Annotated in this window: 50 protein-coding genes, 1 tRNA gene and 1 other RNA gene (2 of these 52 running past the window's edge); 47 read left to right on the forward strand and 5 right to left on the reverse strand. The window is 32.8% G+C overall.

Going from position 1 to position 57,671, the window contains the following annotated elements:
* The 15 genes from OCV48_RS02620 to nspC all read left to right on the forward strand — a co-directional run.
* Positions 1 to 758: the 3' portion of an aldose epimerase family protein gene (locus OCV48_RS02620; RefSeq protein ID WP_147591082.1), read on the forward strand. It extends 310 nt beyond the left edge of the window; the window shows 758 of its 1,068 coding nt (coding positions 311–1,068); its start codon lies off the left edge, out of view; it ends in the stop codon at positions 756 to 758.
* Entirely contained in the window at positions 751 to 1,335 is a 585-nt protein-coding gene (gene yfbR, locus OCV48_RS02625; protein WP_262558707.1) for a 5'-deoxynucleotidase, read from the forward strand. Before OCV48_RS02620 ends, yfbR begins: the two co-directional genes overlap by 8 nt.
* 53 nt (positions 1,336 to 1,388) lie before the next feature.
* Positions 1,389 to 3,419, forward strand: a complete 2,031-nt coding sequence (locus OCV48_RS02630) for a DNA topoisomerase (protein WP_021983043.1) — start codon at positions 1,389 to 1,391, stop codon at positions 3,417 to 3,419.
* A gap of 89 nt (positions 3,420 to 3,508) precedes the next feature.
* Positions 3,509 to 5,329 carry a glutamine--fructose-6-phosphate transaminase (isomerizing) gene (glmS, locus tag OCV48_RS02635; protein WP_147591083.1) on the forward strand — a complete coding sequence of 607 codons (1,821 nt, stop codon included), beginning with the start codon at positions 3,509 to 3,511 and terminating at the stop codon, positions 5,327 to 5,329.
* A gap of 69 nt (positions 5,330 to 5,398) precedes the next feature.
* Positions 5,399 to 6,067, forward strand: a complete 669-nt coding sequence (locus tag OCV48_RS02640; protein ID WP_021983045.1) for an LbetaH domain-containing protein — start codon at positions 5,399 to 5,401, stop codon at positions 6,065 to 6,067.
* A gap of 20 nt (positions 6,068 to 6,087) precedes the next feature.
* A complete protein-coding gene (locus tag OCV48_RS02645; RefSeq protein ID WP_449495036.1) occupies positions 6,088 to 7,686 on the forward strand; it encodes a peptide chain release factor 3 in 1,599 nt (532 codons plus the stop codon).
* A gap of 86 nt (positions 7,687 to 7,772) precedes the next feature.
* Positions 7,773 to 7,950, forward strand: a non-coding RNA gene (gene ssrS / locus OCV48_RS02650) — 6S RNA.
* Between the two features lie 445 nt (positions 7,951 to 8,395).
* Complete coding sequence (locus OCV48_RS02655) at positions 8,396 to 10,540, forward strand: SpoIID/LytB domain-containing protein (RefSeq protein ID WP_262558709.1); 2,145 nt, start codon at positions 8,396 to 8,398, stop codon at positions 10,538 to 10,540.
* Between the two features lie 581 nt (positions 10,541 to 11,121).
* Entirely contained in the window at positions 11,122 to 11,916 is a 795-nt protein-coding gene (gene speD / locus OCV48_RS02660; protein WP_147591087.1) for an adenosylmethionine decarboxylase, read from the forward strand.
* A gap of 29 nt (positions 11,917 to 11,945) precedes the next feature.
* Positions 11,946 to 13,400: an aminotransferase class I/II-fold pyridoxal phosphate-dependent enzyme gene (locus tag OCV48_RS02665; protein ID WP_021983049.1), complete on the forward strand. Its 1,455-nt coding sequence runs from the start codon at positions 11,946 to 11,948 to the stop codon at positions 13,398 to 13,400.
* A 4-nt stretch (positions 13,401 to 13,404) separates the two neighbouring features.
* The gene (speE, locus tag OCV48_RS02670) at positions 13,405 to 14,256 is read left to right on the forward strand and encodes a polyamine aminopropyltransferase (protein ID WP_021983050.1); all 852 of its coding nucleotides are present in this window, start codon (positions 13,405 to 13,407) and stop codon (positions 14,254 to 14,256) included.
* On the forward strand, positions 14,246 to 15,100 hold the full coding sequence (gene speB / locus OCV48_RS02675; protein WP_021983051.1) for an agmatinase: 855 nt from the start codon (positions 14,246 to 14,248) through the stop codon (positions 15,098 to 15,100). The genes speE and speB overlap by 11 nt, the downstream gene beginning before the upstream one ends.
* A 29-nt stretch (positions 15,101 to 15,129) precedes the next feature.
* Entirely contained in the window at positions 15,130 to 16,332 is a 1,203-nt protein-coding gene (locus OCV48_RS02680; protein ID WP_021983052.1) for a saccharopine dehydrogenase family protein, read from the forward strand.
* Between the two features lie 91 nt (positions 16,333 to 16,423).
* Positions 16,424 to 18,082 carry an AAA family ATPase gene (locus OCV48_RS02685; protein ID WP_262558712.1) on the forward strand — a complete coding sequence of 553 codons (1,659 nt, stop codon included), beginning with the start codon at positions 16,424 to 16,426 and terminating at the stop codon, positions 18,080 to 18,082.
* Positions 18,082 to 19,209, forward strand: a complete 1,128-nt coding sequence (gene nspC, locus OCV48_RS02690) for a carboxynorspermidine decarboxylase (protein WP_021983054.1) — start codon at positions 18,082 to 18,084, stop codon at positions 19,207 to 19,209. Before OCV48_RS02685 ends, nspC begins: the two co-directional genes overlap by 1 nt.
* Here nspC and OCV48_RS02695 read toward each other — a convergent pair.
* On the reverse strand, positions 19,204 to 19,839 hold the full coding sequence (locus tag OCV48_RS02695) for an ATP-binding cassette domain-containing protein (RefSeq protein ID WP_021983055.1): 636 nt from the start codon (positions 19,837 to 19,839) through the stop codon (positions 19,204 to 19,206). The genes nspC and OCV48_RS02695 overlap by 6 nt on opposite strands.
* A gap of 247 nt (positions 19,840 to 20,086) precedes the next feature.
* On the opposite strand from OCV48_RS02695, the gene OCV48_RS02700 reads away from it, so the two are divergent.
* Positions 20,087 to 21,097 carry a DHH family phosphoesterase gene (locus tag OCV48_RS02700; protein WP_021983056.1) on the forward strand — a complete coding sequence of 337 codons (1,011 nt, stop codon included), beginning with the start codon at positions 20,087 to 20,089 and terminating at the stop codon, positions 21,095 to 21,097.
* An 89-nt stretch (positions 21,098 to 21,186) separates the two neighbouring features.
* On the opposite strand, the gene OCV48_RS02705 is transcribed toward OCV48_RS02700, so the two are convergent.
* A tRNA-Thr gene (locus OCV48_RS02705) sits at positions 21,187 to 21,259 on the reverse strand.
* Positions 21,260 to 21,446: 187 nt separating this feature from the next.
* Here OCV48_RS02705 and asd point away from each other — a divergent pair.
* From asd to OCV48_RS02765, 12 genes are all read left to right on the forward strand, one after another.
* Entirely contained in the window at positions 21,447 to 22,532 is a 1,086-nt protein-coding gene (gene asd / locus OCV48_RS02710; RefSeq protein WP_021983057.1) for an aspartate-semialdehyde dehydrogenase, read from the forward strand.
* Positions 22,533 to 22,748: 216 nt separating this feature from the next.
* Positions 22,749 to 23,447, forward strand: a complete 699-nt coding sequence (locus tag OCV48_RS02715) for a LytTR family DNA-binding domain-containing protein (RefSeq protein WP_021983058.1) — start codon at positions 22,749 to 22,751, stop codon at positions 23,445 to 23,447.
* Positions 23,448 to 24,002: 555 nt separating this feature from the next.
* Positions 24,003 to 24,404 (forward strand): hypothetical protein, encoded by a 402-nt coding sequence (locus OCV48_RS02720; RefSeq protein WP_021983059.1) that lies wholly within the window; start codon positions 24,003 to 24,005, stop codon positions 24,402 to 24,404.
* A gap of 132 nt (positions 24,405 to 24,536) precedes the next feature.
* Entirely contained in the window at positions 24,537 to 25,712 is a 1,176-nt protein-coding gene (locus OCV48_RS02725; RefSeq protein WP_021983060.1) for an FtsX-like permease family protein, read from the forward strand.
* A gap of 176 nt (positions 25,713 to 25,888) precedes the next feature.
* Entirely contained in the window at positions 25,889 to 27,220 is a 1,332-nt protein-coding gene (locus OCV48_RS02730) for an FtsX-like permease family protein (RefSeq protein ID WP_147591092.1), read from the forward strand.
* Between the two features lie 82 nt (positions 27,221 to 27,302).
* Positions 27,303 to 27,989: an ABC transporter ATP-binding protein gene (locus OCV48_RS02735; protein WP_021983062.1), complete on the forward strand. Its 687-nt coding sequence runs from the start codon at positions 27,303 to 27,305 to the stop codon at positions 27,987 to 27,989.
* A gap of 249 nt (positions 27,990 to 28,238) precedes the next feature.
* Positions 28,239 to 28,742, forward strand: coding sequence for a flavin reductase (locus OCV48_RS02740; protein ID WP_394803218.1), 504 nt, complete (start codon positions 28,239 to 28,241; stop codon positions 28,740 to 28,742).
* Positions 28,743 to 28,762: 20 nt separating this feature from the next.
* Entirely contained in the window at positions 28,763 to 29,122 is a 360-nt protein-coding gene (locus tag OCV48_RS02745) for an Hpt domain-containing protein (RefSeq protein ID WP_021983064.1), read from the forward strand.
* Complete coding sequence (locus OCV48_RS02750) at positions 29,115 to 30,221, forward strand: metallophosphoesterase (protein ID WP_021983065.1); 1,107 nt, start codon at positions 29,115 to 29,117, stop codon at positions 30,219 to 30,221. Before OCV48_RS02745 ends, OCV48_RS02750 begins: the two co-directional genes overlap by 8 nt.
* Positions 30,222 to 30,226: 5 nt before the next feature.
* A complete protein-coding gene (locus tag OCV48_RS02755; RefSeq protein ID WP_021983066.1) occupies positions 30,227 to 31,534 on the forward strand; it encodes a D-alanyl-D-alanine carboxypeptidase family protein in 1,308 nt (435 codons plus the stop codon).
* 59 nt (positions 31,535 to 31,593) lie between these two features.
* Positions 31,594 to 32,619 (forward strand): tRNA preQ1(34) S-adenosylmethionine ribosyltransferase-isomerase QueA, encoded by a 1,026-nt coding sequence (gene queA, locus OCV48_RS02760; protein WP_021983067.1) that lies wholly within the window; start codon positions 31,594 to 31,596, stop codon positions 32,617 to 32,619.
* A gap of 161 nt (positions 32,620 to 32,780) precedes the next feature.
* Complete coding sequence (locus OCV48_RS02765) at positions 32,781 to 33,140, forward strand: PilZ domain-containing protein (protein ID WP_147591095.1); 360 nt, start codon at positions 32,781 to 32,783, stop codon at positions 33,138 to 33,140.
* Between the two features lie 653 nt (positions 33,141 to 33,793).
* Here OCV48_RS02765 and OCV48_RS02770 read toward each other — a convergent pair.
* The gene (locus tag OCV48_RS02770) at positions 33,794 to 34,903 is read right to left on the reverse strand and encodes a prephenate dehydrogenase (RefSeq protein WP_021983069.1); all 1,110 of its coding nucleotides are present in this window, start codon (positions 34,901 to 34,903) and stop codon (positions 33,794 to 33,796) included.
* A 250-nt stretch (positions 34,904 to 35,153) separates the two neighbouring features.
* Between OCV48_RS02770 and OCV48_RS02775 the strand changes: the two genes are divergently transcribed.
* A complete protein-coding gene (locus OCV48_RS02775; RefSeq protein ID WP_394803219.1) occupies positions 35,154 to 36,710 on the forward strand; it encodes a DEAD/DEAH box helicase in 1,557 nt (518 codons plus the stop codon).
* Positions 36,711 to 36,861: 151 nt separating this feature from the next.
* On the opposite strand, the gene OCV48_RS02780 is transcribed toward OCV48_RS02775, so the two are convergent.
* Positions 36,862 to 38,646 (reverse strand): Rqc2 family fibronectin-binding protein, encoded by a 1,785-nt coding sequence (locus OCV48_RS02780; protein ID WP_021983071.1) that lies wholly within the window; start codon positions 38,644 to 38,646, stop codon positions 36,862 to 36,864.
* Positions 38,647 to 38,983: 337 nt separating this feature from the next.
* Between OCV48_RS02780 and OCV48_RS02785 the strand changes: the two genes are divergently transcribed.
* From OCV48_RS02785 to OCV48_RS02855, 15 genes are all read left to right on the forward strand, one after another.
* Positions 38,984 to 39,862: a YicC/YloC family endoribonuclease gene (locus OCV48_RS02785; RefSeq protein WP_021983072.1), complete on the forward strand. Its 879-nt coding sequence runs from the start codon at positions 38,984 to 38,986 to the stop codon at positions 39,860 to 39,862.
* A 56-nt stretch (positions 39,863 to 39,918) separates the two neighbouring features.
* Complete coding sequence (locus OCV48_RS02790) at positions 39,919 to 40,182, forward strand: DUF370 domain-containing protein (protein WP_394803226.1); 264 nt, start codon at positions 39,919 to 39,921, stop codon at positions 40,180 to 40,182.
* Positions 40,172 to 40,804 (forward strand): guanylate kinase, encoded by a 633-nt coding sequence (gene gmk / locus OCV48_RS02795; RefSeq protein WP_021983074.1) that lies wholly within the window; start codon positions 40,172 to 40,174, stop codon positions 40,802 to 40,804. The genes OCV48_RS02790 and gmk overlap by 11 nt, the downstream gene beginning before the upstream one ends.
* Positions 40,805 to 40,807: 3 nt before the next feature.
* Positions 40,808 to 41,050, forward strand: a complete 243-nt coding sequence (rpoZ, locus tag OCV48_RS02800; RefSeq protein ID WP_021983075.1) for a DNA-directed RNA polymerase subunit omega — start codon at positions 40,808 to 40,810, stop codon at positions 41,048 to 41,050.
* A gap of 27 nt (positions 41,051 to 41,077) precedes the next feature.
* The gene (gene rimO, locus OCV48_RS02805; RefSeq protein ID WP_147591184.1) at positions 41,078 to 42,400 is read left to right on the forward strand and encodes a 30S ribosomal protein S12 methylthiotransferase RimO; all 1,323 of its coding nucleotides are present in this window, start codon (positions 41,078 to 41,080) and stop codon (positions 42,398 to 42,400) included.
* Between the two features lie 37 nt (positions 42,401 to 42,437).
* Positions 42,438 to 42,986 carry a CDP-diacylglycerol--glycerol-3-phosphate 3-phosphatidyltransferase gene (gene pgsA, locus OCV48_RS02810; RefSeq protein ID WP_021983077.1) on the forward strand — a complete coding sequence of 183 codons (549 nt, stop codon included), beginning with the start codon at positions 42,438 to 42,440 and terminating at the stop codon, positions 42,984 to 42,986.
* A 3-nt stretch (positions 42,987 to 42,989) separates the two neighbouring features.
* Positions 42,990 to 43,457, forward strand: a complete 468-nt coding sequence (locus OCV48_RS02815) for a CinA family protein (protein ID WP_262558719.1) — start codon at positions 42,990 to 42,992, stop codon at positions 43,455 to 43,457.
* Between the two features lie 341 nt (positions 43,458 to 43,798).
* Complete coding sequence (gene recA, locus OCV48_RS02820; protein WP_021983079.1) at positions 43,799 to 44,851, forward strand: recombinase RecA; 1,053 nt, start codon at positions 43,799 to 43,801, stop codon at positions 44,849 to 44,851.
* Between the two features lie 2 nt (positions 44,852 to 44,853).
* Positions 44,854 to 45,477, forward strand: a complete 624-nt coding sequence (locus tag OCV48_RS02825; RefSeq protein WP_021983080.1) for a regulatory protein RecX — start codon at positions 44,854 to 44,856, stop codon at positions 45,475 to 45,477.
* Positions 45,478 to 45,631: 154 nt separating this feature from the next.
* Positions 45,632 to 47,188, forward strand: a complete 1,557-nt coding sequence (gene rny / locus OCV48_RS02830) for a ribonuclease Y (RefSeq protein ID WP_021983081.1) — start codon at positions 45,632 to 45,634, stop codon at positions 47,186 to 47,188.
* Between the two features lie 318 nt (positions 47,189 to 47,506).
* The gene (locus OCV48_RS02835) at positions 47,507 to 48,793 is read left to right on the forward strand and encodes a PLP-dependent aminotransferase family protein (RefSeq protein WP_021983082.1); all 1,287 of its coding nucleotides are present in this window, start codon (positions 47,507 to 47,509) and stop codon (positions 48,791 to 48,793) included.
* A 22-nt stretch (positions 48,794 to 48,815) separates the two neighbouring features.
* Positions 48,816 to 49,610 carry a pyrroline-5-carboxylate reductase gene (proC, locus tag OCV48_RS02840; RefSeq protein ID WP_021983083.1) on the forward strand — a complete coding sequence of 265 codons (795 nt, stop codon included), beginning with the start codon at positions 48,816 to 48,818 and terminating at the stop codon, positions 49,608 to 49,610.
* Between the two features lies 1 nt (position 49,611).
* Positions 49,612 to 50,145: an NUDIX hydrolase gene (locus OCV48_RS02845; RefSeq protein ID WP_021983084.1), complete on the forward strand. Its 534-nt coding sequence runs from the start codon at positions 49,612 to 49,614 to the stop codon at positions 50,143 to 50,145.
* 198 nt (positions 50,146 to 50,343) lie between these two features.
* On the forward strand, positions 50,344 to 50,889 hold the full coding sequence (locus OCV48_RS02850) for a hypothetical protein (protein WP_147591097.1): 546 nt from the start codon (positions 50,344 to 50,346) through the stop codon (positions 50,887 to 50,889).
* A 78-nt stretch (positions 50,890 to 50,967) separates the two neighbouring features.
* Positions 50,968 to 51,858 carry a site-specific tyrosine recombinase gene (locus OCV48_RS02855; RefSeq protein ID WP_021983086.1) on the forward strand — a complete coding sequence of 297 codons (891 nt, stop codon included), beginning with the start codon at positions 50,968 to 50,970 and terminating at the stop codon, positions 51,856 to 51,858.
* A 294-nt stretch (positions 51,859 to 52,152) separates the two neighbouring features.
* Here OCV48_RS02855 and OCV48_RS02860 read toward each other — a convergent pair whose 3' ends face one another.
* A complete protein-coding gene (locus OCV48_RS02860; RefSeq protein WP_021983087.1) occupies positions 52,153 to 53,181 on the reverse strand; it encodes a 3-deoxy-7-phosphoheptulonate synthase in 1,029 nt (342 codons plus the stop codon).
* A 195-nt stretch (positions 53,182 to 53,376) separates the two neighbouring features.
* Here OCV48_RS02860 and OCV48_RS02865 point away from each other — a divergent pair, with 195 nt between their 5' ends.
* From OCV48_RS02865 to OCV48_RS02875, 3 genes are all read left to right on the forward strand, one after another.
* Complete coding sequence (locus OCV48_RS02865) at positions 53,377 to 54,549, forward strand: phosphopentomutase (RefSeq protein ID WP_147591186.1); 1,173 nt, start codon at positions 53,377 to 53,379, stop codon at positions 54,547 to 54,549.
* A gap of 25 nt (positions 54,550 to 54,574) precedes the next feature.
* On the forward strand, positions 54,575 to 55,900 hold the full coding sequence (locus OCV48_RS02870; protein WP_021983089.1) for a pyrimidine-nucleoside phosphorylase: 1,326 nt from the start codon (positions 54,575 to 54,577) through the stop codon (positions 55,898 to 55,900).
* 119 nt (positions 55,901 to 56,019) lie between these two features.
* Positions 56,020 to 57,671, forward strand: partial view of an LTA synthase family protein gene (locus OCV48_RS02875; protein ID WP_147591098.1) — the 5' portion only. The gene runs 382 nt beyond the window's last position; only the first 1,652 of its 2,034 coding nucleotides appear in the window; it begins with the start codon at positions 56,020 to 56,022; its stop codon lies beyond the right edge, outside the window.

The following is a 57,671-nucleotide window of genomic DNA, read 5'->3' on the forward strand; positions in this document are numbered from 1 at the left end:
TACATAGTGGATTTAGTTATCATTACAGAGACTTTGAATCTGAAAGCTTTACAGAAGATGATTCGGCACATATTATCTTCAAACTTGAGAGTCCTGATGGAGACCAGGGATTTCCTGGTAATCTTAAGGTAAAGGTAGAATATGTAGTTAAAGAAGATAAATCAGTTACAATTAAATATAGTTATATTTCTGATAGCGATACAGTTGTGAATATGACAAATCATTGTTATTTTAATCTTGATGGACATAATAGTGGAAGTGTTTTGAATCATAAAGTTATGATTAATTCTGATGAAGTTACGCAGGTGGACAGAAAATTAATGCCAACAGGAAAGATTATGAAAGTTGATGGTTCGGCATATGATTTTCGCAAGATGACGAAGATAGCTGATAATATGAGGAAGTCATTTAAACCATATTCATATGAAAAAGCTTATGATATTAATTATGTTCTGTCGGATCATTTTGGTGAATATAAGTTAGTGGCAAAGTTAGAGAGTGAAAAATCAGAAATCGGAATGAATGTCTATACGAATATGCCAGGAATGCAGTTTTATACTGGAAATGCTGCTAAGGGATTTAAAGCAAAGGGAGATGCAGAATATGCTGCTAATCCTGGAGTATGCTTTGAAACACAATTTTATCCAGATGCAATTAATATAGAGAAGTTTCCGAGCCCTGTTGTAAAAGCGGGTGTGTTTATGAGTACAGAGACTAAGTATGAGTTTTATGATTTGAGAGGTAAAGCTATTGAATAATTATAATTTTTTTGCAATGACATCAAGAATGAAATATATAAACAGATGGGGACTTATGAGAAATACCATTCCTGAAAATATAGCTGAACATAGTTTAGAAGTGGGAATGATTGCACATGCCCTTGCAGTAATTAATAAAGTGTATTTTAATGGAAATATAGATCCGAATGAAGTAGCTGTAATGGCAATGTACCATGATGTTCCTGAGATAATAACAGGTGATTTACCTACACCAATAAAATATTTTGCACCAGAGATACGAGATGCATATAAAGTTGTGGAAGAGACAGCTGTTAATAAATTAGTTTCATCACTGCCAGAAGAGATGAAGCCGATTTATGAAAATATTTTGAATGAAGAAAATAGAAATAAAGAGAGTCAGCTGTTAGTTAAGGCAGCAGATAAGATTTCAGCACTTATTAAATGTGTTGAAGAAAAGAGAATGGGTAATTTAGATTTCATTGAGGCAGAGAAATCTACAATAGAAGCAATAAGAAGGTTAGATTGTAAAGAAGCAGATTATTTTATTGATAAATTTCTTGATACATACAGTTTAACATTAGACGAGCAGGCATAGCGCAAAGATAATGCTGATGCGAATATAATGCATAGAATGAAAGTGGAGGGAAAATGGCAAAATCAGTATACATCGCAGAAAAACCCAGCGTAGCAAGGGAATTTGCTAAAGCATTAAAAATAACAGGTAAAAATAGAGATGGATATATAGAGGATGATAAGAGTATAGTTACATGGTGTGTCGGACATCTTGTTACAATGAGCTATCCGGAAGCATATGATACTAACCTTAAGAAGTGGAGTATTCAGACTCTCCCATTTCTTCCAAAGGTATGGAAGTATGAAGTAATAGATGGGGTTAAGAAACAATTTGAAATCGTCAAAGGTATTCTTAACAGAGAAGATGTAGATACCATTTATGTCTGTACCGACTCGGGACGTGAGGGAGAATATATCTACCGCCTGGTTGCACAGATGGCAGGAGTTCATGATAAGAATGAAAAGAGAGTATGGATAGATTCACAGACAGAAGAGGAGATAATTAAGGGAATTAACACTGCTAAAGATATATCTGAATATAATAATCTATCAGAAGCTGCATATCTGAGGGCTAAAGAAGACTATCTTATGGGAATTAATTTCTCTAGAGTGTTAACACTTAAGTATGGTAATTCAGTATCTAGTTATCTTAGAACCGACAGGGCTGTATTATCGGTAGGTCGAGTTATGACATGTGTACTTGGAATGATAGTAAGACGTGAAAGAGAGATAAGGGCATTTGTGGAGACACCATTTTATCGAGTCAATGCGAATATAAAATGTACAGAGGATTTTAATTTCGATAGTGAATGGCGTGTGAATGAGAAGTCAAAATATTTCCAGTCACCATATCTATATAAGGAAAATGGTTTTAAAGAAGAAAAATATGCTAAGGAATTAATTGATAAAATAAAAGAAAATGGAAATATAGCTACAGTTGAAAGTGTAGAAAAGAAAACGGAGAAGAAAAATCCTCCATTATTATTTAATCTTGCTGAACTTCAGAATGAATGTTCTAAGTTATTTAAAATTAGCCCTGATGAGACTCTTAAAGTGGTTCAGGATTTATATGAGAGAAAATGTGTTACATATCCAAGGACAGATGCGAGAGTATTATCAAGTGCAGTAGCTAAGGAAATCAATAAAAATATCAGAGGTTTATGTGGATATTCAATGATTTCCGAATATGCCAAGGAGATTTTAGAATCCGGTACTTTCAAAAATATCGCATCGACCAGATATGTAGACGATAAACAGATTACAGACCATTATGCAATAATTCCTACAGGACAGGGATTAAGTGCATTGAATTCAATGAATCCTATAAGTGTTAAAGTGTATGAAGTTATTGCGAGAAGGTTTTTAAGTATATTTTATCCACCGGCACAATATCAGAAAGTTGGAATTAAAATATCTATGCCAATTAAAGAAGAGGAAAATGTATATAGTGAGCAATTTTTTGCGAATTTCAAGATATTGACAACAGAAGGATATCTTAAGGTTACTAAGTACTCATTTATAAAGAAGAAAGAAGATATGAATCAGGATAATATAAAAGATACTGAACAGGCAATTGATACAAATACTATAGAATTGTTGAAAAAATTAAGAAAAAGTGATACACTTCAATGCAATGAGTTATTGATAAAGGAAGGAAAGACATCACCGCCTAAAAGATATAATTCAGGTTCACTTATTCTTGCCATGGAAAGTGCAGGACAGTTAATTGAAGATGAAGAACTGCGTGCACAGATTAAGGGTAGTGGAATTGGCACGAGTGCTACCAGAGCAGAGATACTTAAGAAACTTGTGAATATTAAGTATCTGGCATTGAATAAGAAGACACAGATTATAACACCTACACAGATGGGTGAGATGGTATATGAAGTAGTTAATGCATCAATTTATCATTTGCTTAACCCTGAGCTTACAGCGAGCTGGGAGAAAGGTCTTACATATGTTGCAGAGGGCAAGATTACATCTGATGAATATATGAATAAACTTGAGGGCTTTGTTACCAGACGAACAATGGGTGTGATTAATTCTAATAAACAATATGAATTAAAACAGAAATTTAATGAAGTCTCTAAATTTTATAAAAAATAATAGTAGGGTGTCAAGGTCCCTGCGGGGACTGAACTTCACAGATATATGTGTATGCAAACAAAATAAATTAATGAAAGGATAATCAAATTATGTGTGGAATAGTCGGATATGTAGGCGAAAGAGAATGCGCTGACGTTTTAGTTGACGGTTTAAAGAAGTTAGAATATAGAGGATATGATTCAGCAGGTATTGCAGTTTTTGAAAGAGATAAAATTGTAGTTGAGAAGTCTAAAGGTAAATTAAATGATCTTATTGAAAAGATGGCAAGAGAGAAAAAACCACATGGACATTGTGGAATTGGTCATACAAGATGGGCTACACATGGCGAGCCATCTGATATTAATTCACATCCACATGGTAATAAAAGAGTCACTATTGTCCATAATGGAATAATAGAGAATTATAAACAGATTAAGGATTTTTTGATAAATCAGGGATATGGATTTGAAAGTGAAACAGATACAGAAACAGTCGCTAAATTATTGGATTATTATTATAATGGGAATCCTGTAGAGACAATTAGTAAGATGATAGACAAAGTTGAGGGTTCATATGCACTTGGAATATTATTCAGGGATTATCCGGATACTATATTTGCGGTTAGAAAAGAAAGTCCTTTGATTGTAGGTGTAGGAAAGAATGAGAATTTTATTGCATCGGATGTACCAGCAATTCTTAAATATACAAAGGATTATTATCTGTTAGAACAGAATGAAATTGCGATTATAACAGAGAAAGAAGTTAAGATATGTACTACTGATGGCGAACCTATTACAAAAGAACTCCAGACAGCAGACTGGGATATAGATGCTGCAGAAAAAGGTGGTTATGAGCATTTTATGCTTAAGGAAATAAATGAACAGCCTACAGCTATTAAGACTACAATATCCCCAAGAATACAAGATGGAATGCCTTATCTTGAGGAAAGTGGACTTACAATGGATATGCTTAAGAACTATAAACGTATCTATATAGTTGCTTGTGGAACTGCTATGCATGCAGGACTTGTTGGTAAATATATAATTGAAAAATTAGCAAGAATAGAAGTGACGGTTGATATTGCATCAGAATTCAGATATAGAGATCCAATCATAGAAGAGGAAGATTTAGTAATCTTAGTATCGCAGTCAGGTGAGACTGCGGATACTTATGCAGCACTTAAGTTAGCTAAAGAAAAAGGAGCTACCACACTTTCAATAGTCAATGTTAAGGGTTCTACAATTGCAAGAGAATCAGACATAGTTATATATACACATGCAGGTCCGGAGATTTCAGTTGCATCTACTAAAGCATATAGTGTACAGTTAAGTATTATGTATCTTCTTGCATTCGAACTTGCATATGCCAAAGGAAAGATAACAGAAGATAAATGTAGGAAATTAACTAAAGCACTTATAGATATTCCGGACAGACTTACAGATGTATTAGAATTAAAGGAAAAGTGTCAGTTTATTGCATCTAGATTAGTTAATGCAGATAGTTTATTATATATTGGCAGAGGACTTGACTATGCACTTAGTATGGAGGGTTCTTTAAAATTAAAAGAGATTTCTTATATTCATTCAGAATCATATGCAGCAGGTGAACTTAAACATGGAACAATTTCACTTGTGACTGATGATATGCCTGTAATAGCAGTAGCAACACAGAGTGATTTGATTGAGAAGACAGTCAGTAATGTGAAAGAAGTTAAATCACGTGGTGCAAAAGTAGCTATTATATGTACTGAAGATGTGGAATTAGAAAATGATGTAGCTGATTATCTTGTAAAGATGCCTAAACTAGATGATATACTTATGCCTATGTTAGCGGCAGTACCTATGCAGTATATTGCATATTATACAGCGGTTTTAAAAGGTTGTGATGTTGACCAGCCAAGAAATCTTGCAAAATCAGTAACAGTAGAATAATAAAGGAAGAATATACTGCTTTTATTTGAATATAATGATTCTTTAATTTGTAAATATATGGAGGAAAATATGCTAGAAATCAGTGAATTACTTGATTTAGAAAAGACAATTGCAAAAGATTTTTTTAAAGGCCTTACCTATCCCTGGGAAGTCTTCAATGGATTAGATGAGAAGATTATTGAATTAGGTAATACTTTGCCTGAAGATAGATATGAGAAATGTGGAGAAAATATCTGGATTGCTAAAAGTGCAAAAGTTGCACCTACAGCATTTTTAAACGGACCACTTATTGTTGATGAAGATGCTGAAATCAGACATTGCGCATTTATAAGAGGCGCAGCAATAGTGGGTAAAGGATGCGTTGTAGGTAATTCGACAGAGTTAAAGAGTTCTATTTTATTTGATTGTGTACAGACACCACATTATAACTATGTAGGTAATTCAATATTATCATATAAATCACATATGGGTGCAGGTTCGATTACATCGAATCTTAAATCTGATAAAACATTTGTTAAGATTAAAACAGACAATGGATACGTGGAGACAGGACTTAAGAAATTAGGTGCCATACTTGGAAGTTACGTTGAAGTAGGTTGTAATACGGTTATGAATCCAGGAACGGTAATTGGATCACATACAAATGTATATCCGTTATCAATGGTAAGAGGATATGTTCCTGCTAATTCCATATATAAGAATAAAAATGAAATAGTAGAAAAGACAGACAATAATTAGTCTGTGGAATGGAGCTAAATGTGGCAGATTTAAGTACAGAAATAAAAAAAAGAAGAACATTTGCAATTATTTCCCATCCTGATGCAGGAAAGACAACATTAACAGAGAAATTTCTGTTATATGGAAAAGCTATTAATCTTGCAGGTTCAGTTAAGGGAAAGAAGACAGCGAAGCATGCAGTATCTGACTGGATGGAGATTGAAAAAGAAAGAGGTATTTCTGTTACATCATCAGTTATGCAATTTAACTATGGTGGATATTGTATTAATATCCTGGACACACCTGGACATCAGGACTTCTCAGAAGATACCTACAGAACGTTAATGGCAGCTGATTCAGCAGTAATGGTTATAGATGCATCTAAGGGTGTTGAGAAACAGACAATTAAATTATTCAAGGTGTGTGTAATGAGACATATACCGATATTTACATTTATTAATAAGATGGACAGAGAAGCTAATGATCCGTTTGATCTATTAGATGAGATAGAAAATGTATTAGGAATCAGAACATGTCCTATAAACTGGCCTATTGGTTCGGGTAAATCATTTAAGGGTGTCTACGAGAGACAGGAAAATGTGGTCACTACATTCAAGGCTTCGATGAATGGACAAAAAGAAGTTGAAACAAGCAGAATTGAATGGGATGAAGCTAATAATAACGAATTAATAGAACATATGGGAAACGACCTCTACGATAAATTAACTGAAGATTTAGAGTTATTAGATGGTGCAAGTGCAGAATTTGATCTAAGTGAGGTACAGGCAGGAGATTTGACACCAGTATTTTTTGGTTCAGCACTTACTAATTTCGGTGTAGAGAATTTCTTACAGCATTTCCTAAAGATGACAACCTCTCCCCTTCCAAGAAAATCCAATATTGGAGAGATTGATCCGTTCAGACCTGATTTCTCGGCATTTGTATTCAAGATTCAGGCAAATATGAATAAGGCGCATAGAGATAGAATTGCATTTATGAGAATTACTTCAGGTAAATTCGAAGCAGGTATGGAAGTTAATCATGTGCAAGGTGGAAGAAAGGTAAAACTTTCACAACCACAACAGATGATGGCTCAGGAGAGACATATTGTGGAAGAAGCATATGCGGGCGATATTATAGGTGTATTTGACCCAGGTATATTTTCGATAGGTGATACACTATGTTCTTCGAATGATAAATTCGAATTCGAAGGAATACCTACATTTGCACCCGAACATTTCGCAAGAGTAAGACAGGTTGATACTATGAAGAGAAAACAGTTCGTCAAAGGTATTAACCAGATTGCACAGGAAGGTGCTATACAGATATTCCAGGAGTTTAATACCGGAATGGAAGAGATTATAGTCGGAGTAGTTGGTGTGTTGCAGTTCGAGGTATTACAATACAGACTTGAGAACGAATATAATGTTGAGATTAAACTTGAAAGACTTCCATATGAACATATAAGATGGGTAGTAAGTAAGGATATTGATTTAAATCAGATATCAGGAACTTCAGATATGAAGAAGATAAAAGATCTTAAGGATAATCCACTTCTGTTATTTGTAAATGCATGGAGTCCTAATATGGTATTAGAAAGAAATCCGGGACTTGAACTTTCTGAATTTGGTAGAAATTAACTAAAAAAACTTGCTAAAAATATGAATTTTTTATTGAAAATTTTCATAAAATAAAGTATACTAAATTCAACGATTTAGTTAGTATATATTTCCTGGAATGCACGATAACTTCTGTTTTTTTGAACCTACATTTTTGAACAGGGACTCTTATATCTTTAGTCGGATGTGAAGCCTCCTTTGAGTGGACCACAGAAGCCTGAATGCGGAAACCCACCTAGCTTTGCTAGGAATCAAAACTGCAGGAGCCGACATTTTGGGGTATATATGAAATTAAGGCAGCACCAATGGTGCTGCTTTTTTCATACTTACCAGGAAATTTCGTTAAAATTGTCCTGGTAAGTAAAAAACGCTTTGTGAGGATCGCACTGCGGCGGAGCAGAAAATGTTGCTATAGCAACCCGCCGCAGGCGGAGAATGTCGCAAGCGACATTCTTTATTTATATTCAATTCAATTATTTAGTGGTAAATTTATATTATATTTTAAATGTATGGAAATATTACTTCAGTATTGTATATAGATAAATTATATTATTGACAGAAGATTTTATGTAATAATGGAAATGGACTACTCATAAGATTAAAAAGCAGATAGCTATATGAATAAACGAAGGGAATGGTTAAAACAATGTTGAAGAGGAAAAGCAGGATTTTAATTTCTGTGTTATGTATAACAGGGATTATTTTGTCGTTAATTTATATAGCTTTTTTTATGAATAAGAAAGAAAATAACATAAAAGAGTATGTAATTATAGAAGAGGGAATTGAATCGATTAATTCAATGTATGGAGAAGAGATTATTAAGCGTGGTAATTATAAGAACGGAGATGATTATATAAGCATAGATGATGTAGAGAATATGTTAGAAACACTTGGTTTAGAGGATATTAAAAACGTTATCAGAGTTAAGTTAGGTAAAGCTGATAAAATAAGCAGGGAAAACTGGTATGAGATATTAGGATTTGTCAGCAATGCAAATGGAATGAAAAAAATATGTGATACTAAAGAAATTAATATATATAGTATTGATAAGGAGAATAAAAATATTATATCCGATGCCGGAAGTTATGTGTATAATCTTGCACTGGATAATCTGGATGATAAATGTATTGAAGCAATGGTTCGTGATAACCAGATTATATTTATTAAAAAGGTGGTCAATGAGGTGACTTTTAATAATCTGTTAATCATTGGCAGTGAGAAAGATAATATTACGGTCAGATTAAATGGTATTGAGCGTACATTTGCAGTAAAGGGATTAAAAGAAAAATTAGAAGGCATTATGTGCGACTTAGTTGTAAGAGATAATAAAATTATGAAAATGAGTCTCAAAAGGGACAGTATAAGTGGAAAAGTGCAGGCAATAAGTGAAAATGGTATAGAAGTAGAGGGTTTTGGTAATGTTGTATTAGATGAAAAATACAGAGTATATTCTTCGTATGATTCTTATAAAGAACAGGGAATTGAAAATGTAAGAGTTGGAGATGGAAACCTGAGATTTATAGTTGCAAATAAGAAAATCTGTGGAATATTTATGGATAGTACACCTAGTGCTGATAATATAAGAGTTCTTATTAAGACTACAGGTTATACCGCTTTAACACATGATTATGTAACTGTAAGCAGCAAGAGTCCGTTCTATGTGATTTATTTTGAAAATGATGGTTCAGATACTCCTAGAGAGAAGAAAGATTTATATAATTCAGGAGATTCTATTACATTTAATTGCGATAATGATAAGTTAAAAGTTGGAAGAATAAAGATAACAGCGCAGGATGAAAATGGTAAAATTATGCTTAATTCGGTTAGTCGTAATGGTAATAATCCTGAATACAGAGGAACAATTGAGCTGGGTTTGAATGACGGTAAAATAGTTGTGATTAATGAATTATCATTAGAACAATATCTGTATGCTGTTGTTCCAAGTGAGATGCCTTCCTCATATGGTATTGAAGCATTAAAAGTTCAGGCTGTATGTGCAAGAAGCTATGCGGTAAGTCATATGAATAACGGCGCATTAAGTGCATATGGCGCACAAGTAAATGACAGTACAGATTATCAGGTATATAATGTCACACCTGAAAATGAGAATTCAATATCAGCAGTTAAAGCTACATACGGTCAGGTATTAATGTATAATGGTGAAATAGCAAATACATATTTTTTTGCAACCTCTTGTGGAAGTACAACAGACTCTACAGTATGGGGAGGAAGTCCTCTTCCATATATCAAAGGTAAATTATTGTGTGACGATGACAATAACATTGATTTATCTGATAACAATACATTTAATGAATTTATCAAAACAGAATATGATACTTATGATAAAGGAAGTTCATGGTATAGATGGAATATTACAATGACACAGGAGCAGTTATCGGACAGTATTAATGGAAATATAGCAAGGATATATAATAACTATCCTGATAATGTCCTTACCTGGACGTCTGAGGGGTTTGTAAGCAGGAAACTTACTAATATAGGGGAAGTTACGGATATATATGTAGAAAAACGTGGTATAGGTGGAACGATAGAGGAATTAATTATTAAGGGAACAACGGCTGTAGTTAAGATAGTAAAACAGACAGCCATAAGAAATCTTATAAGTCCTAATGGAATAGCAATTAATAAAGCAGATGGAACATCAGTTGATACATTTAATGCTTTGCCAAGTGCTTATTTTACAGTAGAAAAAAATGGCAATAGTTATACTTTCTATGGTGGTGGCTATGGGCATGGTGCGGGAATGAGCCAGACGGCTGTAAAAAGCATGATAGATAAGGGAATGAATTACGAAGAAATACTCAAATTCTTCTATGACAATGTGAATATAGAATTTATTTATGATAATAAATAGTTTTATGGCAACTAAGAAATTGCATGAACAAATTTCGGAGCATTTCTTTGTGACAAATTGTTTAGAAAAGAAGAAAAGTACGAAAAATCATTGACATATCATACGAAAATAATATATAATCATCTTTGGTGAAAAAATGAAAACATTTTCCTCGAATATCATTTTTGAAAAATGATGGGAAAAGCAAGCGTAAAGTTTTGCAGGAATTATTTTGAACAAGGTAATTTTGAAATTACCATATTGATTGAATTTATAATTCAAATTTTATAAGTTGATGCCAGTGATGGCATTGAGTTGGTGACTTGATAACCAATTGGATAGACAGTTGCACTATGTGCACATCACACTTGTGAAAAATCAATAAGAGTAGTAAAAGTAATTTCTTGCTATATAGACTCTAAACGCTATATTGAATAAATAAATATGAATTAATTTTGTGAAATTCAAAAATAAATAAACCAATTAGTAAATATAATCAAGTGTCTGTGCTGAAAGTGTGCATACACTTGATTTTTATTTAATAAGAAAATTAGAATTATGCAAAATGGATTTATCCTTTTGCAACTTGACAGGAGAAGAAGATGAATGACAAATTAAAATTATATGGTTTTAATAATCTGACTAAATCATTAAGCTTTAATATATATGATGTCTGTTATGCTAAAACAGAAAGAGAGCAAAAAGACTATATTTCATATATCGATGAACAGTATAATTCTGAACGTCTGGTTAAGATACTATGTAATATTACAGAGATGATAGGTGCACATATCCTGAATGTGTCTAAACAGGATTATGAACCACAGGGAGCAAGCGTTACAATACTTTTAGCAGAAGAGCAGATGTTGAAGGCCAGAAGTGGTGATATGAGTAGGGAGATTATCACTAAGGGAGATACTACAGTAGCACATTTGGATAAAAGCCATGTTACAGTACATACATATCCTGAATATCATCCTGAGACGAGTATTGCAACATTCAGAGTAGATATTGATGTGGCAACGTGTGGAGAGATAACACCATTATCTACACTTGATTATCTGATTGGCAGCTTTGATTCAGATATTATAACCATGGATTATAAGGTGAGAGGTTTTACACGAGATGTCAATGGTAAAAAGTTATTCATAGACCACAAGATTACATCAATACAGGATTATATAGACAGTACAACATTGAAGAAATATGATGCAATAGACATAAATATGTATCAGGCTAATATTTTTCATACGAAAATGCTTATTAAAGAGATTGATTTACAAAATTACCTGTTTAATACAGATGTGTATGAATTGTCACCAAAAGAGAGATTAGAGATAACTAACAGTCTTAGAAGAGAAATGATAGAAATATTTAGTGGAAGTAATATTTTCTAGATAATCCCATAGATGAAATGGAGACAGAAATGAAACTTGAACAGAACAGAATGCCATTATATGAGGCATTGAACAGATTTAAAAGAGAAAGAATAGTACCATTTGATGTACCAGGACATAAACATGGAAAAGCTAATAAAGAGCTGACAGATTTTCTGGGTGAAAAATGTATGTCAGTAGATGTGAATTCAATGAAGCCTTTAGATAACCTGTGCCATCCGGTATCAGTAATTAAAGAAGCAGAAGAGCTGGCAGCAGATGCATTCGGAGCAGAACATGCATTTTTCATGGTTGGGGGAACGACTTCAGCAGTACAGACAATGATACTTGCAACATGTAAAGAGGGCGATAAGATAATAATGCCAAGAAATGTGCATAGAAGTGCCATAAATGCATTAATACTAAGCGGAGCAATACCCGTATATGTTAATCCTGAGTCAGATAAAAGATTAGGAATTGCTCTAGGAATGTCTATATCAGAAGTTGAAAAAGCCATATTGGCAAATCCTGATGCAAAAGCAGTAATGGTTAATAATCCGACATATTATGGAATTTGTTCGGATATAAAGAGAATTACTGAACTTGCACATGCACATGGAATGAAAGTGTTAGCTGATGAGGCACATGGAACACATTTCTATTTTGATGAAAGCCTTCCTATGTCTGCGATGGAGGCGGGAGCTGATATGGCATCAGTTAGTATGCATAAATCAGGTGGAAGTCTTACACAGAGTTCAATATTGTTAGTTGGCAAAAAAATTAATCATAACTATGTGAGACAGGTTATAAATCTTACACAGACAACAAGTGGAAGTTATCTGTTATTATCGAGTCTTGATATGTCACGCAAGAATCTGGCATTAAATGGCAGGGAGACATTTGAAAAGGTGAGAAGTCTTGCAAAATATGCAAGAGACGAGATAAATAAGATAGGTGACTATTATGCGTATTGCAGAGAAATAATTAATGGAGATTCAATATATGATTTCGATGTCACAAAATTATCGGTTAATACATTTGACGTTGGACTTGCTGGTATAGAAGTATATGATTTGTTAAGAGATGAGTACGACATACAGATTGAATTTGGTGATATCGGAAATATTTTAGCCTATATTTCAGTAGGTGACAGGGAAAGAGAAATAGAAAGATTAGTAAGTGCATTAGCAGAAATAAGACGAAGATTTAAAAAAGAAAGGACAGGAATGCTCGACCACGAATATATCAATCCGACAGTTGCGATGTCGCCTAAAAAGGCTTTCTATGCTGACAAAGAGTCATTGCCAGTTAAAGAGACAATAGGAAGAATCTGCAGTGAATTTGTAATGTGTTATCCGCCGGGAATACCGATTTTAGCACCGGGAGAAATGATAACAGAAGAAATACTTACATATATATCATATGCAAAGGAAAAAGGCTGTTTTATGACAGGACCTGAAAGTATGGATATAACAAGATTAAATGTTGTAAAGGAGGAGAAGTAATCAGATGGAATTATGGTTTACTGAAAAACATACATCAGATGTTAATTTTTCAATTAAAGTTAACAGACAATTATTTAGTACACAGAGTGATTATCAGAGAATAGATGTATTTGATTCAAAGGAATTTGGAAGATTTCTGACTCTCGATGGATATATGATGCTTACTGAAAAAGACGAATTTATATATCATGAGATGATTGTACATGTACCAATGGCGGTTCATCCTAATGTAAAGAAGGTATTAGTTATAGGCGCAGGAGATGGTGGTGTAATAAGAGAATTATGCAGATATTCTTCCATTGAACACATAGATATGGTTGAAATAGATGAACTTGTCGTAGAAGTGTGTAAAAAATATCTTCCGCTTACAGCATGCAGCTTAGATGATGAAAGAGTCCATATTACATATCAGGATGGTCTTAAATACGTGCGCAACCACGAAAATGAATATGATTTAATAATTGTAGATTCTACGGACCCGTTTGGACCAGGCGAAGGACTTTTTACCAAGGAATTCTATGGTAATTGCTATAAAGCACTTAAAGAAGATGGTATAATAGTTAATCAGCATGAAAGTCCATTCTATAGTGAAGATGCACTGGCTATGCAAAGAGCACATAAGCGTATAGTTGAAAGTTTTAAGATAAGTAAGGTATATCAGGCACATATTCCTACATATCCGTCAGGACATTGGTTATTTGGATTTTCATCTAAGAAATATCATCCGACCAAGGACTTTAGCGGTGCTAAATGGGATATGTTAGGTATACAGACAAGGTATTATAATACCAGACTTCATGTTGGTGCATTTGCACTTCCTAATTATGTAGAGGAGCTGTTAAGAGATGTGGAATAGAAATATTGAAAACTTTATTGGTTGTGAATCTGATTTTGAAAATGCGGATATTGTTATATTTGGTGCTCCATTTGATTCGACAACATCATACAGACCTGGTACACGTTTTGCAAGTAAGACAATAAGAAGTGAGTCATATGGAATTGAGACATATAGTCCATATCAGGACAGAGATTTAGAGGATATTAAGGTATTCGATGGCGGGGATATAGAACTGCCATTTGGCAATCCGAGAAAAGCTCTTGATATGATTGGTGAAAGGACTGCTTTAATTCTTGAAAATGGAAAGATACCATGTATGATCGGTGGAGAACATTTAGTGACATTAGGTGCATTTGAAAAGGTTTATGAAAAATATCCGAATGTAAGGGTGATCCATTTCGATGCCCATACAGACCTGAGAGATGAGTATTTAGGTGAAAATCTTTCACATGCTTCAGTTATCAGAAGAATATGGGACCTTGTAGGAGATGACAGAATATATCAGTTCGGTATAAGAAGTGGTGAAAGAAATGAATTCTACTGGGCAAAAGAACATACAACACTTAATAAGTTCAATTTTGACAGATTAGAAGATGCTATAAGAGAATGTAAAGGTTATCCGGTATATTTTACTATCGATTTAGATGTGTTAGATCCATCGATATTTCCTGGAACAGGAACTCCGGAAGCTGGAGGCGTTACATTCCTAGAACTTCTCAGTGCGATTATAAAAGTATCAGAATTAAATATTGTAGGAATGGACGTTAATGAACTGGCACCTAATTTAGATACTTCAGGAGTATCTACAGCGGTTGCATGCAAGATTATAAGAGAATTATTACTTTCCATAAGAAAAAATTAATGTAAGAAAGGTTAAAATGGTGAATCAGAATGGGTAAAGCTTTAATAATAGGTTGTGGTGGAGTTGCAGGAGTTGCAATCCATAAATGCTGTCAGAACAGTGAAGTATTTGAAGAAATAATGATTGCAAGCAGAACAAAGAGTAAATGTGATAAATTAAAAGAAGAATTAAAAGATAAGACAAAAACAATTATACATACAGCAAAGGTAGATGCAGATAGTGTAGATGAATTAATTGAACTTATTAATGGATTTAAGCCTGATGTTGTATTGAATCTTGCTCTTCCTTATCAGGATTTAACAATAATGGATGCGTGCCTTGCAACTAAGACACATTATGTAGATACAGCTAATTATGAACCTCTTGACACAGCGAAGTTTGAATATAAATGGCAGTGGGCATATCGTGAGAAATTCAAGGAAGCAGGAATAACAGCACTCTTAGGAAGTGGTTTTGATCCGGGAGTAACAGGTGTATTCAGTGCATATGCCTTAAAACATGAATTTGATGAAATTAATTATATAGATATACTGGATTGTAATGGCGGCGATCATGGCTATCCTTTTGCTACAAATTTTAATCCTGAGATTAATATAAGAGAAGTTTCGGCAAATGGAAGTTATTGGGAAGATGGAAAGTGGGTTGAAACTAAGCCGATAGAAATAAAAAGAGAGTATAATTTTAAAGGTGTAGGTAAAAAAGATATGTATCTTTTACATCATGAGGAATTAGAATCACTTGGAATAAATATACCGGGAATTAAGAGAATCAGATTCTTTATGACGTTTGGACAGAGCTATCTTACACATCTTAAATGTTTAGAAAATGTTGGAATGACATCAATTGAACCTATAGAATTTGAAGGAAAACAAATTGTACCATTACAATTTCTAAAGGCGGTATTACCTGATCCTGCAAGTTTAGGTTCAAGAACAGTTGGAAAGACTAATATAGGATGTATATTCAGAGGCAAGAAAGATGGCAAAGATAAGACATATTATCTGTATAATATTTGTGACCATCAGGAATGCTATAAAGAGGTTGGTTCACAGGCAATCAGTTATACAACAGGTGTTCCTGCAATGATTGGTGCAATGCTTGTAATGACAGGTGTGTGGAAAGGTCCTGGTGTATTTAATATCGAGGAATTTGATCCTGATCCATTTATGGAAGCACTTAATAAGTTTGGACTTCCTTGGGAAGAAGATTTTAATCCAGTATTAGTAGATTAATCAGAAATAGATGTAGAAATTATTGCAGAACAGAATTCAATGTTTTGCGATAATTTCTACAATATGATAAGTTTGCAAAATGGAGAGTTTTATGGAAGATAATTTTGAAATATATAAATTAAGTATTAGACAGGCACTTTATATATGTGAAAAATATGAAGGAAACGGATATTTATTTGATAAAGGAGAATTGCAGGAATATTTTCAGGATGACTTACTGCGCATGGGATATTTACTTGCAACTATGGATGGTGTTTTGTGCTACAGAGAGAAGAAAATTCTATGTTCTACATTCGACATTATTGAAAATGAAGAGCTTCTTAGAAAATATTATTGGGAAGATGTCTGTCTTAAAAATAATTTTTTGACAAAGATTCCAAAATCAATACTATATGTGCTTAGTGAAGAAAGAAAAATCATGAAGAAATCAATGAATATTTTTCTTAAGGATACAAGAATTCTATACAAAGCATTAAAACAGTTCGGATATGGTGTAATAAGTAGTAATACAATACAGTTTCCATACCAGATGATGGCATTTGAAGATATGTTAAGAAATATTCTCAATCTTATTCTGAATGCAGAAGATATGGATATATATTTTGATGAAGTAGAAATTGATAAAACAGAATCTAATTTCAATAAGGTAATGTTAAGCAGAGGCGATTATACTGATAAATCACAAAATTTCTATGCGCGTGCAAATATGAGAGATGAAAATGCGTATTATAATCCTTATTCCGGAGATAAAAGTTTTACCGGATATTATGATTTAAAAGGCAGCTCAAAAAGTGAAAGTGTGAATATCAATTTTAGTATAAAAAGAGATTATTCAATGAGTGGCTCTGTTAAAGAAATGTATGAAAATAAAGTACCTGAATCATTAAGAAATAATCCTGATTATCATAGATATGTAGATGGAAATATGGAACCTTCAGCTAATATCAAGGCTTTACTTGATGATATAGATTCAATGATTGGTTTAGACGGAGTGAAGAAAGAGATTCACAGTCTTGTAAACATTTTACAGGTGCAGAAGATAAGAAAAGAAAGAGGCTTAAAATATCCTGTAATGAGCAATCATCTTGTATTCATAGGTAATCCGGGAACAGGTAAGACAACGGTTGCAAGAAAAATCGGTCAGATATATAAATGCCTTGGATTGCTAGAAAAGGGTGATTTAACAGAAACAGACCGTTCAGGACTTGTTGCAGGTTATATGGGACAGACTGCCGAAAAGGTTCAGGAAGTCGTTGAGAAAGCTATGGGTGGTATACTGTTTATTGATGAAGCATATGCACTTACAAGTTATGAGAATAATGGCGGAGATTTTGGACAAGAGGCAGTTGATACATTGCTTAAACTAATGGAGGATAACAGAGACAGACTGATTGTAATTGTTGCGGGTTATCCTGAGCCTATGGAGAAATTTTTAGACTCTAATCCGGGACTTCGTTCAAGATTTAACAAATATATACAGTTTGAAGACTATTCGGTTAGTCAGTTAGTTGATATATTTATTGAAATGTGTACATCTCAGGACTTTATAATAGGAGAGGGTGTTAAAGAAGAGCTTGCCCTTAAAATTGGTGTTATGGTTGCTAATGCAGGCGAAAATTTTGCTAACGCAAGAGAAATACGAAATTATTTTGAAAATGTTGTTGCAAAGCAGGCAGAGAGACTTATGAAGAAGTCATATGATGAAATAAATGGTGATGCATTGCTTACAATTGAAAAGGAAGATTTATAATGAAGTATACGTATGATAATATTCCTACTCCATGCTTTGTGGTGGAGGAAGATTTGCTAGAGAAAAATCTGAAAATCTTAAGAAATGTTATGGATAGAACAGGTTGTCATATTCTGTTAGCACAGAAATGTTTTTCAATGTTTTATACATATCCGCTGATTGGTAAATATTTATCAGGGACAACAGCAAGTGGACTATACGAAGCCAGACTTGGTAAAGAATATATGGGCGGTGAAACACACGTATATTCAGCCGCTTACAGAGATGATGAGATAGATGAAATCTTAGAAATCTGTGACCATATAGTATTTAATTCCCAGTCACAATGGAGCAGATATAAGGAAAAGGCAATTAAGGCAGGCAAGAAGTACGGCCTTAGAATTAATCCTGAATATTCAACACAGGAGGGTCATGAGATATATGATCCATGTGCTAAATATTCGAGAATGGGAATAACATTAGATAATTTTAAGAAAGCTGATTTAGATGGAATATCAGGCTTACATTTTCATACATTATGTGAGCAGAATTCAGATGATTTACTTAAAACTCTTGAAATAATCGAAGAAAAATTCGGATATGCATTGTATGATATGGAATGGATTAATTTCGGTGGCGGACATCATATAACAAGAGAAGATTACGATATCGAAACATTGATAAAATGCATAATTCATATGAAAGAGAAATATAATCTTGAAGTGTATATTGAACCTGGAGAAGCGGTTGCACTCAATGCAGGCTATCTTGTTACAACTGTTTTAGACATTATTGAAAATGAAAGAAACATTGCAATTTTAGATACTTCAGCAGCCTGCCATATGCCTGATGTCTTAGAAATGCCATATACACCATTAATATGTGACAAAACCTGCGATAATAATGGTATCAGATACAGACTTGGAGGTCCTACATGTCTTGCCGGAGATATAATTGGCGATTATTATTTTAAAGAGCCGTTGAAAGTCGGAGACAGGATTAAGTTCTGTGATATGGCAATTTATTCTATGGTTAAAACTAATACATTTAATGGAATGAAGCTTCCATCAATTGCATATGAAAAAGACGGAGAGATACAAATTATAAAAGAATTTGGTTATGATGACTTCAAAATGAGATTATCATAACAGGTTGTTGTCAGTACGGAATTCTTTAATTATTCTGCAAGGCATTTTAGAAAGAATTATGACTCTGTCACTGATTGATAAAGCCTCATCAATATTAGAAGATATAAAAATAGCACTTTTGTGTTCTAAATGAATAAGATTAATAATATCTGTTCTGATAGCTGAACGGGCTTCACTGTTAAATGAGGTAAAAGGCTCATCTAAAAGAAGTAAATCAGGCTCAGAAGCAAGAACTTTGATAAGAGCAGCTTTTTTATCACAGCATTTGCAGGAATTAATGTTTGAACATTTTTCAGAAAAAGATGAATTGATTTCAGGGTGTTTATAGAGGGCTGGTGGATTATTATAGTATTTCGAGAAATTACGGTAGATATTATGCCATTGGAATAAATCGCCATTCTGAACCATATATCCGATATGGGTTTTATTGCAGCTTATATATCCGCAGGTGGGACTGGTCAGACCGCAGATTATAGAAAGTATGGTGCTTTTACCACATTTTTCAGGACCGATTATAGATATAATTTCACCAGGAAATACTTCTAATGAGAGGCTGTCAATTATTGTTATCTGTTCTGATGCTGACATATACGAAAATGAAATATTATTTAATTTAAGAATTGGTTTCATCGAATGACCTCCACATTTTACATTATAGATATTATATGTATTATAATAGATGTCAGGCGTGTGGGAGTGCAATGTACGAAACAGTTAGCAGGGTAGCTTGTGACATCAATATCATATTATATAGTATGTCAAAAAGCTTATAATGTGATTGATTTAAAAGGTGTATTAGGGTATAATTATAACATTATGCAAGTCATACAAGAAGATAGTGATAAAATTATAAGAAAAAACAATGGGGGAAAATTCTTTGGAAGATAAAAAAACTAATTTAGAGAAAATGTTAGAATGTATAGATAAAGAGCATATATATATTCAGACACATAACTTTCCAGATCCAGATGCTATTGCAAGTGCATTCGGGCTTCAGGTATTATTAGAGAAGAATGGAATAAGAAGTACAATATGTTATCAGGGAAGGATTGATAAATATAGTACAAAGAAGATGATAGAAAGTTTAGAAATCGATATAAAGCATTTAAGTGAAGTTAAGGATATTACGAAAGAAGACGAGATTATTTTAGTTGATTCGCAGGCTGGTAATGCTAATCTTAAGAATTTAGAAGGTCATATTACTATGTGTATAGACCACCATCCATCATTTGGGATGGCTGATTATAAGTTCTGTGATATAAGACCTAGAGTAGGTGCGTGTGCATCTATTATAGCGGCATATTTTATATCTAATAATATAAAGATTGACAGAAATGTTGCAACAGCGCTTATGTTTGGAATTAAGGTTGATACTGCTAACTTATCAAGAGGTGTATCGGATCTTGATCTCAATATGTTCTATTCACTATACAATCTGTGTGATATTGATTTAATTAATTCATTAGAGACGAGTACGTTGCAATTTGGAGATTTGACAGCTTATGCCAATGCAATTAAGAGTATAAAGGTATATGACAATATAAGCTTTGCGAATACAGGAAATCATTGCCCTGAACCATTAATAGCATCAATATCTGACTTTATGTTACTTATTGCAGGCGTCAATCTGTGCGTAGTATATTCAATTAAGGTTGACGGAATCAAAATCTCTGTAAGAAGTGATGTATCATCATTTGATGCGGGACAATTGACTAATGATGCCTTATTAGGAATTGGAAGTGGTGGTGGACATCCGTCTATGGCAGGAGGTTTTGTACCATTTACTGAATCTCATGAAAAAGTAGATGAATTAATTGAACATATTGAGAATAATTTTATAGATACTGTTATCAGATATGAGAAATATAATATGAGAACAGTTAAATAGTTTATATAAATAAATACCGGCCTTTTAATCTAAGACTTTGAAATCTTGCGTTTAAAGGTCGGTATTTTTATATATTTCATACAATAGAAAGCTTCCGATGGGATTCGAACCCACGACCCACGCATTACGAATGCGTTGCTCTACCAACTGAGCCACAGAAGCAATGTGATTAGCACACTACTTATATTATATAAAAAAAATGAAAAATATTCAATATAAAATTTAAAAAGTAGTTGCATTTTGAAAAAAATGTGGTATAGTATACATACGTCGCAAACAGTTGTACGTGATAGACGGACAGAAACAATAGCGATAATAAATTTACATTTAAAATATATGAGGTGAAAATATGAGTCAGAAATTAAGAGTCGGAATTTTAGGTGCAACAGGTATGGTAGGACAGAGATTTATCTCACTCCTTGAGAATCACCCTTGGTTTGAAGTAGTTACAGTAGCAGCAAGTCCACGTTCAGCAGGAAAGACATATGAAGAAGCTGTAGGAGGACGTTGGAAAATGGATACTCCAATGCCGGAAGCAGTTAAGAAATTAGTAGTATTAAATGTTAATGAAGTTGAAAAAGTTGCTGCAACAGTAGATTTCGTATTTAGTGCAGTAGATATGACTAAAGATGAGATTAAAGCTATTGAAGAAGCATACGCTAAGACAGAAACACCTGTTGTATCAAACAACAGTGCACACAGATGGACACCTGATGTGCCAATGGTAGTTCCAGAAATTAATCCTGAACATTTCAAAGTTATAGAGTCACAGAAGAAACGTCTTGGAACAACAAGAGGTTTCGTAGCAGTAAAACCTAACTGCTCAATCCAGAGTTATGCTCCTGTACTTACAGCATGGAAAGAATTTGAGCCATACGAAGTAGTAGCTACTACATATCAGGCTATTTCAGGTGCAGGTAAGACATTTAAAGACTGGCCAGAGATGGAGGGTAACATTATTCCGTTTATCGGCGGCGAAGAAGAAAAGAGTGAGCAGGAACCATTAAGATTATGGGGTAAAGTAGAAGATGGAGTAATCAAGAAAGCTGAATCTCCTGTTATCACAACACAGTGTATAAGAGTACCTGTTCTTAACGGACATACAGCAGCAGTATTTGTTAAGTTCAAGAAGAAACCAACTAAAGAGCAGTTAATCGAGAAATTAGTTACATTTAGTGGTGTTCCACAGGAATTAGAACTTCCAAGTGCTCCAAAGCAGTTTATCCAGTATCTTGAAGAAGATAATCGTCCACAGGTTTCATTAGATGTTAATTATGAAAATGGTATGGGCGTTTCAGTAGGACGTTTAAGAGAAGATACAGTTTATGATTATAAATTCGTTGGATTATCTCATAATACAGTAAGAGGTGCAGCAGGTGGTGCAGTACTTTGCGCTGAATTACTTAAAGCTCAGGGATATATTCAGGCAAAATAATTAGTATATTATATATTTATATAGTAAGAAAATAATGTATGAGTTACAGCCGGTTTTTTGGTGAATTTAGTTACCAGAAAGCCGGCTGTTTGTATTTTGACTTCATTTAGATAAAATGGTATAATATGGAATATTAACAGAGGATAAAGTAGAATTTTAAATAATAATTAACATATAAAGAGAAAAGTGTATAGATAACGGAGGATATAAGAAAAAGTGAGAGTTGGACTATATAATTTTGATAAGAATGAATTAGAGGAAGTTAAAGAAATAGTTAATAATGAGTTATGTAATATGGAGATTATAAATGAAATTGTGGTTATATCCAAAGAAGATAAAGAAAGATTAGGAAGAGCCGATGATTTCTTCAATATATTAATAATTGGCAATTCGTTTGACATTCTTGTAGAATTAGAGCATACATTACAAAATATTTCTCATTATACAAAAATCATTATTGGAATTGATGAGAGAAGCTTTGCAATGTCTGATTTTGGTATAAAAGTGTATGGTTACTTTATGAAAAACACCATAAAAGAGAGCCTGCCACAGATTATAAGAAATCTGGCGGATAAACTTACAAATGAGGATGACGATAAAAAGCAGATTAAGAAACTAATTAATGAAATAACTTACATATCAGTAGAACATATATATTTAGTTGTTCATTTTAAGAATATGACAGCTAAAATTATCAGAAAGACTTTGAAGTCAGTGGAGGAAGAATTAAAAATGTATGGTTGTTTTATTAAAATTCATAAATCGTGTCTTGTTAATATGAAATATGTAGATGATGTTATTGGCAATAAAGCAATTATAAATGGTAAGGAAATAGATATTTCAACACGTAGGTTAAAGATGTTTAAGGATATATATCATAATTACCAAATGAATAACAGAAAGCTTGATAGATAGGTCATAGAAAGAACAGGATAATCATTACATTATAATAGAAAATAAATGTATAGGGATAGCGGAGAATATAAATTATGCAGATGGAAAACATAAGCAAATCATACTTCATATATCAGGAAATATTAGGATAGATGGTATTGAATATGATAATTGTGGAAAAAATCAGTTTGATACTATTGCAGATATTTATAAAAATAAATATGAATAGCATATAATAAAGATAATGAATATCAGACTATATTAATATTTGAAACATAAAAGGCGGGATTATTCCCGTCTTTTATTATATGCCTTTATGATGAAAAATTTTGAAAATATGTAGATATTTTTAAAACAAAATTTTAGTAGTAAAAGTAATAAAATGTCGAAAAACGCATTAAATACGTTGCGTTCAGAACAAAAGTCTTGCATTCAGAACATTTTTGTTGCAATTATTCATATGGAATAATATAATTGCCCCAGAAACGTTTCTGGTAACTAACAGGTCATATTACATATATAAAATATAAAATAGATATGTAATTATTTTAATATTTATTTATAAGGAGAGAGTTTATGAAGAAGAAGAGAAATTTAGCATTATTTATTTGTATTATGATAGTTGCAGTTAATTCTGCTTTAGTATATGCCAAAACAGATTCAGCAACAAGAAGTTTTACTGATAAGGCAACTAATGTATCAGGAACTGCTAAAGTAACAATATCAAGTGGAATTGCTGGTGTTAATACAGTAAAATCTAATGGTTCAATATCAGGAAGTGGAGTATGGATGACAAGCAGTCAGTATTACTGTACAAAAGTTGATGTTAAGACATATTTGGGCACAATGGGTTACAAAATGTATAATGGACGTAAATCAGGAAGTGCTGTAAAAAAGGAATATTGTGCGTGGCAGGCAACAATGAAAATGTATTATAATAATAAATATAAATGTGGCTGGACAGTATGTTGCTCATAAGTAAATAAGAAAATACTCTGTCATAAAATTATTAGATATCATTTAATAGATATGAATAATTATGATATGGCAGAGTATTTTTAAATTATAATATATTTATTACATAAGTCTACAGCTTAAATGGAGGTTACAATGCGTGAAAAGTGTACTAAGATATTCCGAGATATCCCATCATCACTTCTGCTTATTATCGGATTTTGTCTTACAATGTTTGTTGCTATGAAGTCCTGTGAATTCGTGAATAAAGTAATGGGAAGTAAATCAACTGACAAAGGTTATGAGATGTATTATATTAATTTTACACATTCAGAAGTCATAACAGAAAAGAAAGATAAATTGACATATATGTATGTTGATTCTTCATCACAATGGATTAAATTTGAGGATATATATAACATTATGGCAGAGAAGAAATTGAATTTCTGTATCAATAATTTTGTGCATATTGGTGAAAGTCAGGAAATAGAGCGAGTTGTGACATATATCTATAATTTTGATGATATATATCCATTTGAATATAAAAAGAGAATGAAAACAGATAGTGAAAATGAACCTGTTGTCGTGATAGGAGAATCAATAGTTGATTATACGAATAAAATAGGAGACAGTTATTATCTGAATATAGAGGGACGTTATTATGAAGTTGCTGGAATTACTGTGAATAATGAGGCTGGAGGATATGATTCATCTATCTATTTTATTGGAGACCATATAGAAAATGCAAAATATTATAAAGATGCTGAATCTGAGTTTGAAACTACAATTATGACAGGTGATGAGAGTTGTATGTATGCATATGGTAAAAATAAAGGAGTTGTTACACTGATTAATGAAGTTAAGACAGAGTGTGAAGAAGAATATCCTGTAAATATTTCTGTAAGTACGGAAGAAACAGATTATACAGAGAAGAATATGACAAACATTATATATAGAAATATTAATATAATTTTATTACCGATATTATTCATATTCTGTATTAACAGTTGTTATTGTATTACATATCTATGGGTTAAAGCAAGAAAATATGATATAGCAGTAAAATATACATTTGGTTTTTCTAAAGGTCAGATATATGGCTGGATAATGAAAGAAATAAGCATACTTATTGGAATTGCAGTAATTATAACTATGGTTGTTAAGATAATATTTGATTTGATAATTAAGAATAGTTTTAATTTTGATTATAGAACATTATACGATATTCTTATCATTACAGGTTCAGTAGTGTTTACGTTATTAATAACTTCTATTGGCGCATATCGATATTCAAATAGAATTATCCCGGCAGAAGTACTAAAGGAACTATAGATTACAAAGAGATATTAGTGTGAAAGATAATGCCGATGCGATTATTTTTCACGCAGCTAATTGTTTAGGGGCGAAAACAATTAGCATATATGGCAGATGAGAAATCACTTTAGCGAATTACTCATCGCTTCCTCACGACAAAGTCGCTCGTAAATAAGGATTATTATGGAGGAAAAATGTTTAAACATAAATTAAGAATTGCATTTGATGAATTAATTAGAGAACGTAATTCGGGTGGAAATATATTGTTAGAGGCAGTGTCATTGTTACTAATAGGAGTAATGCTTTTTATTGTAGATATGAATATTTATAATGAAAAAATGGTTAGTAATATACTTGTATCAGATTTAGATAATACAGGAATCATATCAATAGAAGATGATAATAATTACGATAGATATGAAACTATGGAGGGACTTGAACGATTTAAAAAGGAATATATGCAAAGATTTAATATCTTTTTAAATGAATTGAACAATTATAAAGGTATAGATGCAGCAATAGAGTATCAGTGGTCAGATATGAGTATAGATTTATATACAGATACAAATGGAAATAAAGTTTTTACTCAAAGTTTTAATATAGCGGAGCAAACCTATGAGTCATATACAATGTTTACGGAAGATGAGATAGGAAGAAGTATTAGCACATTATGTGTTGGAAGAGACTATAATAAATTATTCAAAATAGATGTGATAACTGACTATACAGAAGATGAAGAGAATGAAATGTTTAGTAAATATACGGGCATAATATATATGGGAGATGCACTTGAACATATAGAACCAGGAACAGTTATAACGAGTGAATTTGGTGAAACATATATAGTTGGAGGTACTATTAAAAAGGGAGATAAGATGCCTAAGATTGAAGATGTAAGCGGCCAGGCAACAGCTTACGAGATAATGGATTATAAAATTCTTATAGTAAGAAATATGATAGAAGCTCCGGAAAAAATATGTTTTAAGCTTAAAGATGGATATTCTATTAATGATTTAAAAAATGAGATGTCCATACTGGGCAGAAAGATGAATTATACTCTGGCAGTAAAAAATTTCAAAATTATATTTGATACAATAGGCTTTAAAAATAAGACATTTGTAAATTACATAAAACAAATATTATACATTATTATGATAACAGTTATTGTATTACAGGTAAGTATGCAGGTGGTACATCTGTTAGAGAATTTTGGCAATTATGGAATATTATATGCAAATGGTTTTTCGGCAGGCGACCATTATTTTATATTCCTGATTCAGAATATATTGAAAGGAATTATTGCATTTTTTATTGCCCTGGGAGCAGGATATCTTATTCTGAAATTTATGTATACGGATATTGTGAGCAGGTATACTATGAGAATATTATATAATGTTGTACTTAAATATATATTATGGAAAGTTGCACTTTGTGCATTTACGATAGCTATATTTACGGCAATAATAGCGATTGTTTTATTCAAGAGAAAATCACCTGCTGTTTTAATTAAGGAAAGTAAAAAATAAGATTATTAATCATAAAAATATTGCAGTAGAAAGGATAAGTAATCAGATTATAGGAAATGATAATCAGATTTTGGAATAATATATGATAGAATTAAAAGATGTATGTAAAACATACAAATATGGAAAAGAAGAAACTAAAGCACTTGATAATATTAATCTGACTATAAAAGATGGCGAATTTGTCGCAGTTATAGGTAATTCAGGTTCAGGTAAAAGTACACTCTTAAATGTAATAGGGTGTATGGATCTGATGGATAGTGGAAGCTATATTTTAAATGGACAGGAAATAAGTGGAATAAAAATAAATAAACTGCATAAGGCCAGAAAAGAATCAATTAGTTTTGTATTTCAGAACTTTGCTTTGTTAAATCATTATACAGTTTTTGAAAATGTAGAAGTACCTTTACTAGCTAAAAAAGTCAGGAAAAGTGAAAGAAAAAGAATAGTAAAAGAAAAATTAGAGTTAATGGGAATATATGATTTAAAGAGTAAACTTCCAACTAAGATATCGGGAGGTCAGCAGCAAAGATGTGCAATAGCAAGAGCACTTGCATCGGACAATAATATTATACTGGCGGATGAACCAACAGGAGCATTAGACAGTAAAACAGGCGAAGAGATTATAAATGTGTTGAAACAACTCAATGGTATGGGGAAAACAGTTATAATTGTTACGCATAATATGGATATTGCAAAACAAACTGACAGAATATTAGAAATGGAAGATGGAAGAATCAGAGATATAGATTTAGAGCAGGTAACAAAATAATCCTAATGTAAAATATAATAAATATTTTAGAATATATTGCTAACTTTTTAGAATTATTGTGATATAATAAAAAGAGGATTGCGATATTTAACGGAAAATATATTGATAAAGAATATATTAATAATTATATTTAATAAATGTAATATATCATTATTAATTAACAGATATTAATGATTAATATTAATCTAATCATTAATATAGAAAGGTTAGATATTGCATAGATTTGATTGAGAAAGGCATGGTCAGATTATGAGTTTTAAAGAGATTAGTGCAAATGATATAAAAGATAATGCATTTGATATGATAGGTAAGAAATGGATGTTAGTAACAGCCTCTGATGGAGAAAAGGTTAATTCTATGACAGCATCATGGGGTGGTGTTGGCATAATGTGGGGCAAACCAGTGGCATTTGTATTCATAAGACCACAGAGATATACTAAAGAATTTGTTGATAAGGCAGGTACTTTATCGCTTACTTTCTTTGATGAGTCATATAGAAAGATGTTAAATTATATGGGAACTACTTCAGGAAGAAATGAAGATAAAATCGCTAAGGCAGGACTTACAACATGTTTTAGTGATAAGACACCATATTTTGAAGAAGCTGAAACAGCATTAATAGTTAAGAAATTGTATGCACAGGAAATGAGCAGTGATTATCTTGTGGATAAGAATATTGATACAAGATGGTATCCTGAAAATGATTATCATACTATGTATATATGCGAGATAGAAAAAGTTTTAGTTAAATAGAATTACGGGGTGGTTAGAAAATGGATTCAAGATACGGGATGCTTAAAGACGTAGGTATTGACATTATTGAATTAACTGATAATATGGGATTTGATGATAAAATGATAGAATATGTCTTTAAGGCTTTTCTGAAAGATGAAAATTTTGAAAAGTTATGTAAGAGTATAGAATGTAAAGATTACGAAACAGCATTTTTTGCGGCACACACTTTAAAAGGTGTGCTTTCTAATCTTGCTATAAAAAATTTACAATTAATTTGCAGTGATATTGTTGAAAAATTAAGACATAAGGACTATGATAACATAGATTGCGAATTTAAAGAATTTTGTAATATGTATAATGAAATACGTGATACGATAATGGAGGTATATGATGAATAAAAAGAAACCTTTAATAGGTTTGATCGGTGCTTCGGTATTAGCTGGAGGTGCATATGCATTTGTTAGAAATATCTATGGAGGAAGTAAATTTTTAGACAGTTATGTTGATAAAGTCAGTAAAATAGATGTCAATTCTACATTTGAGTTAGAAGAGGACGGATATTATGCAATTCGTAAGACAGATAATAAGCCATTCAGAGTATTGCAGTTAACAGATATTCATATTGGTGGAGGATATCTGTCAAGACACGAAGATATGCAGGCTTTAAGAATTGTTCAAAGAGCAATTGCAAGTACGAAGCCTGATTTGATAGTGGTTACAGGTGATATAGCCTGTGCTAAAGCACATATCTCTCTTTCAAGAAATAACTTGAACTGTTTCAGAATATTGACAAATTTATTAGAGAATATAGGAATTCCTTATGCGATTACATTCGGTAATCATGATGCAGACGGAAGATGCATCTATAAGAGAAGAGAGCTTGCTGACTATGTGTCAAAGAGAGAACATTCCTTAATGGTTGAGACAGAGAAAACAGAGGGTATAACAGGTTTTTCAAATTATCTTGTTAAGCTTAGAAATAAAAATGGAAAGCTTAATTCAGTTATCTATATGCTTGATTCTAATGAATATATTAAGGTTGAGCAGAAAAAAACTTATGATTATATCCATAAGGACCAGGTAGAATGGTATGCAAGTGAGACTATAAGAATTAACAGTGAAGAGGGCAGAAATGTTCCGTCGCATTTATTCTTCCATATTCCACTTAGAGAGTACAATGATGCATGGAATGCGGTAATCAATGCGGATAAATCGGCAGAGTATTATTATGGAAGCAGAGACGAGGCAATAAGTTGTTCGAAATCAGATTCAGAGTTGTTTGATAAAGTGCTTGAATTAGATTCCACTAAGGGAATATTCTGTGGTCACGACCATCTTAATGATTTCTCTGTAAGCTACAAAGGTATAAGATTGACATATGGACAGGGAATTGATTGTCTGTTATATGCTAAGAATTTATCAGAACATAAGGGTGCAACATTATTAAAGATTCATAAAAATGGAGATTTTGAGATTAAAGGAAAGAAGCATAGGTGAGATAAATGTTATATTACATATTAGGAATACTTGCTGTGATAGTTGTACATTTGATAACTTTCTTGAAATGTTATGAGAATGGTATCAAAGTGAACTGGTTACATATGTGTATGTCAGCAGGTTTTTCATGTTATATGGTGTATATTGTTGAATATTTACATAATAATGTAATTGAGAATGGAATAGGGCTGGCCAAACTAACGGTGATGTTTATACCGGCAGGAATATTTATGCCTATAATCTACAAGAGATTCAAATATTTTCTTATGAATATATTATATGTATTATGCGTGGGTGGATTAATTAGTGTACTTCAATATATTAATTGCAATAAATTTAATCCGTTAAATAATGTTTTTGAATTATTTGGTGTATTAATCGGCTTTATTTTCACTATGATTATTAATGAGATTTCACCGGAATTTCGAAAGAAATGTATAATAAAGAAGAGAAATAAACAAATCAGATATTTATCGTTTGAAGCTGAAACACTGGCATTATTGGTATTTGTATTATTCTTTGCAGGTGCAATAGTAGAGCGTATATCAGGCAGAGATATAGAGAAACAAAAGGGTGCCGTTGTATATGAACATGAAGATGAATATAAAGATATCTACTATGCTGATAAGGACAAGTATGACAGATATGATGCATATGCTAAGTTACATCCGGATATGAAATTAGAAGATGTAGTATGGAGAGTAGATGCTAATTTAGACCAGAAATTTTATGATGAGACATATACAACAAAGGCAGATGCGAACACTAAATCACCACTCCTTATTAATAAGTTCAACAGGGTATCTGAAGATTATAAGCCTGAAGAATTAGTAAGCATAGAGGGTGATTATGTAGCAACACCGGAGACGACTAAAGCCTATCATGAGCTTATTAATGCTTTAGAAGACCTTGGAATGAAGATATATGTTGTGTCTTCTTATAGAAGTGTTGAATATCAGAGAAATCTTCATAATTATTATCTTAAAAGTGACACTCCGGAAGAAGTGGATACTTATAGCTCAAGAGCAGGATACAGTGAACATCACACAGGACGAGCATTGGATATAAGTCAGGTAAGAGGTAATCTCAATGCTTTTGAGGGAAGTGATGAAGCTGTCTGGGTATATGAAAATGCATATAAATATGGTTTTATTGTCAGATATATGGACAATGAAATTGATGTGACGGGATATATTTTTGAACCTTGGCATATCACATATGTTGGAAAAGAAATTGCACAGACTATGCATGATGAGAAAATTACTACTTTAGAGGAATATGTTGTCAAATATGTTGACCATAAAAAGCCATAAAGCATATAGACATTCTATAATATAAATGTTATAATTTTTATTCAACTATGGAGGAAAAAATGAAATTATCTGATTTTAACTATGATTTGCCGAAAGAACTTATAGCTCAGGATCCGCTTAGTAACAGAGAATCATCAAGACTTATGTTATTAAATAAGGAGACTGGTGAAATAGAACATAAAATATTTAGTAATATTATTGATTATCTTAATCCGGGAGATTGTTTAGTCATTAACGATACAAAGGTTATACCTGCAAGATTAATTGGTACTAAGATAGGAACAGATGCACATATAGAAGTTCTTCTGTTAAAGAGAAGAGAGAATGATATATGGGAAGTGCTTGTTAAACCGGGTAAGAAAGCAAGACCAGGTTGTAAGATTTCGTTTGGTGACGGACTATTAACAGGTGAGATAATTGATGTTGTGGAAGAGGGCAACAGACTAATTAAGTTTACATATGACGGAATTTTTGAAGAGATTCTGGATAGATTAGGAGAGATGCCGCTCCCACCATATATTACACATAAGCTTCAGGATAAGAACAGATATCAGACAGTTTATGCTAAACATGAGGGTTCAGCAGCAGCTCCGACAGCAGGTTTACATTTTACAGAGAGTCTGCTAAAGAGAATTGAGGACAAGGGAATACAGATTGTCAGAGTTACACTTCATGTCGGACTTGGAACATTCAGACCTGTAAAGGTTGACAATGTATTAGAACATCATATGCATTCAGAATTCTTTGTTGTGGAGAAAGAAGCAGCAGACAGAATAAATGAAGCAAGAAAGAATGGTGGCAGAATAATTGCAGTAGGAACTACAAGTTGTAGAACTCTAGAGTCGGCAGCAGATGAGAATGGAATTATCCATCCAATGAGTAAAGAGACAGATATATTTATATATCCGGGATATAAGTTCAAGGCAATTGACGCATTGATTACTAATTTCCATCTGCCTGAATCGACATTACTTATGTTAGTATCAGCATTAGCAGGCAGAGAAAATATTATGAATGCTTATAATGAAGCTGTAAAAGAAAAATACAGATTCTTTAGTTTCGGTGATGCTATGTTTATCTCATAGTAATTAATGAGTTATATTATGTCAGAAAGTATATAAATGGGTTCTGGCAAGGAGGATTAAGTTGAATGAAAATATGTTATGAGGAGAAATGCTTTTAGAGGTATTCATTCAATTAAAATTTACCTGATTAGTTTCGGGAAAAATAAAAGCATAGTGAGTTTATGACACAGGAAAGAAGAAGAGCTAACAGAATGGACATCAATGCATGTATTAAGTTAAGCTCTGTAAGAAACAAAGGAAATTTAGATGGTTTAAAGAATGATGCATTTGAAGTAGAAGTTGTTAATTTATCTAAAGACGGACTGGCATTCAAAAGTTCTGAGAAATTAGAATTAAATACTTATTATGATACAACAGTTTTATTATGGACAAAAGAGAAATTCCAGACAGTTATAGAGATAGTAAGAATGGAAAACTATGGTGAAGAACAGACATTATATGGCTGTAGATTTATCGGCATAATGCCATCAGACCAGTTAAAGATTCAGATTTATGAAATGGTAAGTGAAATGGAAGACTAGGTTCATAATTATAATATCTATAATGCGATGCAATAAAAAAGTATTTCTACTAAATTGAATCATAAGATGAGGATGATTCGGTGATAGTAGAAATATTTTTTTCTTAATTAAATATTTATAGAACGCATACTTCGCACATACATAATAGAATTAAATTATCTGTATTAAGCAAATTTGCATATATAAATATTGAAACGTTTGTAAGAATTACTAATTTGTGAATATCCATTTTTCGGCTCTTTTGATTATTTATGTTCATTCAAGGTCCCTACACTTAAACCGATGTGTTCGTCTATGCCACACACTTGAATTATGACGTATCGTGTGAGAGTTAATGCCGTCAGATGCAAAAGGTCGGTGCAGTAAATTACCGTTCAAGCGAAGCGCGTTTGATTTACTGCACCGTAATAACCTCTGCAGATGGCGGCATTTACTCTCACTAGATTAAGAAATATGAAAGTGTGTGTCATAGACGTACATCTCGGTTTAACTGTATGTCCGTTGAATGTACACAAAATTAGAGCCGAAAAAAGATATCTCACAAATTTACGCAATTCTTACAAGGTGTTTCGATATTTATATATCAAATTTGCTTTAACAGATGAATATAAATTACATATGTATGTGCGAAGTCTGCGTATATAAATATTTAATTAACGAATATAAGTTTTATAGTTATAATTCTTTAATTTGCAATCTGCCTTATCAAGAGCTTCTTTACTATAAAATTCAATTTTAAGAACTCCGTCCTCAAATTCACGATTATGAATAATTCCAATATTTTTAATACTTATATCATTCTGTGCAAGGATTGTTGCAATGATTGAAATTGCACCTGATTCATCGATGATATCGCAATATAAAGTATATTCTTTAGTAATTGGACCACGTCTGTTATCAGAGAATGAATTTCTGTATTCGCGGCTTTCATGGAATAAATCATATATATATTCAGAATTACCTGAATTAATTGCATTTTTAATATCGCTAAGTGAAGTAATGTATTTATCTATTAATGTTACAATATTAGCACTGTTTGTTGAACAAATCTGCTGCCACATCTCAGGAGAAGATGAAGCTATTCTTGTAATATCTTTAAAGCCTCCTGCAGCAAGCAGCTTCATTGTTTCATCTTCTGAATCGTTATGCTTAACCAGATTAACAAGGCTTGCTGCAATCAGGTGAGGAACATGGCTTATTGCTGCAACAGCGTAATCATGTTCTTTATAATTAAGTACGATTGGAATTGCACCTATAGATTCAACTAATTCGTAGAATTCAGATATCTTGTCTTCAGGTGTTTCGTCAGTTGGTGTGATTGGATAGTAAGCATTTTCAAGCAAATATCCTGAAGCATTATTATAGCCTGTTTTCTCAGAGCCGGCCATAGGATGTCCACCTATGAATTGACGGTTTAAATGTCTGTCAGCAATTGCAACGTGAATATTTGTTTTAACACTTCCAACATCTGTAATTATGCAGTTTTCATTTATAATATCTTTTAGAATATCCAGATATGAAATATTATGCTCTACAGGAGTGCAGAGAAAGATATAGTCGCAATCTGAAAAGGATTCGTCAACTTTATCCGTAACTGAGTCGGCTGTACCATCATTAAGTGCAGTAAGCCTCGCATTTTCACTTCTGTTATATGCAAGTATTTTATGATTAGGGTGAACTCTTTTGATGGCTTTAGCAATTGAACCACCGATAAGTCCAAGTCCTATAAATCCTAATTTTAAATCTCTCATCTTAAGAACCATGCCTTCCTGATACTTAGTAGCTGATTAGTCCGACTATATAACATATAAATCAGACTTCAAACATTAGTTCATTTTGTATATAAATAATACAGTAAAAGTCTTTATAAATATCGTATGATATTATAACAATTTGTAAAAGTAATGTCAATTTATCTTGAAAATAACAATAGAAGCTAGTAGAATATATTCAAAATAAGGATTAGGATGTCAAAACATCTTAATTGAAAAAAGCATTTGGAATGGAGACAGAATGAAAAATACTATTAATAGTGCTACAGAAATAGTTGAAATGAGATATGAGGATTCAGCAATTGATAAAAGAATACTTCGTGGAATAAAGGAAATGGGTTTCGAACTTATGACACCTATACAGGCACAGGCTATTCCTTTATTGTTAGAAGGCTATGATATTATCGGACAGGCACAGACGGGTACAGGTAAAACAGCCGCTTTTGGTATTCCGCTTATTCAGAATATCGACCCGGAAGACAAACATATACAGGCAATCGTTTTATGCCCTACAAGAGAATTAGCTATACAGGCGGCAGAGGAATTAAGAAAATTAGCTAAATTTACACATGGAATAAAGGTACTTCCTATCTATGGAGGCCAGGATATTAATACACAGATAAGGTCACTTAAGACAGGAGTGCAGATTATAGTCGGTACACCTGGAAGAGTTATGGACCATATGAGACGTCATACTTTAAAGATGAATAATTTAAAGACAATGGTGTTAGATGAAGCGGATGAAATGCTTAATATGGGCTTTAGAGAGGATATAGAAACAATATTAAAGGGGATACCAAAAGAGCATCAGACAGCATTATTTTCAGCTACGATGCCAAAAGCTATAATGGATATTACTGATAAATATCAAAGAGATGCCAAGTTAATTAAGATTACACGTAAGGAGATAACAGTTCCTCTCGTTAAACAGTATTATTATGAAGTAAATGGTAAGAGTAAGGCTGACGTTGTATGCCGGTTATTAGATTATTATAATCCTAAGAGAACAATGATTTTCTGCAATACAAAGCGTATGGTAGATGAGCTTGCAGAAAAATTAAAGGGACGTGGATATTTTGCAGACGGACTTCATGGCGATATGTCACAGAGACAGAGAGATATGGTTATGAATCGTTTCAGAAATAATAAGACAGACATACTCATTGCGACAGATGTGGCAGCGAGAGGTATAGACGTAGATGATATAGAAGCTGTATTTAATTATGATGTACCGCAGGATATTGAATATTATGTTCATAGAATAGGAAGAACCGGAAGAGCAGGAAGAAAAGGCAGATCCTTTACATTAGTTGTCGGTAAAGAAATCTATAAATTACGTGAAATAGAGAAATCATGCAAGACAAAGATTAAATTAAGAAGTATCCCATCAGTAAATGATGTAAATGAGATAAAAGCACAAAAATGTTTAAATGATGCAATAGATGTCTTACAGAATAAGGATATAAGTAAAGCACTTAAATATGTTGAACAGAAAATCAATGATGATGATATAACAGCACTTGAATTAGCAGCGGCTTTCTTGCGACTTAATATGGGAGAAGAAGCTAAAGAAATTGAGAAAGTGGAATACAAGACTTCAGGCAAAGGATGTTTTTCAAAGAGAGCATATAATAATTCTGATAAATCTTCAGGCTCAAGAAAGAATGGTAAATCTAATAAATTATCAGCACAGAATAAATCAGATAAAAAGAAGAAAAATGACAGTCGCAATAAATCTGGCAAAAATGATAAGTCTGGAAGAACAGATAAAAAACAACGCATCCCATCTTCACGATAAAGTTGCCTGTAAATGAGGATTAGTATAAAAATTAATATCGTCAGATGCAAAAGGCAGGTATAGTAAAATGATGTTCAAGTAAAACACGTGTGAACTACTGCACCATAATAACATCAATTCCTCTGGCACAACGTGCCAGAGGAATAACAAGCTAAATTTCAGATTTGCCTCTGTGATGTATGCTGTTTGTGGTGCCAGTGACACAAAATTCAAGAGAATCAGGATTAACAGGCTTGCACATCATAGAATAATTAGTGTGGTAAATAACGAAGCCCGGTGCGGCACCGTTAACACGTTTTAAGTTCTTTTTCTGTGTGTAGTCTATTTCGACTTTTTTCTGATTGCGTGATTTTGAATAATATGCAGCTAAACCACCTGCTAATTCATATATGTTATCAGGTAAATCAGGGTTTTCTGATTTAACGATTACATGTGAACCGGGTACACCTTTGGTATGGAACCACCAGTCATTACCGGAAGCAATTTTAAATGTAACTTCTTCGTTTTGAAAATTATTTTTACCAATATATATATCATATCCCTCAGGTAATCTAAGATGAATTGGTTTGTTTGTGAATTTTGCTTTTTTATCAGAGGATTTTCTCTTAATATATCCATATTCAATTAACTCTTCACGTAGGGCTTTCAGGTCGTTTTCATCGGTTGCTATATCAAGTGATGTAGAGATTGATTCAAGGTGTTCAATTTCATTTTTAGTATCAATTACAATTTTTGAAAGTGCTTCATAAGTACGTTTGAGTTTACTGTATTTATCAAAATATTTCTTAGCATTTTCAAGTGCAGATAAATCAGGATTAAGAGGAATGGTTATCTCGGTATTATCGTAATAATTTAAACAGGTTAATTTCTTAGAACCCTCTTCTAAACCATAACCATATGCAGTAAGTAATTCACCATATAACTTATATTTATCACGCTTTTTAGTGTCATCTAACTGCTTTAACTGTAAGTCGTATTTTTTAGATTCTTTAGAAAACGCAGTAGTTACCACTTGTCTTAAATCAGAAGAACGTTTTCTTATACGCGTGATTAAATCTTTCTCAGCATAATATTTTTCAAGAACCTCACTTATAGATGAGAAGTATTTTGCATTGGAATTCTCATAAACCGAAAGAGGAAGAGCACTAAATTCCAAAGGTGCATCATCCTTATAATATATTACGGGTTTAAAATCAGAATTAATCACATCTGACATATAATTAGTGAAAATATTATATAAATGATATATTTCTGTATCATTTAGTGTGTTTGCAGGAATAGATGAATCTAAGCTTGCAAGATTAATAATATCCTCACTGACAATAGGACTTATACCCGTAATTGTCATATAGATTGCCTTAGAAATTGGCAATGCCTTACTTCGTATTGCTGTATCAAAATTGTTAAATTCAAGTTCAAGAGGGTTCAATTTCATATCAGCCATTGGAATAAAATATTCCCGTCCCGGTAAAACCTCTCGGACAGAACTCATTTGTGCATTAATATGTTTAATACTGTCAATTATGTGATTATTATCATCACAAAAGATAATGTTACTATGTTTGCCCATTAATTCAATGATTAGGACTTTTTTACATAAATCACCCATTTCGTTCAGATGCTCAATCTCTAAATTAATTACACGCTCAAGTCCGGGCTGATATATTCGTGTAATTCGTCCGTTGCTTATATGTTTTCTTAACAACATACAAAAACTTGGAGCAGTCAGAGGTGAGGGTTTATTCAAGCTTGTTAAATAGATAAGAGGCAAAGACGCACCTGCTGAAATCTGTAATCTGTATTGCTCTTTATTATTTTTTATGGTAAGAATTAATTCATCTTTTTCCGGCTGGGCAATTTTGAAAATTCTTCCGTTAATAAGTGTTTTATTTAATTCGGCAACAACTGCCGAAACTGTAATTCCATCAAAAGCCATAACATTCCTCATTTCTGAGCGACTTGCCTAGAAGAGGCGATGAGAAATTCGCACAGGCAATTTCTCATCTGCCGTAAAAGCTATTTGCTTTCGCTCATAAACAAATAGTTGTGTAAAAAAGTGTATAATAAATTTGAAATGTTTTCAAGGGGTAGTACAAAAGAATTATGTTTGTCATTATTTTTTGGATTTATCTGATATGCCTCAAGCAAACCTTGACGTTGTTTTTGAAATGTTTTATAATAAAATTTAGCTTATTATTTCTAAAATACAATGTATTTTTAGAGTATGGCCTGATATGAGAACAGAATGAAAATGTAAATGATTGGAGAAGAACATGGTTAAGAGTATGACAGGCTTTGGAAGAAGCGAATTGTCTGAAAATAATAGAAAACTTACTATAGAAATGAAATCAGTTAACCACAGATATCTCGATGTTAATATAAAATTACCTAAGAAATTTAATTTCTATGAGGCGTATTTGAGAAATCTGTTAAAACAGTATATTGAACGTGGAAAGGTCGATATATTTGTAACATATGAGGATAACTCAGAGAGTAGCGAGACACTTTGTTATAATGGAGCACTTGCTAAGGAATATGCGAAATATATCGAGCAGATGGGCAGAGAATTAAAGATTGAGAATGATATAACGACTTCTGCACTTATTAAATGTCAGGATATCTTCGTTATGCAGGAGCAAAGCATTGCTGAAGAAGAATTAGAAAAAATGCTTAATAGAGTATTCTGTGAGGCAGCAGAGAATTTTGTTAAGACCAGAGAGACAGAGGGTGAGAATCTTAAGACAGACATACTTGCTAAACTAGATGAAATGTCTAAATATGTTGAGTTTATAGAGGAACGTTCACCTAAGATTATTGCAGAATATAGAGAAAAATTAGAAACTAAAATCAAAGAATTACTAGACAACAGTCAGATTGATGACAGCAGAATAGTTACTGAAGTTACAATTTTTGCTGATAAGATATGCGTTGATGAAGAGATAGTCAGACTTAAGAGCCATATAGATGGAATGAAGAAATCACTTATAGATGGTGGCGCAATAGGAAGAAAGTTGGATTTTGTAGCTCAGGAGATGAATAGAGAAGCTAATACCATTCTTTCTAAGACAACAGATTTAGAAATTACAGATATTGGAATAGAACTTAAAACATCAATTGAAAAAATACGTGAACAGATACAAAATATAGAGTAATATATGTTGACTATTTTCAAAAAAATATATAGAATAGGGTGATGAATTTGCATAAGATGCTTAATATAGGATATGGAAATGTTGTGAATTCAAAGAAAGTAGTTGCAGTTGTCAGCCCTGATTCGGCACCTGTTAAGAGGCTGATTCAGAATTCTAAAGACGAGGGCATAGCTATAGATGCTACACAGGGAAGAAAGACAAAATCTGTTATTATTACTGACAGTAACTATATTATATTGTCGGCATTGGTGCCTGATACGATAGCAGGACGATTTAATGAAAGTATAATGCAGGGAAAGGAAGATAATAATGAAGAATAAAGGCGTACTTACTATTATTTCAGGTTTCTCGGGCGTAGGTAAAGGTACACTTGTTAAAATGCTTCTTGAGAAATATGATAATTATGCACTTTCTATATCAGCAACTACCAGAGAACCACGAGTTGGCGAACAGGACGGTGTGAATTACTTTTTCATAACTAAAGATGAGTTTGAGAAGAAAATTGATAACAAAGAATTACTTGAATATGCACAATATGTTGGTAATTATTATGGAACACCCAGAAGATACGTTGAAGAACAGCTTAATAATGGCAAAGATGTTCTGTTAGAAATTGAGATTCAGGGTGCTATGCAGATTAAAGAGATAATGCCTGATGCAATGACTATATTTGTAATGCCACCTGATGCTAAGACGTTAAAAGAGCGTTTAGTAGGAAGAGGCACTGAGAGTATGGAAGTTATAGACGAAAGACTTAAAAGAGCTGTTGTTGAGTCTCAAGGCATTGAGAAATATGATAATATTTTAGTAAATGATGATTTAGAAGAAAGTGTTAAAGAGTTGCATTCAATTATTCAGGCGAGCCATAACAGTTCGTTTAGAAATATAGATTTTATAAAAGAGATAAGAGAAGATATAAAGGTCTTTTCGAAAGGAGAATAAAATATGTTACACCCATCTTACACAGATTTAATGGAAGTTGTTAATAGCGAGGTAGAACCAGGAGAACAGCCAGTAGTACAGAGCAGATATTCGATTGTAATGGCTACTTCAAAAAGAGCAAGACAGATTATTGCAGGAGAGGAACCATTAGTAAATGGTTGTGGAAAGAAACCTCTTTCAATTGCAGTTGAGGAACTTTATAAATCAAAAATCAGAATAACAGGTGACGACGAAGAGGAAATTTAATTATTTATGAGTAATGATAGCAATAAGATGAAGATTTTGTTTATATCTTTAGGCTGCGATAAGAATCTTGTGGATTCAGAGGAGATGTTAGGGTTGCTTAATCGTGAACATTTTGAATTCACAGATGATGAAAGTGAGGCTGATGTAATAGTTATTAATACCTGCTGCTTTGTAAATGATGCAAAAGAGGAAAGTGTTAATACTATCTTACAGATGGCTGAGTATCGTAAAAGTGGCAGTTGCAAGGCACTAATTGTTACAGGTTGTCTGGCCCAGAGGTATAAGACAGAAATTTCAGATGAAATACCTGAGGTAGATGCGATTCTTGGAACAAGTTCATATGACAAGATTGTAGATGCAGTAAAGAGTACAATTTGTGGAGAAAAATATGAAAAATTTAATCCATTAGATGAACTTATTGTAGAAGAAAGCGAAAGGGTCGTTACTACAGGAGGTCATTATGCATATATTAAGATTGCAGAAGGCTGTAATAAATGTTGCACGTATTGTATTATTCCAAAGATAAGAGGAAGATACAGAAGTGTACCAGAGGAAGACATTCTTAAAACGGCAGAGAAGCTTGTTGAAAATGGTGCAAAGGAACTTATACTTGTTGCGCAGGAGACAACACTTTATGGTGTTGATTTATATGGCAGAAAGATGTTGCCTGATTTGCTTAAAAAGATTTGTAAGATTCCGGGACTTATATGGGTAAGAATTTTATATTGTTATCCTGAAGAGATTACTGATGAACTTATAGAGGTTATGAAGAATGAACCTAAAGTCTGTCATTATATTGATATGCCAATCCAGCATGCAAGTGACAAGATCCTGAAAGCAATGGGACGACGTACAAACAGAGTAGAATTAACTGAGAGAATATTAAAAATTAGAAAAGAGATTCCTGATATTGTTCTTAGAACAACATTAATTTCAGGCTTTCCGGGTGAGACAGAAGAAGATCATGAAGAGATGCTTGATTTTGTTGACGAGATGGAATTTGAACGCTTAGGTGTATTTGCATATTCGCCTGAGGAAGATACGGCAGCAGCCGAGATGCCTGATCAGATAGATGAAGATATTAAGATTAAGAGAAGAAATGAAATTATGGAATTACAGCAGGAGATTGCATTTGAGAACGCTGAGAACATGATAGGCAGAGATTTGCTTGTTATGATAGAGGGAAAAGTTGTTGATGAAAATGCATATGTAGGAAGAACATATATGGATTGTCCTAATGTTGATGGAAATATCTTTATTACGACTGATGAGGAACTGATTACAGGTGACTTTGTAAAAGTTAAAGTAACAGGTGCAGCAGAATATGATCTCATTGGCGAGATTATATAATTAATCAAAAAAATATACGGAAAGGTAGAATAATGAGATGAATTTACCTAATAAATTAACGATGTTCAGAGTCTTTATGATTCCATTTTTTGTTATATTTATGTTAGTGAATGTGACAGGTGAATATGATAAATATATTGCTGTTGCCATATTCATTATTGCAAGTCTTACAGATATGTTAGACGGAAAAATTGCCAGAAAATATAATCTGGTAACTAATTTTGGAAAGTTTATGGATCCATTAGCAGATAAATTGCTAGTTTGTTCGGCACTTATCTGTTTAATCGGTGATAAATTACAGGCATGGATTGTGATTGTAATTATCAGCAGAGAACTGATTATCAGTGGTTTCAGAACAATTGCAGCAGATAATGGAGTAGTTATAGCAGCAAGCTGGTGGGGAAAATATAAGACAACATCGCAGATGCTTATGATAATAATTATGATTGTGAATCTTAATTATAGCTGGTATGGAACATTAGAATATGTATTTATATATCTGTCACTTGTTCTTACAATTATCTCACTTGTAGATTATCTTGTTAAGAATAGACAGGTGCTTGTAGATGGAAGCACAGGTAAATAAATGATGGAAGAGAAAATTGTCAGATTTCTAAATGAACATAATATGATGATAACAACTGTGGAGTCATGTACAGGCGGACTTATAGCAGCAAGGCTTGTAAATGTATCAGGTGCATCGAATGTGTTTAGCGAAGGATATATTACGTATTCAGAAGATGCAAAAGCTAAAATGGTAGGTGTCAATCCTGAAACTATAAAAAAATACAACGTGGTAAGTGAAGAGGTCGCATATGAGATGGCATCAGGTGGTGCTAAAACCGCAAATGCAGATGTGGCTGTATCAGTTACTGGAGTTGCAGGACCACTTGGAGGAACGAAAGATATTCCAGTTGGAACAGTATGCATAGGTGTATATTATAAAAACAAAGTTATAACAGAAAAGTTCCTGTTTAATGGAGATAGATTACAGGTTAGGAACCAGGCTGTGGATAAGGCATTAGAAATGGTCTGGAATGAATTTAACAATAGATAAGATAATATAAATGATAATAAATTATATATAATAAAATTTCGAATAATATTTTCGGCTCTATATAGTGTATCTTAAATGTACATACACCATATTGAGCCGAAAATATTTTATATTATATGGATTAAGATATGTTTTATACTTCAAATGTGATACAAAGGATATGCCTGCTAAAAAATCACAAAATAAAAAGTTAAATTACATATTGACAAAAAATAATAAATATCATATATTATATATAAAATAATCCATGGAATATAGATAAAAATAAGTTGACAAATATTAGTTAATATTATATTATATTTAAAGACGAACATTAGTTCGATTAGACGGAGGTATTATTTATGGATAACAGTGAAAAACTAAAAGCATTGGAATCAGCAATTTCACAGATAGAGAAACAGCATGGTAAAGGTTCGGTTATGAAGTTAGGAGATCCTAAGTCAACCATGAATATAGAGACAGTACCTACAGGTTCATTAAGTCTTGACCTTGCACTTGGTCTTGGTGGAGTTCCTAAGGGAAGAATTATTGAGGTATATGGACCTGAATCAAGTGGTAAGACAACAGTTGCATTACATATGATAGCAGAAGTCCAGAAGAGGGGTGGAATTGCAGGCTTCATAGATGCTGAACATGCACTTGACCCGGTTTATGCTAAAGCTATTGGAGTTGATGTGGATAATTTATATATATCACAACCGGATTTTGGTGAGCAGGCATTAGAGATTGCAGAGACATTTGTTCGTTCAGGTGCTGTTGATATTGTGATTGTCGACTCGGTTGCAGCACTTGTACCTAAGGCAGAAATTGATGGTGATATGGGCGATTCCCACATCGGATTACAGGCACGACTTATGTCTCAGGCACTTAGAAAATTAACGGCAGTTATAAGCAAGTCTAATTGTATTGTGGTATTTATTAACCAGTTAAGAGAGAAAGTTGGTGTAATGTTTGGTAATCCGGAGACAACAACCGGCGGTAGAGCATTAAAATTCTATGCATCAATAAGATTAGATGTAAGAAGAATTGAGACATTAAAGCAGGGTGGAGAAATAGTTGGAAACAGAGCAAAAGTTAAAGTTGTTAAGAATAAGGTTGCGCCACCATTTAAGGAAGCTGAATTCGATATTATGTTTGGTAAAGGAATCTCAAAAGAGGGTGATATACTTGATCTTGCAGCTAACTGTGGAATAGTTTCTAAGAGTGGAGCATGGTATGCATACAATGGTGATAAGATTGGCCAGGGTAGAGAGAATGCTAAACTTACTTTGCTTAATAATCCTGAATTAATGGAAGAGATTGAGAAAGCAGTAAGAGAAAAATATGCGTTAAATTCCAGTGGAGAGACTGAGAGAGAGAATGCTTCTAAGGAAACAGATGAATCGGAAGAATAGATATGATTGTAACAGATATTGTCAGAACGGATAAGAAGAAAAGTTTAATATACATTGATTACGAGAAAGCATTTTCACTATATAATAGTGAGATTACGAGATTGGGTATAGAAACGGATAAAGAGCTTGATAGCACTTCGTATAATGAGATTATGAATGATATTCTACCTGAAAGATGCAGGGAACGTGCAGTGTATATATTAAAAGATTCAGACAAATCAGAATTTATATTGCGGGATAAACTGTCTAAGGGCGGTTATCCCGCAATTATAATAGATAAAGTAATAGCTGATTTTAAGGAATATAACTATATAGATGATGAAAGATATGTGAAAAATTACGTCAAATATAACATTTCAGCAAAGAGTAAGTCTAGAATTATTAATGAATTATATGCAAAGGGAATTTGCAAAACTTTAATTAGCAAAGCATTTGATGAGTATGAAGATGAGGATATTAATGAAGTCCAGTATGAATTGGTCAAGAAAGAATTTCTAAAAAAAAGATATGATTTTCTTGGAGATGATAAGAATCTTCTTAATAAAATTATAACTGCACTAATGCGTAAAGGATTTAAATACGATGATATAATGCAAGTTTATTATGAGCTTAAGAGAGAAAACTGATTATCAGAAAATTATACAAAAAACAATTGAGATTTTTCTTCTTTTATATCAAAATGCATATGAAAATGTGAACTTTACTTGACATAATTCTAAAAACAGTATAAAATTTATATGTTGTGATTGTACAATGAAAACTAAATAAGGAGGTGCTCCTGTGAATACACCTACAATAATAGCAATTAGTGTAGTTGCTACCTTGTGTATTGTTTTTCCAGCAGCTTGGTTTTTAGCAGTTGCCCATCGCAAGAAGTCATATGAAGCGAAAATTGGCAGTGCTGAAGAAAAATCAAGAGAGATAATAGATGAAGCTTTAAAGACAGCAGAAACTACTAAAAGAGAAGCAGTATTAGAAGCTAAGGAAGAGTCAATAAAGACTAAGAATGAGCTTGAAAAGGAAAGCAAAGAGCGCAGAGCTGAGATTCAACGTTATGAGAAACGTATACTTTCTAAGGAAGAAGCGTTAGACAAAAAAGCTGAACAGATGGAAAGAAAAGAGGGTTCTCTTGCAAAACGTGAAGAAGAATTGGCTAAGATGCGTGAAGATGTCGCTAAATTAAATGAACAGCGTGTACAGGAATTAGAAAGAATCTCTGGTTTAACCTCCGAACAAGCAAAAGAATATTTGTTAAAAACTGTTGAAGAAGAAGTGAAAATTGATACTGCTAAGATGGTTAAAGAACTTGAAAGCAGAGCAAAAGAAGAAGCAAGCAAAAAGGCAAAGGAATATGTTGTTACAGCTATTCAGAAGTGTGCAGCAGACCATGTTGCAGAAACAACAATATCCGTTGTTCAACTCCCTAACGATGAAATGAAGGGCAGAATTATAGGTAGAGAGGGTAGAAATATCAGAACTCTTGAAACTATGACAGGCGTAGATTTAATTATTGATGATACTCCTGAAGCAGTTATTCTTTCAGCATTTGATCCAATAAGACGTGAAGTTGCACGTATTGCTTTGGAGAAACTTATTGTTGATGGAAGAATTCACCCAGCTAGAATTGAGGAGATGGTTGAGAAAGCTCAAAAAGAAGTAGAAACAATGATGCGTGAAGAAGGCGAAGCCGCAACATTGGAAGTTGGTGTTCATGGTATTCATCCGGAATTAGTTAAATTATTAGGAAAGATGAAATTTAGAACAAGTTATGGACAAAATGCACTTAAACATTCAATCGAAGTTGCACAGTTATCTGGATTGTTAGCAGCAGAGATTGGTGTAGATGTTAGAATGGCAAAGAGAGCTGGTTTATTACATGATATAGGTAAATCGGTTGACCATGAAATGGAAGGTTCACATATCCAGATTGGTGTTGACTTATGTAGAAAATATAAGGAATCTCCAGTTGTCATCAATGCAGTCGAAGCTCATCATGGTGATGTTGAGGCTGAATCATTGATTGCATGTATTGTTCAGGCAGCTGACACTATTTCAGCAGCTAGACCAGGTGCTAGAAGAGAGACATTAGAAACATATACCAACAGATTAAAACAATTAGAAGATATAACCAATTCCTTTAAAGGTGTTGAAAAATCTTTTGCAATTCAGGCAGGTAGAGAGATTCGAGTTATGGTTATCCCAGAACAGGTTAGCGATGCGGACATGATACTTTTAGCGAGAGATTTGTCTAAGCAAATCGAGCAGGAATTAGAGTATCCGGGCCAGATAAAAGTTAGTGTAATCAGAGAAAGCAGAGTAATTGATTACGCGAAATAAAGGATTATGATAAAAAAAGTCAGGTTTATATAATAATCAAATTATATGAATCTGGCTTTTTAATTATATAGAATTGGATTGTGGAATAAAATATCATAACTGATATTCTTATATATATTAAAAATATATGTTGATATGTAATTTTGGTATATCATTTTTGTAGTTTTAATATATAAATATAATATGCTGCTCAGAAACAATAAGTATTGCAAAATGCAGACTATTATATTAAAATAGTTTAGAGAATACAGATCGGGGCGAAAAAAGCAGAAATATATTTATTGATTTTGCCGGGCGTTCCCAAAATGGAGGATTAAAATGAAGTCGTATAGTGAATTAACTAGAGATGAATTATTAACAATTAAAGATGAACTTGAGAAAGAGTACAAAGAGGCTGCATCTAAAGGGTTAAAGTTAGATATGTCAAGAGGTAAACCAGCAGCTAAACAGCTCGATTTATCAAGAGATATGTTAGATGTTGTAAACAGTTCTTCAGATTTGAAATGTGAAGATGGCGTAGATGTAAGAAATTATGGTATCTTAGATGGTATATCAGAAGCTAAGAAGATAATGGCTGACATATTAGGTGTATCTTCAGATAATGTTATAGTATTTGGTAATGCAAGTTTAAATATAATGTATGATATGGTATCACGTGCAATGCTTTTTGGAATTCTTGGCAGCACACCATGGAGTAAATTGGATAAAGTTAAATTTTTATGTCCTGTACCGGGATATGACAGACATTTTGCAATTACAGAGTTATTTGGTGTAGAGATGATTAACATACCAATGAAAGCTGATGGCCCTGATATGGACTTAGTTGAAAAATATGTGAATAATGATGAAAGTGTTAAAGGTATATGGTGTGTTCCTAAATACTCTAATCCACAGGGTATAACATATTCTGATGAAGTTGTTAAGAGATTTGCAGCACTTAAACCAGCAGCTAAAGATTTTAGAATTTTCTGGGATAATGCCTATGCAATTCATGATTTATATGAAGACGATAAAGATGAATTATTAGAGATATTTGCAGAATGTAAAAAAAATGGCAATGAAGATATGGTATATGAATTCTGTTCTACATCAAAAGTTACATTTGCAGGTGGTGGTATTTCAGCACTTGCTGCTTCAAAATCTAACATTGATGATGTTAAGAGAACAATGACAATACAGACAATTGGACATGATAAGGTTAATCAGTTAAGACATGCCAGATATTTTAAAGATATAAATGGTGTATATGACCATATGAAGAAGCATGCAGCAATCTTAAGACCAAAATTCGAAGCAGTAATTAATGAATTTGAAAAAGAATTATCAGGACTTGGAATAGCTTCATGGGTAAAACCAAAGGGCGGGTACTTCATTTCATTTGAGACAATGGAGGGATGTGCAAAAGCTGTTGTAGCTAAATGTAAAGAAGCAGGAGTTACACTTACAGGAGCAGGTGCAACATATCCATATAAGAAAGATCCTAATGATAGCAATATAAGAATTGCTCCATCATTGCCTACAGAAGAAGAATTAAAACAGGCAACAGAACTATTCATATTATGTGTTAAATTAGTAAGTGTTGATAAATTATTAGAAACAGCATAACAGGTGCGGAAAAGAGGAAGTCATGAAAATAGGTTTTATTGGAATGGGTAACATGGGATATGCTATGTTAAAGGGAATATTACAGGTATTTCCTAAAAATGATATTATATTTACAGATGTAAATAAAGAACGTTGTATGACAGTAAGTGAGGAAACAGGTATAGAATATGCCGAGTCGAATGCTGAATGTGCAAATAAGGCAAAATATGTTATTTTAGCAATAAAACCCCAATACTACAATCAGGTGCTTAAGAATATCGAAAATGTTATAAGACCTGACCATGTTGTGATTTCTATTGCTCCTGGAATAACTATTGATACACTTAAGAATGCCCTGGGTTTTGATAAAAGAATTGTTCGTGCGATGCCAAACACACCTGCATTATTAGGTAATGGAATGACAGGAATCTGCTATGATGATAGGTTATTTGACTTTAATGAAAGAGATGTTATCGGTAAAATATTCTCATCATTTGGAAGATATATAAAAGTAGAAGAACGTCAGATGAGCGCTGTTGTATGTGTGAGTGGAAGTTCACCTGCATATGTATATATGTTTATTGAAGCATTAGCTGATGGTGCTGTAAAATATGGTTTACCAAGAGATGTGGCTTATGAAATGGCTGCACAGGCTGTTATGGGTTCAGCTAAAATGGTATTAGAAACAAAAGAACATCCTGGTAAATTAAAAGATCAAGTATGTTCACCTGGTGGAACAACAATTGCCGGGGTATCGGCACTTGAAGAATATGGCTTTAGAAATTCTATTATTAAAGCAACAGATGAGTGTTATAAGAAGTCAGAGGGTATAAAATAATATGGAAAAGTATAACAGAGTCAAAAGGGAACTTGTGCATAAAGGTACAATTATAAATATGTACAAGGATTATATAGAAGTTCCTAATGGAAATCATGTAGAATGGGACTTTATAGGACATAATGGTGCGGCGGCTGTTATTCCGATAACTGACGATGGCAAGATTCTTCTTGTTAAGCAATGGAGAAATGCATTAGACAGATTTACAATTGAATTGCCGGCAGGAGGACTTGAAAATATAGATGAGCCAATGATAGAATGCGCGGCAAGAGAATTAGAAGAAGAAACAGGCTATAAATCAGATGATTTAGAGTTTTTGTTATCTCTTAGGACAACAGTTGCGTTTTGCAATGAACGAATAGATGTGTTTGTTGCAAGAAATCTTATAAAAACTCATCAGCATTTAGATGAAGATGAGAATATAGAGATACAGGAATATGGTATAGACGAACTGCTTAAGATGATTAGAAAAGGTAAAATGCAGGACTCAAAAACTGTATCAGCAATATTAGCATATAAGATTTTCTACTTATAATTTATAACTAGTAAAGTATATTTGTTTTTGAATTTAAGATGATATATAATTTCGAATCTGAAATATGTATATTTAAGATAGTAATAAGATATACAGAATATGTATTGAAAATAGTAATATATTAAATATAGAAAAGCATATATTCATTTAGGAACTTATCCAAAATTTTAATGTTTTGAGAAAGAGGGTAAATGAGATATGCTTTTTTCTTATAGAAAAACACATATATTTTTACTAATGAGTATGTTATTGGGCGTGATATGTGGAACAGTTTTATTCAATCGTCTTGATGATATTAATAGAAATAATCTAGTTATTTATTATAATTATATTGTAGGCAGAATGAATTTCAGAAAAATATGTGAGACAGATTATTTTGTCTATGTATTATTAAATAGGACAAAGGAAATTATCTTTCTGATAGTTCTAGGACTCACAAGCTACAGAGTATTGTTTCATTCGGCTTTTTTATGGTATTTCGGGATGAAAAACAGTATTTTAATAGGATTGTTTACTGTAGCAAAAGGAAGTACCGGTGTGTTGTGGTATCTACTGTTTACGCAGCCACATATGATTCTATACATAATTATAATATGGTATCTGATTACGAAAATGGATTTTGAAGATTTTAGCCAGAGAAAACAGACAGGGATTAAAGAAATATTTAAGCTGATTTTTGCTATAATTCTACTGAGTTTAACGGAATGTTTTATGAATATTTTCATAATGTCAAAATTCATTTGATTTTATCGAAGAAAGACTATATAATATCTTATATATGGGTATTTTAGAAAAAAACTATAGATGCAAAGGGTGGATACTATGGAAGAGACGATTGAGCTCTTTATATCTTTTATAAGAGATATAAAGCAGGTATCTGAGAATACATCAATTTCCTATAAAAGGGATTTGATAAAGATGAGTCAGTATTTTAAAAAGCAGGGATACTATTCTCCAGAGAAGATTACAGCGACAAGCATTAATACATACATATTGTGGTTAGAAAAGAATGGTTGTGCATCAACTACGATTTCAAGATATATTGCTTCGATGAAGGCATATTTCCATTATATGTTACAGATTGGCAAAATCGATAGTGATCCAACATTGTTACTTAGAGGTCCTATAAACGTGAAAAAGACCCCGAATGTATTAAGCGTAGAGGAAGTTGACAGATTGCTGAAGCAGCCATCAGACAAGAATAATAAAGGCATAAGAGATAAAGCTATGCTTGAGTTATTATATGCAACAGGAATAAGAGTATCAGAACTTATTGGATTACGTTTAGAAGATGTTAATATGCAATTAGGATATATAGTATGTCATGGACGTGATAATAATAAAGAAAGAGTTGTGCCTTTTGGATTATCTGCTAAAAATGCTATAACGAAATATATTGAAACTGCAAGAAAAGTTTTAATTAAGGGAAAGGAAAGCGATATTCTGTTTGTAAATTGTTCAGGTGGAGCTATGAGCAGACAGGGTTTTTGGAAGATTGTTAAATTATATGGTGAGATGGCAGGAATAGATGAAACTATTACACCACATACACTCAGACATTCATTTGCACTTCATCTTGTAGAAAATGGTGCAAATCTTCAAGCGGTACAGGAGATGCTTGGACATTCAGTAGTAGCTACCACACAGATGTATGTTAATATGAAAGGTTCTAAGTTAAGAGATGAGTATTCTAAGAATCATCCAAGAAAATAGAAAATGACAATGATAGAATCAAATGAAATTAGCAATAAAAATGAAATATAAAATATAAGGAAAAATATAGAAAAAATATAAAGAAAATAAGAAATTAATATTAAGATAATAAAATACTGTGTCAGGAGATATAATCAATATCTCGTGACACAGTATTTTGTATTAAATGTATAGAAAATACAAAAAATCCCTATACAATCTGATATTCATTTAATAATTAAAACATAAATGTGTTAAGCATTATACTATGCAGGCAAAATGAGCCTTTTTGACATTTTACCCCCTGGCATTATGTTATAATAAATCAGCAATATCAAGAATTAATGATTCTGTCTGCTCCCATCCGATACAAGGATCTGTAATTGATTTACCATAAATATGTTCTCCTACTTTCTGGGAACCTGGCTCTATGTAACTTTCAATCATTAAACCTTTAACAAAATTATTAATATCTGAAGAATGTCTCATGCTATGAAGAACTTCTTTTGATATTCTAATCTGTTCGATATATTGTTTAGCTGAATTAGAATGATTGCAGTCAACGATAACAGCAGGGTTTTTGAGGTCTAATTCACTGTACATATTGTGGAGACGAATTAAATCTTCATAGTGGTAGTTAGGGATGCACTGACCGTGTTTATTAACAGCACCACGTAAGATTGTATGTGTTAGTTCGTTGCCAGTTGTCTTTACTTCATACCCTCTGTAGATAAATGTATGTCCTGACTGTGCTGCTATAACTGAGTTAAGCATAACTGATAAGTCGCCGCTTGTTGGATTCTTCATGCCTGCTGGAATGTCCATTCCACTTACTGTTAATCTATGCTGCTGGTCTTCTACTGAACGGGCACCAATTGCAACATAAGATAAAATATCTGAGAAATATCTGTAATTCTCTGGATAAAGCATTTCGTCAGCAGCAGTAAGTCCTGTTTCATTAATAATTCTTATGTGCATTCTTCTGATTGCCATAAGACCTGCTACAAGGTCTGGTTTCTTCTCTGGATCTGGCTGGTGTAACATACCTTTGTAGCCCATACCTGTTGTACGAGGCTTGTTCGTATAGATTCTTGGAATAATTAAAATCTTATCTTTAACTTTTTCCTGAACCTTAGCTAATCTTGAAACATAATCAGCAACCGCATCTTCATTATCTGCAGAACAAGGTCCTATTACTAATAAAAACTTATCAGATTCACCTGTAAATACTTTTTTAATCATGTCATCTCTGTCTGCTTTTAATTTTACAAGGTTTTCTGGTAATGGAAATTCTTCTTTAATTTCAGCAGGAGTTGGCATTTTCTTTAAAAAATCGAAACTCATTATGTTGTCCTCCTTAATCTGTATATAAACTTTTAGATGATATTATAATATATATGTGTCAAAAAAACAAGCAACTAATAATGATTTAATCCATCCTGACAAATGTTTGCAACTGGAAAAAAGTAAGAAAATATGATATTATTATAAATATTAAGAAGGTTGTAAAAAGTAAGAATGGAGGTCAGTGTGAAAGATATGCAGATTAAAAGAGTTATTTGGATTGTACTTGACAGTGTTGGAATGGGTGAGTTGCCTGATGCAGATAAGTTCGATGATGTTGGAACAAATACAATAGGTCATGTATCAGAGAAACATAATGGATTAAAAGTGCCTAATATGGTAAAAATAGGATTAGGTAATATTAATGGAATTGTTGGTATTGATAAATGTGATAATCCGATTGGATGTTATGGTAAGATGGCTGAGATGTCAAATGGTAAGGACACTACAGTGGGCCATTGGGAAATGGTAGGAATATATTCGTCTAAGAAATTTCCAACATATATGGATGGCTTTCCTGAAAATATTATTGACGAATTTATAAAGGAAACCGGTGTTCCAGGAGTTCTCGGCAATAAGGTAGCGTCAGGTACAGAGATAATAAAAGAATTAGGAGAAGAGCATATAGCTACTAAGAAACCGATTATATATACATCCGCAGACAGCGTATTTCAGATTGCATGTCATGAAAGCATATATTCACCGGAAGAATTATATAAAATGTGCAGGATAGCAAGAAGTATATTAAAAGGAAATGATGAAGTGGCAAGGGTAATAGCAAGACCATTTGAAGGAGAGAAACCATTTACAAGAACAGCAAACAGAAGAGATTTTTCTAAATTACCTGATAGAAATAACCTGCTTGTCAAAATGAAAGAAAAAGGAATGAATGTTGCGGCAGTTGGAAAGATCGAGGATATATTTGCAAAAGAGGGTATTACTGATGCGATTCATACTAAAGATAATATGGACGGAATGGATAAAACCCTGGATTATATGGATACAATAGATAGTGGACTGATATTTACTAATCTTGTTGAATTTGACTCGAAATGGGGACATAGAAATGATTATGAAGGATATGCAATTGGATTAGAACAGTTTGATGAAAGACTGACAGACGTAATGGATAAAATAAAAGAAGATGATATACTGATTATTAATGCTGACCATGGCTGTGACCCTACGACTAAGGGAACAGACCATACAAGGGAATATGTTCCGTTGTTAGTATATGGTAAATCATTAAAGAAAAATGTTAATCTTGGAATAAGAAGTACATTTGCAGACGTCGGACAGACAATTGCACAGATAATGAATGTTGATAAATTAAGCATTGGAGAGAGCTTTTTGGAAGATATTATTTAACAAATGCTCAGAAACGAGGATTACTATGAGAATATATGATATTATAATGAAAAAAAGAGATGGATATGCACTTGATAAAGAAGAGATAGAGTTCTTTGTAAATGGCTTTACAAAAGGGGATATTCCGGATTATCAGATATCGGCATTACTTATGGCAATATATTTTTCGGGAATGAATGAAGAAGAGACATTGAATCTTACTATGGCTATGGCAAATAGCGGTGACAGATTAGATTTATCAGGGATAAAGGGTATAAAAGTAGATAAACATAGTACGGGAGGAGTAGGAGATAAGACTTCTCTGGTGCTTGGACCGATGGTAGCGGCCTTAGACGTTCCGGTTGCTAAGATGTCAGGAAGAGGGTTGGGACATACCGGAGGGACAATTGATAAATTAGAGAGTATACCGGGTTTTTCAACAGTATTGCCTGAACAAAAATTTATTGATAATGTTAATAAATATAAGATTGCTCTTGTTGGACAGACTGCTAATTTAGCTCCTGCAGATAAAAAACTTTATGCGTTAAGAGATGTAACGGCTACTGTAGACAATCTTTCGCTTATTGCCAGCAGTATTATGAGTAAAAAGCTGGCATCGGGTGCAGATGCTATAGTGCTTGATGTCAAAACGGGCAGTGGTGCATTTATGAAGCAGGAAAAAGATGCTATAGATTTGGCGAGAGAAATGGTTAAGATAGGTAATGGCGCAGGAAAGAATACGGTTGCGATTGTTTCTGATATGAATGAGCCGCTTGGTAAATCGGTTGGTAATGCACTTGAAGTAAAAGAAGCGATTGATACACTTAACGGAAATGGTCCTGAGGATTTACTTGAATTATCATTGGTATTAGGTGCACATATGCTTATTGCGGCTGGTGTGACAGATGATTTAGAAACGGGAATAAATATGTTAAAGCAGACGATTAATGATGGAAGAGCTATTAATAAAATGCGTGAATTTATAGAAGCACAGGGTGGAGATGGAGAAGTTGTAAATAATACGGAACTGTTGCCTAAAGCATCTATAATAATGGATATAATAGCAGAAGAGTCAGGCTTTGTTGAAAGTATTAATACTCAGGAGATAGGAATAGTTTCGCTTACTCTTGGTGGAGGCAGGGAGACTAAGGATAGTAAGATAGATTTATCGGTCGGAATTGTACTTAAGAAAAAGGTGGGTGACAGAGTAGAAAAGGGTGATACTGTTGCTACACTATATGCAAATGATATTGAGAAATTAAAAGCGGCTAAAGATAGATTTGAAAGAGCTTATGAATTCTCAAAGACGCCAGTGAAGAAACAACCATTAGTTAAATGGATTATTTCTAAAAATGGTGCAAAGAAATATTAATGCTAGTGTGAAACGTTATGGAAATGTGAAATATTTATGAACATATGGACACAAAAAAATAATTGTGCTAAACTATCACTAATTTGTCAAAAATATATGTTGATGGAAAGGCAATAGAAATGAATAAGATAAAAGATTTTTTCAAAAACAAAATATATAGAAATAATATTCTGATTTTTATATTACTTCCTATATGCATAGAACTTGTTATAGAGATTTTAAATAGAGGCTCTTTAATAAAAGGGTTTAAGTTTATGTTTACAAGTCCATTTATATTCTTCTGTAATTTAATGTTTATTTTTGTTTCTATATCAATTGGATTATTAACGAGAAGAAGAGTTTTTTATATCGCATTTGTATCAAGCATATGGTTAATAGCAGGAATTATTAACAGAATTCTTTTAATGGTAAGGGTTACACCATTTAATGCAAATGATCTTAAGCTTATTGATGCTGCAGTGGCGATTGTTGACCAGTATTTCACACCGTTTTTAGTAAGTCTTACGATGATTGGCCTGATATTATTACTATTAGTAATTGTAATGTTATTCTTAAAAGGACCAAAGATTTCATATAAGATAAATTATTGGAAGAATATTGTAATTGTAGGAATAGGTTTCGTGGTATGTGTGCTTAGTACCAATATTGCATTGGACACAGGTACTCTTGTTACAAAATTCCCTAACCTGACGATAGGATATAATAAATATGGTTTTGTATACTGCTTCGGTGCAGGTCTATTCAATTCAGGCGTTAAGAAACCATCTGATTATTCTAAGGACAAGATTGATTCGATAATTGATACAGATGATAATAATACGGAAGATAATGAAGTTAAACTTAACAAGGTAGAAAGGAAACCTAATATAATCTTCTTACAGCTTGAATCATTCTTTGATATTAATAAAGCAACAGACATTAAGTTCTCGAGTGACCCGATACCATATTTTAATCAATTGAAGAAGGAATATTCATCAGGTTTTTTAAATGTATATAATGTTGGATATGGAACCTGTAATACTGAATTTGAGATAATGACAAGTATGAATCTTGATGATTTTGGACCAGGCGAGATACCATATAAGACGGTACTTAAATCAACTACGTGTGAAAGCACAGCATTTAATTTGAAAGAATATGGATATTCAACTCATGCTATGCATAATAATGATGCAACATTCTATACAAGAAAATCTGTATTTCCACACCTTGGATATGATACATTCACATCAATAGAGTATATGAATGTTGAGGAATATACTCCTGAGGGATGGGCTAAGGATAAAGTTCTTACTGATGAAATTATAAAGACACTTAAGAGTACAGATTGCCCGGATTATATATATACTATTTCTGTTCAGGGGCATGGAAGTTATCCTACTTCAAAGGTTATTGAAAATCCGGTAATTAAAGTAGAATCAGGTGCTGATGATGAAGGCAGAAAGAATGCGATTGAATATTATGCTAACCAGATTCATGAAATGGATGAATTTATTAAGAAATTGACAGAGGCATTATCTGATTGTGGTGAAGATACTATACTTGTAATGTATGGAGACCATTTGCCTGGACTTGGTTTTTCAGAGAAAGATTTATCAAATGGTTCACTTTACCAGACCGAATATGTTATCTGGAATAATTTTGGCTTGCAGAAAAATGACAGAGATTTAGAAACATTCCAGCTTGCACCAAGAATCTTAAAGGAATTAGGTATGAATTCGGGTGTAATTAACAGATATCATCAGCAACATTTAGACGAAGATAAAGATGA

The organism is Bovifimicola ammoniilytica, from assembly GCF_025567085.1.
In the GTDB taxonomy this organism is placed as follows: Bacteria; Bacillota; Clostridia; order Lachnospirales; family Lachnospiraceae; genus Bovifimicola; species Bovifimicola ammoniilytica.

Bases quoted from the DNA above. Each gene is read 5' to 3' on its own strand.
- OCV48_RS02630 (WP_021983043.1), top strand. From the start codon at position 1,389: ATGGCAAAATCAGTATACATCGCAGAAAAACCCAGCGTAGCAAGGGAA.
- glmS (WP_147591083.1), top strand. From the start codon at position 3,509: ATGTGTGGAATAGTCGGATATGTAGGCGAAAGAGAATGCGCTGACGTT.
- OCV48_RS02640 (WP_021983045.1), top strand. From the start codon at position 5,399: ATGCTAGAAATCAGTGAATTACTTGATTTAGAAAAGACAATTGCAAAA.
- OCV48_RS02655 (WP_262558709.1), top strand. From the start codon at position 8,396: ATGAATAAGAAAGAAAATAACATAAAAGAGTATGTAATTATAGAAGAG.
- speD (WP_147591087.1), top strand. From the start codon at position 11,122: ATGAATGACAAATTAAAATTATATGGTTTTAATAATCTGACTAAATCA.
- OCV48_RS02665 (WP_021983049.1), top strand. From the start codon at position 11,946: ATGAAACTTGAACAGAACAGAATGCCATTATATGAGGCATTGAACAGA.
- speE (WP_021983050.1), top strand. From the start codon at position 13,405: ATGGAATTATGGTTTACTGAAAAACATACATCAGATGTTAATTTTTCA.
- speB (WP_021983051.1), top strand. From the start codon at position 14,246: ATGTGGAATAGAAATATTGAAAACTTTATTGGTTGTGAATCTGATTTT.
- OCV48_RS02680 (WP_021983052.1), top strand. From the start codon at position 15,130: ATGGGTAAAGCTTTAATAATAGGTTGTGGTGGAGTTGCAGGAGTTGCA.
- OCV48_RS02685 (WP_262558712.1), top strand. From the start codon at position 16,424: ATGGAAGATAATTTTGAAATATATAAATTAAGTATTAGACAGGCACTT.
- nspC (WP_021983054.1), top strand. From the start codon at position 18,082: ATGAAGTATACGTATGATAATATTCCTACTCCATGCTTTGTGGTGGAG.
- OCV48_RS02695 (WP_021983055.1), bottom strand. From the start codon at position 19,839: ATGAAACCAATTCTTAAATTAAATAATATTTCATTTTCGTATATGTCA.
- asd (WP_021983057.1), top strand. From the start codon at position 21,447: ATGAGTCAGAAATTAAGAGTCGGAATTTTAGGTGCAACAGGTATGGTA.
- OCV48_RS02720 (WP_021983059.1), top strand. From the start codon at position 24,003: ATGAAGAAGAAGAGAAATTTAGCATTATTTATTTGTATTATGATAGTT.
- OCV48_RS02725 (WP_021983060.1), top strand. From the start codon at position 24,537: ATGCGTGAAAAGTGTACTAAGATATTCCGAGATATCCCATCATCACTT.
- OCV48_RS02730 (WP_147591092.1), top strand. From the start codon at position 25,889: ATGTTTAAACATAAATTAAGAATTGCATTTGATGAATTAATTAGAGAA.
- OCV48_RS02735 (WP_021983062.1), top strand. From the start codon at position 27,303: ATGATAGAATTAAAAGATGTATGTAAAACATACAAATATGGAAAAGAA.
- OCV48_RS02740 (WP_394803218.1), top strand. From the start codon at position 28,239: ATGAGTTTTAAAGAGATTAGTGCAAATGATATAAAAGATAATGCATTT.
- OCV48_RS02745 (WP_021983064.1), top strand. From the start codon at position 28,763: ATGGATTCAAGATACGGGATGCTTAAAGACGTAGGTATTGACATTATT.
- OCV48_RS02750 (WP_021983065.1), top strand. From the start codon at position 29,115: ATGAATAAAAAGAAACCTTTAATAGGTTTGATCGGTGCTTCGGTATTA.
- OCV48_RS02755 (WP_021983066.1), top strand. From the start codon at position 30,227: ATGTTATATTACATATTAGGAATACTTGCTGTGATAGTTGTACATTTG.
- queA (WP_021983067.1), top strand. From the start codon at position 31,594: ATGAAATTATCTGATTTTAACTATGATTTGCCGAAAGAACTTATAGCT.
- OCV48_RS02765 (WP_147591095.1), top strand. From the start codon at position 32,781: ATGACACAGGAAAGAAGAAGAGCTAACAGAATGGACATCAATGCATGT.
- OCV48_RS02770 (WP_021983069.1), bottom strand. From the start codon at position 34,903: ATGGTTCTTAAGATGAGAGATTTAAAATTAGGATTTATAGGACTTGGA.
- OCV48_RS02775 (WP_394803219.1), top strand. From the start codon at position 35,154: ATGAAAAATACTATTAATAGTGCTACAGAAATAGTTGAAATGAGATAT.
- OCV48_RS02780 (WP_021983071.1), bottom strand. From the start codon at position 38,646: ATGGCTTTTGATGGAATTACAGTTTCGGCAGTTGTTGCCGAATTAAAT.
- OCV48_RS02785 (WP_021983072.1), top strand. From the start codon at position 38,984: ATGGTTAAGAGTATGACAGGCTTTGGAAGAAGCGAATTGTCTGAAAAT.
- OCV48_RS02790 (WP_394803226.1), top strand. From the start codon at position 39,919: ATGCTTAATATAGGATATGGAAATGTTGTGAATTCAAAGAAAGTAGTT.
- gmk (WP_021983074.1), top strand. From the start codon at position 40,172: ATGAAGAATAAAGGCGTACTTACTATTATTTCAGGTTTCTCGGGCGTA.
- rpoZ (WP_021983075.1), top strand. From the start codon at position 40,808: ATGTTACACCCATCTTACACAGATTTAATGGAAGTTGTTAATAGCGAG.
- rimO (WP_147591184.1), top strand. From the start codon at position 41,078: ATGAAGATTTTGTTTATATCTTTAGGCTGCGATAAGAATCTTGTGGAT.
- pgsA (WP_021983077.1), top strand. From the start codon at position 42,438: ATGAATTTACCTAATAAATTAACGATGTTCAGAGTCTTTATGATTCCA.
- OCV48_RS02815 (WP_262558719.1), top strand. From the start codon at position 42,990: ATGGAAGAGAAAATTGTCAGATTTCTAAATGAACATAATATGATGATA.
- recA (WP_021983079.1), top strand. From the start codon at position 43,799: ATGGATAACAGTGAAAAACTAAAAGCATTGGAATCAGCAATTTCACAG.
- OCV48_RS02825 (WP_021983080.1), top strand. From the start codon at position 44,854: ATGATTGTAACAGATATTGTCAGAACGGATAAGAAGAAAAGTTTAATA.
- OCV48_RS02835 (WP_021983082.1), top strand. From the start codon at position 47,507: ATGAAGTCGTATAGTGAATTAACTAGAGATGAATTATTAACAATTAAA.
- proC (WP_021983083.1), top strand. From the start codon at position 48,816: ATGAAAATAGGTTTTATTGGAATGGGTAACATGGGATATGCTATGTTA.
- OCV48_RS02845 (WP_021983084.1), top strand. From the start codon at position 49,612: ATGGAAAAGTATAACAGAGTCAAAAGGGAACTTGTGCATAAAGGTACA.
- OCV48_RS02850 (WP_147591097.1), top strand. From the start codon at position 50,344: ATGCTTTTTTCTTATAGAAAAACACATATATTTTTACTAATGAGTATG.
- OCV48_RS02855 (WP_021983086.1), top strand. From the start codon at position 50,968: ATGGAAGAGACGATTGAGCTCTTTATATCTTTTATAAGAGATATAAAG.
- OCV48_RS02860 (WP_021983087.1), bottom strand. From the start codon at position 53,181: ATGAGTTTCGATTTTTTAAAGAAAATGCCAACTCCTGCTGAAATTAAA.
- OCV48_RS02865 (WP_147591186.1), top strand. From the start codon at position 53,377: ATGCAGATTAAAAGAGTTATTTGGATTGTACTTGACAGTGTTGGAATG.
- OCV48_RS02870 (WP_021983089.1), top strand. From the start codon at position 54,575: ATGAGAATATATGATATTATAATGAAAAAAAGAGATGGATATGCACTT.